The organism is Streptomyces sp. NPDC043878, assembly GCF_056435735.1.
On the sequence record NZ_JBWKDW010000007.1, the window covers coordinates 168,768 to 224,974 of the forward strand.

The 56,207-nt window shown below is 72.6% G+C and carries 50 protein-coding genes and 1 tRNA gene (2 of these 51 cut by a window edge); 28 read left to right on the plus strand and 23 right to left on the minus strand.

Translation table 11 applies throughout. The annotated features are described in order from the left end of the window. Positions 1-564: the 3' portion of a TetR/AcrR family transcriptional regulator gene (locus AC07AZ_RS12535; protein ID WP_478846684.1), read on the plus strand. It extends 45 nt beyond the left edge of the window; only the last 564 of its 609 coding nucleotides appear in the window; its start codon lies off the left edge, out of view; it ends in the stop codon at positions 562-564. A 119-nt stretch (positions 565-683) separates the two neighbouring features. On the opposite strand, the gene pdxH is transcribed toward AC07AZ_RS12535, so the two are convergent. After that, positions 684-1,352: a pyridoxamine 5'-phosphate oxidase gene (pdxH, locus tag AC07AZ_RS12540; protein WP_478846686.1), complete on the minus strand. Its 669-nt coding sequence runs from the start codon at positions 1,350-1,352 to the stop codon at positions 684-686. A gap of 316 nt (positions 1,353-1,668) precedes the next feature. On the opposite strand from pdxH, the gene AC07AZ_RS12545 reads away from it, so the two are divergent. The 3 genes from AC07AZ_RS12545 to AC07AZ_RS12555 all read left to right on the plus strand — a co-directional run bounded on the left by AC07AZ_RS12545 (position 1,669) and on the right by AC07AZ_RS12555 (position 5,117). Next, positions 1,669-2,769 carry a citrate synthase 2 gene (locus AC07AZ_RS12545; protein WP_478846688.1) on the plus strand — a complete coding sequence of 367 codons (1,101 nt, stop codon included), beginning with the start codon at positions 1,669-1,671 and terminating at the stop codon, positions 2,767-2,769. 317 nt (positions 2,770-3,086) lie between these two features. Beyond that, a complete protein-coding gene (locus AC07AZ_RS12550; RefSeq protein ID WP_478846690.1) occupies positions 3,087-3,569 on the plus strand; it encodes an N-acetyltransferase family protein in 483 nt (160 codons plus the stop codon). A 141-nt stretch (positions 3,570-3,710) separates the two neighbouring features. Beyond that, positions 3,711-5,117: a PAS domain-containing protein gene (locus AC07AZ_RS12555; protein ID WP_478846692.1), complete on the plus strand. Its 1,407-nt coding sequence runs from the start codon at positions 3,711-3,713 to the stop codon at positions 5,115-5,117. Between the two features lie 353 nt (positions 5,118-5,470). Here AC07AZ_RS12555 and AC07AZ_RS12560 read toward each other — a convergent pair whose 3' ends face one another. Further along, complete coding sequence (locus tag AC07AZ_RS12560; protein WP_478846694.1) at positions 5,471-6,226, minus strand: SIS domain-containing protein; 756 nt, start codon at positions 6,224-6,226, stop codon at positions 5,471-5,473. A gap of 268 nt (positions 6,227-6,494) precedes the next feature. On the opposite strand from AC07AZ_RS12560, the gene AC07AZ_RS12565 reads away from it, so the two are divergent. Continuing rightward, on the plus strand, positions 6,495-7,187 hold the full coding sequence (locus tag AC07AZ_RS12565; RefSeq protein ID WP_478846696.1) for an iron-dependent transcriptional repressor DtxR: 693 nt from the start codon (positions 6,495-6,497) through the stop codon (positions 7,185-7,187). Positions 7,188-7,741: 554 nt separating this feature from the next. Then, positions 7,742-8,695, plus strand: a complete 954-nt coding sequence (locus tag AC07AZ_RS12570; RefSeq protein WP_478846698.1) for an alpha/beta fold hydrolase — start codon at positions 7,742-7,744, stop codon at positions 8,693-8,695. Positions 8,696-8,767: 72 nt separating this feature from the next. On the opposite strand, the gene AC07AZ_RS12575 is transcribed toward AC07AZ_RS12570, so the two are convergent. The 3 genes from AC07AZ_RS12575 to AC07AZ_RS12585 all read right to left on the minus strand — a co-directional run bounded on the left by AC07AZ_RS12575 (position 8,768) and on the right by AC07AZ_RS12585 (position 11,933). Beyond that, positions 8,768-10,357, minus strand: coding sequence for a transporter (locus AC07AZ_RS12575; RefSeq protein ID WP_478846700.1), 1,590 nt, complete (start codon positions 10,355-10,357; stop codon positions 8,768-8,770). After that, entirely contained in the window at positions 10,354-11,145 is a 792-nt protein-coding gene (locus AC07AZ_RS12580; RefSeq protein ID WP_478846702.1) for an ABC transporter ATP-binding protein, read from the minus strand. Before AC07AZ_RS12580 ends, AC07AZ_RS12575 begins: the two co-directional genes overlap by 4 nt. Before the next feature lie 134 nt (positions 11,146-11,279). Continuing rightward, the gene (locus tag AC07AZ_RS12585) at positions 11,280-11,933 is read right to left on the minus strand and encodes a bifunctional DNA primase/polymerase (protein ID WP_478846704.1); all 654 of its coding nucleotides are present in this window, start codon (positions 11,931-11,933) and stop codon (positions 11,280-11,282) included. 329 nt (positions 11,934-12,262) lie between these two features. On the opposite strand from AC07AZ_RS12585, the gene AC07AZ_RS12590 reads away from it, so the two are divergent. Both AC07AZ_RS12590 and AC07AZ_RS12595 read left to right on the plus strand, forming a co-directional pair. Continuing rightward, the gene (locus AC07AZ_RS12590; protein WP_478846706.1) at positions 12,263-13,648 is read left to right on the plus strand and encodes a transcriptional regulator; all 1,386 of its coding nucleotides are present in this window, start codon (positions 12,263-12,265) and stop codon (positions 13,646-13,648) included. 198 nt (positions 13,649-13,846) lie between these two features. Then, positions 13,847-15,802, plus strand: a complete 1,956-nt coding sequence (locus AC07AZ_RS12595) for a hypothetical protein (protein WP_478846708.1) — start codon at positions 13,847-13,849, stop codon at positions 15,800-15,802. 45 nt (positions 15,803-15,847) lie between these two features. On the opposite strand, the gene AC07AZ_RS12600 is transcribed toward AC07AZ_RS12595, so the two are convergent. Further along, on the minus strand, positions 15,848-17,155 hold the full coding sequence (locus AC07AZ_RS12600; RefSeq protein WP_478846710.1) for an ABC transporter substrate-binding protein: 1,308 nt from the start codon (positions 17,153-17,155) through the stop codon (positions 15,848-15,850). Positions 17,156-17,272: 117 nt separating this feature from the next. Between AC07AZ_RS12600 and AC07AZ_RS12605 the strand changes: the two genes are divergently transcribed. Both AC07AZ_RS12605 and purU read left to right on the plus strand, forming a co-directional pair. Next, positions 17,273-17,773, plus strand: coding sequence for an SCO4402 family protein (locus AC07AZ_RS12605; protein WP_478846712.1), 501 nt, complete (start codon positions 17,273-17,275; stop codon positions 17,771-17,773). 46 nt (positions 17,774-17,819) lie between these two features. Further along, on the plus strand, positions 17,820-18,701 hold the full coding sequence (purU, locus tag AC07AZ_RS12610) for a formyltetrahydrofolate deformylase (protein WP_478846714.1): 882 nt from the start codon (positions 17,820-17,822) through the stop codon (positions 18,699-18,701). A gap of 43 nt (positions 18,702-18,744) precedes the next feature. Here purU and AC07AZ_RS12615 read toward each other — a convergent pair whose 3' ends face one another. Together AC07AZ_RS12615 and AC07AZ_RS12620 are read right to left on the minus strand one after the other, a co-directional pair. Beyond that, positions 18,745-19,929, minus strand: a complete 1,185-nt coding sequence (locus AC07AZ_RS12615; RefSeq protein WP_478846901.1) for a maleylpyruvate isomerase N-terminal domain-containing protein — start codon at positions 19,927-19,929, stop codon at positions 18,745-18,747. A gap of 677 nt (positions 19,930-20,606) precedes the next feature. After that, on the minus strand, positions 20,607-21,188 hold the full coding sequence (locus AC07AZ_RS12620; protein WP_478846716.1) for a sigma-70 family RNA polymerase sigma factor: 582 nt from the start codon (positions 21,186-21,188) through the stop codon (positions 20,607-20,609). Between the two features lie 320 nt (positions 21,189-21,508). Here AC07AZ_RS12620 and AC07AZ_RS12625 point away from each other — a divergent pair, with 320 nt between their 5' ends. Together AC07AZ_RS12625 and AC07AZ_RS12630 are read left to right on the plus strand one after the other, a co-directional pair. After that, positions 21,509-21,889 (plus strand): STAS domain-containing protein, encoded by a 381-nt coding sequence (locus tag AC07AZ_RS12625; protein WP_478846903.1) that lies wholly within the window; start codon positions 21,509-21,511, stop codon positions 21,887-21,889. 169 nt (positions 21,890-22,058) lie between these two features. After that, on the plus strand, positions 22,059-22,571 hold the full coding sequence (locus AC07AZ_RS12630) for an EF-hand domain-containing protein (protein ID WP_478846718.1): 513 nt from the start codon (positions 22,059-22,061) through the stop codon (positions 22,569-22,571). Here AC07AZ_RS12630 and AC07AZ_RS12635 read toward each other — a convergent pair. Then, positions 22,555-24,468, minus strand: coding sequence for a class I adenylate-forming enzyme family protein (locus AC07AZ_RS12635; RefSeq protein ID WP_478846720.1), 1,914 nt, complete (start codon positions 24,466-24,468; stop codon positions 22,555-22,557). The genes AC07AZ_RS12630 and AC07AZ_RS12635 overlap by 17 nt on opposite strands. 168 nt (positions 24,469-24,636) lie before the next feature. Here AC07AZ_RS12635 and AC07AZ_RS12640 point away from each other — a divergent pair, with 168 nt between their 5' ends. The 4 genes from AC07AZ_RS12640 to AC07AZ_RS12655 all read left to right on the plus strand — a co-directional run bounded on the left by AC07AZ_RS12640 (position 24,637) and on the right by AC07AZ_RS12655 (position 29,199). Beyond that, entirely contained in the window at positions 24,637-25,830 is a 1,194-nt protein-coding gene (locus AC07AZ_RS12640; RefSeq protein ID WP_478846722.1) for an amidohydrolase family protein, read from the plus strand. Further along, complete coding sequence (locus tag AC07AZ_RS12645) at positions 25,830-26,987, plus strand: acyl-CoA dehydrogenase family protein (protein WP_478846724.1); 1,158 nt, start codon at positions 25,830-25,832, stop codon at positions 26,985-26,987. Before AC07AZ_RS12640 ends, AC07AZ_RS12645 begins: the two co-directional genes overlap by 1 nt. 8 nt (positions 26,988-26,995) lie before the next feature. Next, positions 26,996-28,189, plus strand: coding sequence for an acyl-CoA dehydrogenase family protein (locus AC07AZ_RS12650; protein ID WP_478846726.1), 1,194 nt, complete (start codon positions 26,996-26,998; stop codon positions 28,187-28,189). A 518-nt stretch (positions 28,190-28,707) separates the two neighbouring features. Then, the gene (locus AC07AZ_RS12655; RefSeq protein WP_478846728.1) at positions 28,708-29,199 is read left to right on the plus strand and encodes an ATP-binding protein; all 492 of its coding nucleotides are present in this window, start codon (positions 28,708-28,710) and stop codon (positions 29,197-29,199) included. 467 nt (positions 29,200-29,666) lie between these two features. Here AC07AZ_RS12655 and AC07AZ_RS12660 read toward each other — a convergent pair whose 3' ends face one another. After that, positions 29,667-30,602, minus strand: a complete 936-nt coding sequence (locus tag AC07AZ_RS12660) for a cyclase family protein (protein ID WP_478846730.1) — start codon at positions 30,600-30,602, stop codon at positions 29,667-29,669. A gap of 83 nt (positions 30,603-30,685) precedes the next feature. On the opposite strand from AC07AZ_RS12660, the gene AC07AZ_RS12665 reads away from it, so the two are divergent. From AC07AZ_RS12665 to AC07AZ_RS12675, 3 genes are read left to right on the plus strand one after another with little or no spacing between them, the layout of a single operon-like run. After that, positions 30,686-31,597 (plus strand): SDR family oxidoreductase, encoded by a 912-nt coding sequence (locus AC07AZ_RS12665; RefSeq protein WP_478846732.1) that lies wholly within the window; start codon positions 30,686-30,688, stop codon positions 31,595-31,597. Between the two features lie 50 nt (positions 31,598-31,647). Next, positions 31,648-32,787, plus strand: a complete 1,140-nt coding sequence (locus tag AC07AZ_RS12670) for an acyl-CoA dehydrogenase family protein (protein ID WP_478846734.1) — start codon at positions 31,648-31,650, stop codon at positions 32,785-32,787. Between the two features lie 12 nt (positions 32,788-32,799). Beyond that, positions 32,800-33,849 carry an alcohol dehydrogenase catalytic domain-containing protein gene (locus AC07AZ_RS12675; RefSeq protein ID WP_478846736.1) on the plus strand — a complete coding sequence of 350 codons (1,050 nt, stop codon included), beginning with the start codon at positions 32,800-32,802 and terminating at the stop codon, positions 33,847-33,849. 34 nt (positions 33,850-33,883) lie between these two features. Here the strand turns inward: AC07AZ_RS12675 and AC07AZ_RS12680 are convergent, their stop codons facing one another. Next, the gene (locus AC07AZ_RS12680) at positions 33,884-34,939 is read right to left on the minus strand and encodes a GlxA family transcriptional regulator (protein ID WP_478846738.1); all 1,056 of its coding nucleotides are present in this window, start codon (positions 34,937-34,939) and stop codon (positions 33,884-33,886) included. A 71-nt stretch (positions 34,940-35,010) separates the two neighbouring features. Here AC07AZ_RS12680 and AC07AZ_RS12685 point away from each other — a divergent pair, with 71 nt between their 5' ends. Beyond that, positions 35,011-36,327, plus strand: a complete 1,317-nt coding sequence (locus AC07AZ_RS12685; RefSeq protein WP_478846740.1) for an MFS transporter — start codon at positions 35,011-35,013, stop codon at positions 36,325-36,327. A 13-nt stretch (positions 36,328-36,340) separates the two neighbouring features. Here AC07AZ_RS12685 and AC07AZ_RS12690 read toward each other — a convergent pair whose 3' ends face one another. The 6 genes from AC07AZ_RS12690 to AC07AZ_RS12715 form a co-directional block, all read right to left on the minus strand. Next, positions 36,341-36,949: a flavin reductase family protein gene (locus AC07AZ_RS12690; RefSeq protein WP_478846742.1), complete on the minus strand. Its 609-nt coding sequence runs from the start codon at positions 36,947-36,949 to the stop codon at positions 36,341-36,343. 41 nt (positions 36,950-36,990) lie between these two features. After that, complete coding sequence (locus tag AC07AZ_RS12695; protein WP_478846744.1) at positions 36,991-37,866, minus strand: enoyl-CoA hydratase/isomerase family protein; 876 nt, start codon at positions 37,864-37,866, stop codon at positions 36,991-36,993. A gap of 40 nt (positions 37,867-37,906) precedes the next feature. Continuing rightward, on the minus strand, positions 37,907-40,159 hold the full coding sequence (locus tag AC07AZ_RS12700; RefSeq protein WP_478846746.1) for an acetate--CoA ligase family protein: 2,253 nt from the start codon (positions 40,157-40,159) through the stop codon (positions 37,907-37,909). A 132-nt stretch (positions 40,160-40,291) separates the two neighbouring features. Further along, entirely contained in the window at positions 40,292-41,830 is a 1,539-nt protein-coding gene (locus AC07AZ_RS12705; protein ID WP_478846748.1) for a flavin monoamine oxidase family protein, read from the minus strand. A 516-nt stretch (positions 41,831-42,346) separates the two neighbouring features. Beyond that, positions 42,347-43,558 carry a flavin-containing monooxygenase gene (locus AC07AZ_RS12710; protein ID WP_478846750.1) on the minus strand — a complete coding sequence of 404 codons (1,212 nt, stop codon included), beginning with the start codon at positions 43,556-43,558 and terminating at the stop codon, positions 42,347-42,349. A gap of 252 nt (positions 43,559-43,810) precedes the next feature. Further along, positions 43,811-45,421, minus strand: coding sequence for a subtype B tannase (locus tag AC07AZ_RS12715; protein ID WP_478846905.1), 1,611 nt, complete (start codon positions 45,419-45,421; stop codon positions 43,811-43,813). Positions 45,422-45,738: 317 nt separating this feature from the next. Here AC07AZ_RS12715 and AC07AZ_RS12720 point away from each other — a divergent pair, with 317 nt between their 5' ends. The 6 genes from AC07AZ_RS12720 to AC07AZ_RS12745 all read left to right on the plus strand — a co-directional run bounded on the left by AC07AZ_RS12720 (position 45,739) and on the right by AC07AZ_RS12745 (position 50,399). Beyond that, the gene (locus AC07AZ_RS12720; RefSeq protein ID WP_478846752.1) at positions 45,739-46,191 is read left to right on the plus strand and encodes a DoxX family protein; all 453 of its coding nucleotides are present in this window, start codon (positions 45,739-45,741) and stop codon (positions 46,189-46,191) included. Continuing rightward, positions 46,188-46,583 carry a Zn-ribbon domain-containing OB-fold protein gene (locus AC07AZ_RS12725; protein ID WP_478846754.1) on the plus strand — a complete coding sequence of 132 codons (396 nt, stop codon included), beginning with the start codon at positions 46,188-46,190 and terminating at the stop codon, positions 46,581-46,583. The genes AC07AZ_RS12720 and AC07AZ_RS12725 overlap by 4 nt, the downstream gene beginning before the upstream one ends. A gap of 57 nt (positions 46,584-46,640) precedes the next feature. After that, on the plus strand, positions 46,641-47,243 hold the full coding sequence (locus tag AC07AZ_RS12730; RefSeq protein ID WP_478846756.1) for a GNAT family N-acetyltransferase: 603 nt from the start codon (positions 46,641-46,643) through the stop codon (positions 47,241-47,243). A 579-nt stretch (positions 47,244-47,822) separates the two neighbouring features. Beyond that, entirely contained in the window at positions 47,823-48,557 is a 735-nt protein-coding gene (locus AC07AZ_RS12735) for a hypothetical protein (RefSeq protein WP_478846758.1), read from the plus strand. A 252-nt stretch (positions 48,558-48,809) separates the two neighbouring features. After that, complete coding sequence (locus AC07AZ_RS12740; protein ID WP_478846760.1) at positions 48,810-49,700, plus strand: hypothetical protein; 891 nt, start codon at positions 48,810-48,812, stop codon at positions 49,698-49,700. 33 nt (positions 49,701-49,733) lie between these two features. After that, positions 49,734-50,399 carry a GNAT family N-acetyltransferase gene (locus tag AC07AZ_RS12745; protein ID WP_478846762.1) on the plus strand — a complete coding sequence of 222 codons (666 nt, stop codon included), beginning with the start codon at positions 49,734-49,736 and terminating at the stop codon, positions 50,397-50,399. 28 nt (positions 50,400-50,427) lie between these two features. Here AC07AZ_RS12745 and AC07AZ_RS12750 read toward each other — a convergent pair whose 3' ends face one another. From AC07AZ_RS12750 to AC07AZ_RS12760, 3 genes are all read right to left on the minus strand, one after another. After that, the gene (locus AC07AZ_RS12750) at positions 50,428-51,411 is read right to left on the minus strand and encodes an expansin EXLX1 family cellulose-binding protein (protein WP_478846764.1); all 984 of its coding nucleotides are present in this window, start codon (positions 51,409-51,411) and stop codon (positions 50,428-50,430) included. A gap of 90 nt (positions 51,412-51,501) precedes the next feature. Next, positions 51,502-51,696, minus strand: a complete 195-nt coding sequence (locus tag AC07AZ_RS12755) for a hypothetical protein (protein WP_478846766.1) — start codon at positions 51,694-51,696, stop codon at positions 51,502-51,504. 9 nt (positions 51,697-51,705) lie between these two features. Next, complete coding sequence (locus tag AC07AZ_RS12760; protein ID WP_478846768.1) at positions 51,706-52,557, minus strand: helix-turn-helix domain-containing protein; 852 nt, start codon at positions 52,555-52,557, stop codon at positions 51,706-51,708. 268 nt (positions 52,558-52,825) lie between these two features. Here AC07AZ_RS12760 and AC07AZ_RS12765 point away from each other — a divergent pair, with 268 nt between their 5' ends. Beyond that, complete coding sequence (locus AC07AZ_RS12765; protein ID WP_478846770.1) at positions 52,826-53,335, plus strand: ATP-binding protein; 510 nt, start codon at positions 52,826-52,828, stop codon at positions 53,333-53,335. Between the two features lie 356 nt (positions 53,336-53,691). Here AC07AZ_RS12765 and AC07AZ_RS12770 read toward each other — a convergent pair whose 3' ends face one another. The 3 genes from AC07AZ_RS12770 to AC07AZ_RS12780 all read right to left on the minus strand — a co-directional run bounded on the left by AC07AZ_RS12770 (position 53,692) and on the right by AC07AZ_RS12780 (position 55,863). Next, positions 53,692-54,357, minus strand: coding sequence for a pyridoxine/pyridoxamine 5'-phosphate oxidase (locus tag AC07AZ_RS12770; RefSeq protein ID WP_478846772.1), 666 nt, complete (start codon positions 54,355-54,357; stop codon positions 53,692-53,694). Positions 54,358-54,483: 126 nt separating this feature from the next. After that, positions 54,484-54,552, minus strand: a tRNA-Ser gene (locus AC07AZ_RS12775). A 132-nt stretch (positions 54,553-54,684) separates the two neighbouring features. Beyond that, positions 54,685-55,863 (minus strand): thiolase C-terminal domain-containing protein, encoded by a 1,179-nt coding sequence (locus tag AC07AZ_RS12780; RefSeq protein WP_478846775.1) that lies wholly within the window; start codon positions 55,861-55,863, stop codon positions 54,685-54,687. 110 nt (positions 55,864-55,973) lie between these two features. Here AC07AZ_RS12780 and AC07AZ_RS12785 point away from each other — a divergent pair, with 110 nt between their 5' ends. Further along, positions 55,974-56,207: the beginning of an acyl-CoA dehydrogenase family protein gene (locus AC07AZ_RS12785; RefSeq protein WP_478846777.1), read on the plus strand. It continues 957 nt past the right edge of the window; only the first 234 of its 1,191 coding nucleotides appear in the window; it begins with the start codon at positions 55,974-55,976; the stop codon falls past the right edge of the window.

Here is a 56,207-nt window from a genome sequence, read left to right on the forward strand (position 1 = left end):
GACCGCAGCCGCGCCACCCGCCGCAGGCTCCTGGAAGCCGCCGTGGCCTGCCTCGCCGAACACGGCTGGGCGGGCTCCACCGTCTCCGTCGTCGCCGAACGCGCCGGCGTGTCCCGCGGCGCCGCCCAGCACCACTTCCCGACCCGCGAGGACCTCTTCACCGCCGCCGTCGAGTACGTCGCGGAGGAACGCTCCACCGCCCTGCGCGCCCTCTTCCCCGAGGGCGCCGGCGACGACCGGCGCGCTGTCGTCAGCGCCCTCGTCGACCTCTACACCGGGCCGCTCTTCCGCGCCGCCCTGCACCTGTGGGTCGCCGCCTCCTACGAGGAACAGCTGCGCTCCAGGGTCACCGAGCTGGAGGCGCGCGTCGGCCGCGAGACCCACCGCATCGCCGTCGACCTCCTCGGCGCCGACGAGACCCGCCCCGGCACGCGCGAAACCGTCCAGGGCCTCCTGGACATGGCCCGCGGCCTCGGCCTCGCCAACCTCCTCACCGACGACGCGGGCCGGCGGGAGCGGGTCGTGGCCCAGTGGGGCGCCCTGCTGGACGAGGTACTGCACTGATGGACGAGGTACTGCACTGAGCGGTCCCGGCACCCTCCGGGACCGAGCCGGCCCTCAAGGACCGAGCCGGGGCTCCGGGACCGAGCCGGCCCTCCGGGACCGAGCCGGGGGGCCTGCCCTCAGGGGCAGAGCCGCTCCACCCGCCAGCCGCCGTCCGCCTCCGCGACGTACCGCAGCCGGTCGTGCAGCCGGTTCTCGCGGCCCTGCCAGAACTCCACCGCCCGCGGCGCCACCCGGAACCCGCCCCAGTGCGGGGGCACCGGGACCTGCTCGCCCTCCGGATAGCGCGCGGCCAGCTCCGCGTAGGAGGCGTCCAGAGCGGCGCGGTCGGCGACGACCGAGGACTGGGCGCTGGCCCAGGCGCCCAGCTGCGAGCCGTGCGGACGGGAGCGGAAGTACGCCGCCGTCTCGTCCCGCCCGGTCCGGCGGGCCACCCCCGTGACGATCACCTGCCGGGCCACCGGGTGCCACGGGAACAGCAGCGAGACGTGCGGGTTCGCGGCGAGGTCGCGGGCCTTGCGGGAGTCGTAGTTGGTGTAGAAGACGAAGCCCCGCTCGTCGAACTGCTTCAGCAGCACCGTGCGCGAGCCGGGCCTGCCCTCCGCGTCCGCCGTCGAGACGATCATGGCGTTGGGCTCGAAGAGCTGCCCCTCCGTCGCGGCCTGCTGGAACCAGCGCGCGAACTGCTGCACGGGAGAAGCGGCCAGGTCGGCCTCGGCGAGGCCCTCGGCCCGGTACTGCTTGCGCATCGAGGCGGGATCGAGGGAGACGGCGTCCGGTTCGGTCACCCGGTCATCCTGCCGTACGCACGACCGCCGTGGCGTCGGCACCCCACGGCCCGCGGATGGCACTCAGTGCCGCGACCACTCCCCAAAGGTGGCACCCGGAGATATGGTGCTGGTGCCATCCCGGTGGGTGACCCCCGGGCGCACCGGGCATCACCCGGGTGACCGCTCAGGACCGCGCGTCCACGAACATCAGGGGTTCGGAACACGGCCGCGGAACCACCGAGCGCCCACGCCGTCCGCCGCGTCCAGCACGCCATCGGTCCCACCCCGAGCAGCCGCGGCACCGACTGCCGCACCTACCGTGAGGAGCCGCCCGATGTCCGACTTCGTACCCGGACTCGAAGGAGTCGTCGCGTTCGAAACGGAGATCGCCGAACCGGACAAGGAAGGCGGCGCCCTGCGATACCGGGGCGTCGACATCGAGGACCTGGTCGGCCACGTCTCCTTCGGCAACGTCTGGGGGCTGCTCGTCGACGGCGCCTTCAACCCCGGCCTGCCGCCCGCCGAACCGTTCCCCATCCCCGTGCACTCCGGTGACATCCGGGTGGACGTCCAGTCGGCACTCGCCATGCTCGCGCCCGTGTGGGGCCTCAAACCCCTCCTCGACATCGACGCCGGACAGGCCCGCGACGACCTGGCCCGCGCCGCCGTCATGGCCCTGTCCTACGTCGCCCAGTCCGCCCGCGGCCAGGGCCTGCCGATGGTGCCCCAGCGAGAGATCGACAAGGCGCAGTCCGTCGTCGAACGCTTCATGATCCGCTGGCGCGGCGAGCCCGACCCCAAGCACGTGGCCGCCGTCGACGCCTACTGGACGTCCGCCGCCGAGCACGGCATGAACGCCTCCACCTTCACCGCCCGGGTGATCGCCTCCACCGGCGCGGACGTCGCGGCCGCCCTGTCCGGCGCCGTCGGCGCCATGTCCGGGCCGCTGCACGGCGGCGCCCCCTCCCGCGTCCTCGGCATGATCGAGGAGATCGAACGGACGGGGGACGCCGAGGCGTACGTCCGGCAGGCCCTGGACCGCGGCGAGCGCCTCATGGGCTTCGGCCACCGCGTCTACCGCGCCGAGGACCCGCGCGCCCGGGTCCTGCGCCGCACGGCCCGCGAACTGGGCGCGCCCCGCTTCGAGATCGCCGAGGCGCTGGAGAAGGCCGCACTGGAGGAACTCCACAACCGCCGCCCGGACCGGGTCCTGGCGACCAACGTGGAGTTCTGGGCCGCGATCATGCTGGACTTCGCCGAGGTGCCGGCGCACATGTTCACGTCGATGTTCAGCTGCGCGCGCACGGCCGGCTGGTCGGCCCACATCCTGGAGCAGAAGCGCACGGGCCGCCTGGTCCGCCCGTCCGCCCGCTACGTGGGGCCCGGGTCACGCGGCCCGCGGGAGATCGAGGGATACGCGGACATCTCCCACTGATCCGGGGAAAGCAGGCGACCCGCGAGCTCGGGTCCTCCGCCTGGGGCGGGGGCGCCGGCCGGACTCACCGGCGAGCTCGCGGGTCGGGTGACTGCGTTGGATTAGGCCGGCTGCGTACGACGCGCGCACGCTGGTCCGGCACCGCAGTGGATGGATGACGGACCGCTAGCCCGCAGCCACCTCACGCGTCCGGGTTTCACTCATGTACCCGATCACCTCCTTTCAGCGTTGGAGCCACCCTAAGAACCGATCGAGCACCGATCAACCGGTTTTCCGGAGATGTTGACCGCCGGTCCGCGGTGGGGTTTTCTGCTGCGGTGTCTGATCTTCGAATAGAGCCGGTCGTCGGCGACGTCATGCTTGAGGAGTGGCGGCAGGTGCACAACGCCGTCGTGCCGCCTGCCGCCCTGGAGTTCGAGGAGGTGCGCGAGCGCGGTGGGCGCAACCGGCTGGACAACGCCTACCTCGGGGACGTGCTGGTGGGCTGCTCGACCGTCCGGCCGCCGGTCGGCGAGGACGCGGTGGCCACCGTCATCGCGCGCGTGCTGCCCGGGTTCCGGCGGCGGGGCTTCGGGACGGCGCTCTACGACCGGGGACTCGCCCACGCGCGCGAGCTGGGCGCCCGGGTGATCGAGACCTGCGTGCTGGCAGCCAACGAGGACGGGCTGCGGTTCGGGCGGGCACGCGGATTCGTGGAGACCGACCGGTATGTGCTGGACGGTGAGACCGCCGAGTGGCTCGACATGCGCCTGGATGCGGGACAGGTGGCGGCCGTGACCTGGGGCGGAGCCCGCTCGTGACAGGCTTCGCGTTCACGGCACACAACGATTCCCTCAATCTTGCGGGAACTCGATGTGTGCTGCGTCACGTTCCAGTTAGATGATTGCAAGTGAGCGAACCGACGCGCCGTACGTGCGGACGCAGCTTGGCAGGGGGTCCAGGTGAGTGCTTCCCGGCGTAGTGGGACCACCGACGAGCTCGGTCCGGACGAACCCGGACGCGAAGGTCCTGAGGGACCCGGTGGTTCGGATCTTCTTGCCGCCCTGCTCGACGGCATGGACGCGGCCCTGTGCGCCTTCGACGCCGACGGTGTGGTCACCCACTGGAACCGGGAGGCCGAACGCATCCTCGGCTGGACCGCGGCCGAGGCCGTCGGACGGCAGGGGTTCGCCGGGTGGGCCGTCCGCCCCGCGGACGCCGAGGAGGTCCAGGGGCGGCTGATGTCCGCCATGCACGCGCCCGGACGGCAGGTGCACGAGTTCGCCCTGCTGACCAAGGACGGGGGACGCGTCCTGGTGCGCACCCAGTCCGCCACCGTGCACGGACCCGACGGGAAACCGGCCGGCGTCTACTGCGCCTTCAGCGAGGTGCACGCCCAGATCGACCTGGAGCGGTCCATCGCGCTGAGCGAGGCGCTCCTGGAGGACGCGAGCTGGGGGGTCGTGCTGGTCGACGTCGACCTGCGGCCCGCCGTCGTCAACGCGTACGCGGCCCGCGCCCTCGGCACCGGGCGCACCGCGGTGCTCGGGCGGCCGCTCGGGGAACTGCTCGCCCAGGGCGTGGAGGAACTGGAGGGCGCGCTCACGCACGTCCTCGCGGAGGGCGCGCCGCCCGCGCCCGCCGAGCTGTGGGTGGGGGTGCGCACCCCGGAGGGCGAGCAGCGGCGCTGCTGGCGCAGCGGCTTCCTGCGGCTGGCCTCGCCGCTCGCCGAGGAGCCCGTACCGCTCGGTGTGGGCTGGCTCTTCCAGGACGTGACCGAGCACAAGCAGGGCGAGCAGGAGGCCGCGCTGCTGCGGTTCAGGACCAACCAGCTGCACCGGGCCGCGCGGGCGGCCGCCGAGTGCGAGGACCCGCGTGAGGCGGCCACGGTCCACCTGGACTTCGCCCTCGCCGGTTTCGCCGACCACGCCCTGATCGACCGGGTGGCGGGCGGCGCGCTCTCCGAGGCGGAGACGGCCGCGCCGGTCCGGCTGGTGCGGGTCGCGGCCACGCCCTCCGGGGCGCCGGGTCCGAGCCTGCTCACCGGACAGGCCGGGCTGCCCGTGCGGTACGGGCAGGGGCATCCGGCGCTGCAGTGCGTGGAGCGGGCGGGGTCCGTGCGGGCGAGCAGGGGGTCGGTGCCGGCCGACCAGTCGCGCGAGTGGGCGCTCAGTCGGCAGTGGCCCGGCGACGCGGTGCACGCCCTGTGCGCGGTGCTGCGCAGCCGGGGGCGGACGCTGGGCGTGGTGACGTTCCTGCGCGGCGGGGGCCGGCCCCAGTTCGAGCGCGCCGACGCGACCTACGCGGAGGACGTGGCGGCGCGCATCGCGGCGGCGCTGGATCTGTCGGGCGTGGCGGAGGAGCGGTAGGGGCGTCCTCCCGGAACCGATCGGTGCCGGTCGGGCACCCTCTCCGGCTTCCCGAGCGCCCCGGTCGGCACCCTCCGGCTCGTGAGCGCCCCGGGGCGAGGCACCCCCGGCCCCTCCCGCCCCGGTCGGGCACCCTCTCCGGTCGGGCACCCTCTCCGGTCGGGCACCCTCTCCGGTCGGGCACCCGCCCCGGTCGGGCACCCTCTCCGGCTTCCCGAGCGCTCTGGTCGGCACCCTCCGGCTCGCGAGCGGCCCGGTCGGGCAACCCCCTACGGCTCCCTCCCGCCCCGGGGCCACGCACCCCGACCCCTCCCGCGTCCGGGACAGGCACCCCCCGGCCCCTCCCGCCCCGGTCAGTGCCGGTAGAAGATCCGGTCGCCGTACTCCTCCATGACGCGGCTGTTCCACTCGTGGCCGCCGTCCACGTTGCCGGAGCGCAGCAGCGGGGGGTCGATACCGCGGTCGGCGAGGGAGCCGGCCGCCGTGGCCATGACCGCCTGGAGGAGGGCCGAGGTGACGACGGTGGAGGCGGGGGCGAAGGGGGCCGGGACGGTGTCGACCGTGAGTTCCGCGTCGCCGATCGCGATCTTCGAGTCGAGGACGATGTCGCAGTGGTCCCTGAGGTAGGTGCCGGAGACGTGCCGTGAGCGGGTCTGCGTCGCGTACGCCACCGAGGTCACGCCGATCACCTTCACGCCCAGCGCGCGGGCGCTGACGGCCATCTCCACGGGGAGCGCGTTGCGGCCGGAGAGGGAGATGATCACGAGGGCGTCGCCCGCGCGCAGCGGTGAGGACTCCAGGACGGCGCTCGCGAGGCCGTCGACCCGCTCCAGTGCCGAGCCGAGCGTGGCCGGCATGACGTCGACGCCGACGACGCCGGGGACGACGAGCAGGTTCATCAGGGCCAGTCCGCCGGCCCGGTAGACCACGTCCTGCGCGGCGAGCGAGGAGTGGCCGGCGCCGAAGGCGAAGAGGCGGCCACCGGCGGCGACGGTGTCGGCGAGCAGGACGCCGGCGGCGTCGATGCTGTCGGCCTCCTCGTCGCGGACCCGCTGCAGCAGGCCGATCGCCGCGTCGAAGAACTGGCCGGCCAGCGTGCGGTCGCTCATACGGGGCCCTTCCGAGCGTCGGGGGTCTGTGCCGCGAATCACGGTGGATCACCGTGCGGTCCGGACCAGCGTGGTGTCAATACGGCGGCGGGGGAGCGCTGGTCGCCGGGTCGTCCGGATGGGTGGACCGGGACGTGAACGCCCGCGTGAGCGCCCGGTTTCCCCGGCGCGGCACGGTTGTCAGTGCTATGCGTCAGAATTGGGTCCAGGGCCAGCGCACGCGCCGCGGAGCCGTCGCGCTTCCGGCAGAGCTAATCGAGGGGCACGTATGTCCGGACTGATCGACACCACGGAGATGTATCTCCGCACCATCCTCGAGCTGGAGGAGGAAGGTGTGGTCCCCATGCGCGCCCGGATCGCCGAGCGGCTCGACCAGAGCGGACCGACGGTCAGCCAGACGGTGGCGCGGATGGAGCGGGACGGCCTGGTGTCCGTCGCGAGCGACCGCCACCTGGAGCTCACGGACGAGGGCCGGCGGCTGGCGACCCGTGTGATGCGCAAGCACCGGCTCGCGGAGTGTCTGCTGGTCGACGTGATCGGCCTGGAGTGGGAGCAGGTGCACGCCGAGGCGTGTCGCTGGGAGCACGTGATGAGCGAGGCGGTGGAGCGGCGCGTGCTGGAGCTGCTGAGGCACCCGACCGAGTCGCCGTACGGCAATCCCATCCCGGGTCTGGAGGAGCTGGGCGAGAAGGACGGCGCGGACCCGTTCCTGGACGAGGGCATGGTGTCGCTGGCCGACCTCGACCCGGGTGTCGACGGGAAGACGGTGGTCGTGCGCCGTATCGGCGAGCCCATCCAGACGGACGCGCAGCTGATGTACACGCTGCGCCGGGCGGGTGTGCAGCCCGGTTCGGTGGTCAGTGTGACGGAGTCGGCGGGCGGGGTCCTGGTGGGCAGCGGTGGCGAGGCCGCCGAGCTGGTGTCGGACATCGCCTCGCACGTCTTCGTGGCCAAGCGCTGAGCTCGGCGGGAGTGGCCGGAGGTGCCCTCACGGGTGGTCAACTGGCGTTGTGGGCGGGGTAGTTGTGGCGTGGCGCCGGTGCCATCGAATCTGGGATTGGCGGGTCCGAAGCGCAGCGCTCGAAGGCTTCGCGTGCGAGGCTGTCGCGTGAGGCATATGACTGGAGGGGCTCTGGGCCGTGGCCCGGCGGTGTGGTCGCCGGACCGGGGAGAGGGGCGGGAGGATGCGCCGCAGACGAACAGAGGGCCCCGGCGCCGTGTGGCGCCGGGGCCTGTCCTCCCCTGTGCTGACCCGGAGCCCCGAGCTCTCAGGGTCATTCCCCTCGGACCGCTTTCCCCGAGTGGTCCGCCTCCCGCTGAAGATCTCCCCTCGGTGGCGGCGATCATTCCTTGAGAGGGGTCACTCGAACGAGGGGTGTTGCTCGCAGAAAGAGCATTTTCGAATACCCATTCGATAGCCTGCGGGGTGACGGGTCACGCGGGACGTGCGCTACAAGGATGTGCACGGAACACCGGCAGGACAGCGGTACGCGAAGCTAGGGGGGTGCCAGGACCATGGCGCGACGCATCGACGTGACCGGGGCGGGCGGCGTACGTCTCGCGGCCTGGGAGTTCGGCGACCCTCCCAAGGCCGATCCGGCGCGCCTCGTACCGAGCCAGGGCGCGCCGCCGGACGGGTCGCCGCCGGCCGGCGGGGCCGCACCGCCCCCTCGCACCCTGGCAGGCGAGCCCGCGCACACCCCGGGCGTGCTGTTACTGCACGGCCTGATGGGCCGCGCCTCCCACTGGGCCTCCACCGCCCGCTGGCTCTCCGAGCGGCACCGCGCCGTCGCCCTCGACCAGCGCGGACACGGCCAGAGCGACAAACCCCCGCACTCGTCCTACACGCGTGAGGCGTACGTCGACGACGCCGAGGCCGCCGTCGAGCAGCTCGGTCTCGGCCCCGCCGTCCTGATCGGCCACGCCATGGGCGCCCTGACCGCCTGGCAGCTCGCCGCCAGACGCCCCGACCTGGTCCGCGGTGTGGTCATCTGCGACATGCGGGCCTCCGCGCTTGGCGCCGCCTCGCAGCGTGAGTGGGAGGACTGGTTCAGGGCCTGGCCGATGCCCTTCGCGACGCTCGCCGACGTACGCAAGTGGTTCGGCGAGGACGACCCGTGGGTGGAGCGCCCGAACCCGTCGCGCGGCGCGTTCTACGCCGAGGTGATGCAGGAGTCCCCGGACGGCTGGCGTCCGGTCTTCGAGCCGCGGCAGATGCTGGAGTCCCGCGAGACCTGGGTGTACGACGCGCACTGGGAGGAGCTCGCCCAGGTGCGCTGCCCCACGCTGGTCGTGCGCGGCCTCGACGGGGAACTGGGCCGGGCCGAGGCCCAGGAGATGGTCCGCGTCCTGCCCCGCGGGGAGTACGCCGAGGTCGCGGACGCCGGCCACCTCATCCACTACGACCAGCCCGAGGCGTGGCGGGCGGCCATCGAGCCGTTCCTCGACGGTGTGCTCACCGCGCCGTGAACCCGCCGGGCCGGGCGACAGGGCGGCGCGGGAAGGACGGACCCGGCGGCTGGGGCCGCCGCGGGGGCGCGGTCAGCCCTTGCTGACGGCCGTCAGGATCTCCGGCAGCCGGCGTGCCGTGCGCGGCGCGGCCAGCCGCAGACCCAGCAGCGTGATCGCCGCGCCGTAGCCGGCACCCGCCGGCAGCAGCAGCCAGCTCCAGGTGCCGGCGCCCTCGCTCACGTTCAGCCAGATCGCCGCCGCGATGACGGGGGCGCACAGCAGGGCGGACGCGATCATGCCGCCGAGGATCGAGACCCAGGCCAGCCCGGCCTGCCCGGGAGCGACGTTCTTGTAGCCCTCCTGCGGGATCGAGTAGGGGAAGCGGGCCGAGGTCCACGCGCCGGTCGCCAGCATCGCGCCGAGCAGCGCGAAGGACACGCCGAGCGCCTCCGGCAGCTGCCGCCAGTCGTCGAGCAGTGCCGTCGTCACCACGGTGACCAGCGTGGCGTAGGGGAGGGTCACCAGGAGCAGTGCCAGTGCCCGGCCGCGCAGCTCGACGTACGCGTCGCGGGCGGAGGAGATGGTCAGCGCGACCATCCAGAAGGCGGAGGTGTCCTGCCCGAACTGGTTGTACATCTGGATGCCGAGCAGCCCGGCGGCGAAGCAGGCGAAGTAGACCGAGCCGGTGCCCTGCGCCGCGTTGACCACCGGCACGATGAGGCCGATGGCCAGGGACGTCACCCAGGCCGCCTTGGTCCTGGGGTCGCGCCAGACGTAGCGCAGGCTGCGTTCCATGACGGTGCCGGTGCGCCCGGCGGGCAGCAGCCGGGCGAGACCGCCCGGGGTCCGCTCCCGCGCCGGGGAGTCGGCGGCCTGGAGGGTGGACCCGTCGGGTGCGGTCATCAACCGGGTCAGATGCCGCGACCACACCGCGAGGAGCGCCGCCAGCGCCGCCGCGTTCAGCGCGAGCTGCGCGACCGCGACGCCGTAGGACCCCTCGCTCGCCGCGCGCACGGCGCCGATCGCCGACGCGGGCGGCACCCAGCGCAGCACCTCGGCCGCCGGGTCGAGCTGCGCGAGGCCGGAGGTGCCCAGCCGCTGCGCCCCGAAGTTGACCAGCTGCGCCCCGATGGCCACGACCAGTCCGCTCAGCACCGCGAGATCCCGGCCCTTGCGGCTGGTCAGCAGCCGTACGTTGGCGGCGGCCACGGCCCGCGCGAGGGCCACGCACACCAGCAGCGCGAGCACCACACCGACGACGCCGACGACCCAGGCGGCACCGCCGTGCGCGAGTGCCACCACGGAACCCGCCAGCAGGCACAGCGTGAACAGCGGCCCGATGCCGACCAGCGAGGCCACCAGCAGGGCTCGCACCAGCGGCCGGGGCCGCAGCGGCAGCATCACCAGACGGGTGGGGTCGAGGGTCTCGTCGCCGCTGGGGAAGAACAGCGGCATCACCGCCCAGCCCAGCGCCAGCACCGCGACCAGCAGTACCACCACGGACTCCGCGTGCGCGTGTCCGCGCAACGCGATCAGACCGAGCAGTTGCAGCGCGGCGAACAGCAGGGTGACGGCGGCCGACGCGATGTACGCGGCCCGCCGCCCCCCGGACCGCCTGAGCCCGTTGCGCAGCAGCGACAGCTTCAGCCGTACGACGACGGGGGTGACGTCGGAGCTCATCGCGCCCCGCCGCCCAGCCAGTCGAGGTCGGAGCCGGTGGCGCGGCCGTTCGCCCCGACGAGTTCCAGGAACGCCTGCTGGAGGGAGGGCGCCTCTCCGCGCACCTCGGCGAGGGTGCCGTGGGCGCGGATGCGGCCCGCCGCCATGACGGCCACCCAGTCGCACAGCGACTCGACGAGCTCCATCACGTGGGAGGAGAAGACGACGGTGGCGCCGGAGGACGTGTACCGCTCCAGCACCCCCCGGATGGTCTGCGCGGACACCGGGTCGACGCCCTCGAACGGCTCGTCGAGGAAGAGGACCTCGGGATTGTGGAGGAGCGCGGCCGCGAGACCGATCTTCTTGCGCATGCCCGTGGAGTAGTCGACGACCAGCTTGTGCTGGGCTCCGGCCAGGTCGAGGACGTCGAGGAGCTGGGTGGCGCGCCTGTCGACCTCGGCACCGGGCAGGCCGCGCAACCGGCCGGAGTAGCCGAGCAGTTCGCGTCCCGACAGCCGCTCGAAGAGCCGCAGTCCCTCCGGCAGCACCCCGATCCGCGCCTTGACCGCGACCGGGTCGCGCCAGACGTCGTGCCCGACGACCTCGACGCTCCCCTGGTCGGGCCGCAGCAGCCCGGTCACCATCGACAGGGTGGTGGTCTTCCCGGCACCGTTGGGACCCACCAGCCCGATGAACTTCCCGGCGGGCAGCTCCAGATCGATCCCGGCCACGGCGACCTGCTGCCCGAACCGTTTCCACAGCCCCCGAACCCGCACGGCCGCCGCGTCCGCCACTCGTCCCTCGGTCATGCGAGAACCCTACGGCGGAACACCCGGCCAAAGGGGGCGGGGGGAACCGCGCGACAGGCCACGACGTGCCCGCGCCCCCGCAGTCGCCACCTGTCCGCGACCGGTCCGCACCCGGCAGGCGCGACGGCGGACGACTACCGGTCCCGGCCGCACGCGTAGGCGAGCGGCGAGACCAACTCCTCCGCGTCGGGCAGCCACCGGTTGGCGGGGGTCGGCCGGCACGCCCACTGGACGGCCCCCCGTGACCCGAAGCGCGTCGGCGGCCCGGCGACGTAGGAACCCTCGCCCAGCGCGACCAGGTCGAGCAGGGAGGGGGACCAGCCGAGCCTGCGCACCAGCTCCGGCATCTTCGCCGAGGCACCCGGCAGGACGAGGAAGTGCATCCGGCGGTCCGGCGTCAGCGTCACCGGACCGAGCGTCAGCTCCATCCGCTCCATCCTGGCCAGGGCGAGGAATCCGGCCGTCTCGGTGACGGAGATCGCGTCGAACGTGCGGCCCGTCGGCAGCAGGATCGACGCGGTGGGGTGCGTGGACCACATCCGGCGCGCCACGGTCGCGCTGCCCGTCGCCTGCGTCGCCCAGTCCTCGCGCGCCGGATGTGCGCCGGGGGCGGCGCACGCGGCGTCGCCACACGAGCAGTACTGCACCCCGTCCACGGCTTCCAGCCAGGTCCCGGGGACGACGTCCCAGTGGCGTTCCTCGGCGTAGCGTACGGCTGTCTCCAGCAGCGATTCCCCGCGCTGCTTCGGAATCTGAGCGGCTTCGGTGCCCGCGATCGTCTCGTCCACGCTCCACTCAACTCCCGCGTCCACCTGGAGTTACGGGGGTAGCGCGCGCGGGGGAGGAGCATCGATTCGGCGCCTGGGGCGCATGGATGCACGGGTGGGGGCGCGCGGGAGGATCCGCGACGGGAGCTGGGTACCCAGGTGGGGGGTCGGGCTTTTGTCTTTACCCCGGCAATCCTCGCATGCCTCGCATTTTCGGTATGTCCGCGGGGCATTGATCTTCACGGCCGGATCTTTGCGGTGCACGAACCGGTGCAGCGTGACGCTCGCGGTCGCGAAAGACATGTCAACTCGGTGCGTGGGCAGGCACCGCAGCCACAGGGGGTACGCCAATGGCCGCAAGGCCGCTCGTCGCGCGGCAGCCGAACGAACGACTGCAGGCGCTCATCCAGGAGGCCGGCTGCTCGAACGCGGGGCTGGCCCGCCGGGTCAACATGTGCGGTGCCGAGCACGGCCTCGACCTGCGCTACGACAAGACGTCCGTGGCCCGCTGGCTGCGGGGACAGCAGCCGCGCGGGCGCGCCCCGGCGATCATCGCCGAGGCGCTCGGCCGCAAGCTGGGCCGGACGGTCACGATCGACGAGATCGGCATGGCCAACGGCAAGAACCTCGCCTCCGGCGTCGGTCTGCAGTTCTCGCCGACCGTGCTGGGGGCCATCGAGCAGGTCTGTGAGCTGTGGCGCAGCGATGTCGGGCGCCGCGACTTCCTGTCCGGTTCCTCCGTCGCCGCGTCCGCGCTGGTCGAGCCGAGCCGTGACTGGCTGATCTCCTCGCCCGACTCGCAGGTCGCGCGGGCGGCGGGACCGCGGGTGGGGCAGTCCGACGTGGCGGCCGTACGCGCGATGACCCAGGCGCTCACCGACCTGGACCACCAGTACGGCAGCGGGCACGTGCGCCCGGTCGTCGTGCACTACCTCAACAGCGTCGTGTCCGGGCTGCTGGCCGGCTCCTACCGGGAAGCCGTGGGGCGCGACCTGTTCGCGGCGGTGGCCCGACTGACCGAACTGGCGGGCTACATGGCCGTGGACACCGGCCAACCGGGCCTCGCCCAGCGCTACTACATCCAGGCGCTGCGTCTCGCGCAGGCGGCGGGTGACCGCGGCTACGGCGGCTATGTGCTCGCCGCGTCCATGAGCCACCTCGCCGCGCAGCTCGGGAACCCGCGTGAGATCGCCCAGTTGGCGCGGGCGGCGCAGGAGGGGGCGCGTGGGCGGGTGACCCCGCGCGCCGAGGCGATGTTCCACGCGGCGGAGGCGCGTGGGCACGCCCTGCTGGGCGACGCGCGGGCCGCCCAGGCGGCGTCCGGGCGGGCGATCGGCGCGCTGGAGTCGGCGGACGCCGCCTCCGGGGACGACGCGCCGTGGATCACGCACTTCGACGAGGCCTACCTCGCCGACGAGTTGGCGCACTGTCACCGTGACCTGGGGCAGGCCGACGCGGCGGCGCGGTGCGCGCAGGAGTCCCTGGACGGGCATCCCGAGACCCGGGCGCGCCGGCGAGCCATCGGATACGTGCTCCTCGCCACCGCGCAGGTGCAGCAGCGTGAGGTGGAACAGGCCTGCAACACCGGTATGAAGGCGGTCGAGTTGCTGGAATCGCTCCGCTCCAACCGGGGCGCGGAGTACCTGGAGGACCTCCAGACGCGACTGGAGCCGTACCGGGAGGAGCCGGTGGTCAGGGAGTTCGGGGCGCGCCTGGAGCTGCAGGCGGCGGCGTGAGGGAGGCCGCGGACACATGAACGTGCGGGGAACGGCGGGTTGACGCGCACGGGGGGACATGTACAGCGGTCCGCGGACCGGTTCTGTTACCGCCGTCACAGGGAAGGAGGTCCCGTCCTGAGCTGCGTGGCACCGGGCTCCGGGGACCCGGTAGCGTGAGCCGACGATTCCGAAGGTCCCCCATCAGTAGGAGTCCCGGTGACGCAGAGTGGACAGGGCGAGGAGCCCTCGGCGCGCCCCGCGCGCGAAGGCATCGTGCTGCCCTCCGACGGCGGGGAACCCCTGCTGCCGGGCATGACAGGCGGTTACCCGGGCGGCGCGTACGGCGGCCGCCGGGCGGGCCAACGAGACGGCGACGGCCAGGCCGGCCAGGCCGGCCAGGCCGGCGACGGCGGCCCGAACGGCGACGGCGGCCAGAACGGTCAGTACGGCGCCCAGAGCGGCCGGTACGGCGCCCAGGACGGTCAGTACGGCGGCCAGGGCGCTCACGGTGACCCGTACGCGGGTCACGAGGCCGCTCAGCAGGGCGGCGATCCTTACGGCGACCGCGGGGCCGCGCGGCGGAGCGGGCCGCAGGGCGGGCACCAGGGCGGGCACCAGGGTGGTCCGTACGCCGGGCAGCAGACCGGTCCGTACGGCGATCAGGGCGCCGCGCCGCAGGGCGGGCAGCGGCCCCCGGCCGTGTCGCCGAACGGCGGCCAGGCGTGGGGCACGTCCTGGGGCCCCGGACAGGAGCAGGCCCCGGCGCCGCAGCCGGGGCGGGGCGGCTGGGACAGCCCGCCCGCGCAGCAGGCGCCGTGGGGCGCCCCCGAGGCGTCCGGCGGCGGCATACCGTCCCAGCCGCTGCCCGCGGAGGAGACGCGCACCCCTCCGTCGTACGGACCCGCCGGCGGCTACGGGCCGCCCGCGGCGGGTGGCTACGCCGAGGAGGGTGCCACCCAGTTCCTCCCGCCGGTCCAGGCGGGCCCCGCCCCCGGGACGGAGGGCGCCACCCAGTTCCTCCCGCCGGTCCAGGCGGGCCCCGCCCCCGGGACGGAGGGCGCCACCCAGTACCTGCCGCCCGTCCCCGCGGACGAGGGGGCCACCCAGTACATCCCGCCGGTGGGTCCCGGGGCGCTGCCGCCGGAGATACCCGCGGAGTCCGCCGCCGAGTCGACGCACTACCTGGGCCGTGCCCGGCAGGCGGGTCCGGGCGCGGGCCCGCTGCCGCCGGCCGCCCACCCCGACGCGCAGGCCACCCAGTTCATCCCGCCCGTGCCCGGGCAGAACGCCGCGCCGCCGTACGGCGGGGAGCAGGACCGGCAGCCGCCCGCCGAGTTCGACAACCTCTTCCGCAGCGGGCCGGGCGGTGACGGCCCGGCCGGAGCCACCCAGCAGCTGCCGCGCTTCGCGCAGCCCGGGCCCCAGCGCCCCGCGCCCGCCGCCCACTCCCCGCAGCCCGCCCACACCCCGCCCGGCCAGGGCGCCGGCCACCGCGGCTACGACGAAGGTGACGACGCCGGCCGGGGGGGCCGGGGCGGCCGGAGCGGCTCGCGTCTGCCGTTGATCGCCGCCGTCGGTATCGGTATCGCCGTGCTCGGTATCGGCGCGGGAGCGCTGCTCTCCGGCGGCGGGGGCGACAACGGGAGCGACGACAAGGACCAGGCCGTGTCCGCGACGGCGCCCACGACGCGGGGGTCCGCCTCGCCGTCGGCCGATCCGGCCGAGCGGCAGGCCACGGCCCTGGACAAGCTGCTCGCCGACAGCGGGGCGAGCCGGGCCTCGGTGATCAGCGCGGTGGCCGACGTGAAGAACTGCGACAACCTGGGCCAAGCGGCCAAGGACCTGCGGGGCGCGGCCGCGCAGCGCGGTGAACTCGTCACCCGTCTGTCCGGGCTCAAGGTCGACAAGCTCCCCGGCCACGCCGAGCTGACCACCGCTCTCACCAAGGCGTGGCAGGCGTCCGCGTCGGCCGACGAGCACTACGCGGCCTGGGCCGACCAGACCGCCGGCCGCAAGGGCTGCAAGAAGGGCCAGGCCCGCACCACCGGCCAGACCGTGGCCGGCAACCAGGCGAGCGGCACGGCCAGCACCCAGAAGGCCAGGGCGTCCCAGCTGTGGAACGCGATCGCGAAGTCGTACGGCCTGACCCAGCGCACGCCGACCCAGCTGTGACCCGGCGGGCCGGGCCGCGTCCGCGAGCCCGGCCCTGCCGCGGCACTAGTCCAGCTGGGCGTTCGCCAGGGTTCTCGTCACGTCGGTGAAGCCCTTGCCGGCCGCCACGAGCCGGCCCTGTCGTACGACCTGGAGGGTGACGTCCGCGTTGACCAGGCGCGGGAAGCCGACGGTGGCGAGCCGGCTCTGGAAGGTCCAGCGCAGGGTGGGCGTGAGCCCGCCGGTGGTGACCTTCAGTCCCTCGTCGAGGGCGTGGGTGACGGCGTCGGCCGTCACGTCGCCGCCGCCGAGCGACTCGATCACCTGCTGGAAGACGGTGTAGGCGATCCACGTGGTCTGCACGCCGGCGTCCGCCGGGTCGATGCGGTTGTCGTCGAACGCCTGCTTGCTGATCACTTCCTTCATGCCGTCCCAGCGCTTGTCGGTCACCACCGGGTACCAGCCGGTGATGTACGCCCCCTCGTAGGGCCCCGACCGCCCGCCGGACCCGTTGATCACCGTCTGGTCGACGCTGCCGAGGGTCATCGCCGTGCGCACCGCGGGGAAGTCCTCGCGGGCGCGGCGGAAGGAGTCCATGAAGGTGCCGGTGCGGTCGCCCAGCGCCGGCACCACGCAGCCCCTCTTCGCCGGGTCGGTGGTGATGGCCCGCAGGACGCGGTCCGACTGCCCCGAGTACTCGGTGGCGTCCTCCTGCGCCAACTGGTCGCGGGAGTCCGGGTGTCCGCCCGTGGCCAGTCCGGAGTCGAGCAGACCGGGCAGCTCGTCGCCCGCGATGCTGTCGGGGCGTACGAGGGCCACGGGGCCGCAGCTCCCGGCGAGTTCCCGGCCGAGGCCGGCCAGGAGGGTCGGCTGGCCGCCGTTGACCGGGTAGGACAGTGGGCTGGTGAACTCCCCGTTGGTGACGCCGTATCCGCCGATGTACGGGATGCCGGCGCCCTCCAGGGGAGGGAGGAAGGAGTCGCTGTACTGGCTGTAGGAGCCGACGACGGCGACGACGTTCTCGTCCACCGCGCGGCGCGCGCACTTCGCGGCGGTCACGCTGTCGTTGTGGTCGTTGCAGGTCAGGACCTTCAGCTTGCGGCCGTTGATGCCGCCCTTGCCGTTGATCCAGCGGGCGTAGGCCTGCGCGAAGGCGGGCATGCCGGGTTTGTTGGTCGCGGCGGTGTCGCTCGGGGCCCAGGTCATGACGGTGATCGGGTCGTCCCCGGAGCCCCCCGTGACACCGGGGACGACCCCGCAGCCGGCCGCGAGTGACACACACGCCACCAGCGCCCCCGCGCGCAGGGCGGTGGTTCTGACGGGCCGGGTGATCGTGGGGAGGAAGGTGCTGCGGAAGCGTCGCCTGCCGGTCATGGGCACACACGCTTCCGCCACATCACCAACCTGGGGATGACCGTCGGTTAGTGCGCGGTGACACCGGGGTGAATTGCGGGGGTCGGTGAGCCGCCCGCGCGGAGGAACGTACGATCGATGACCGTGCAAGGTTCGGAGAACTCTTCCCGTCGCGGCCGTCGCTCCCCCACCATGGGCGGCATGCCACAGAACGACATGCCCTGGTGGCGCTGGCGCAGCAATGTGCGTTCCGCGCTGCACATGCTCTCCGACCCGGCGTTCCAGCAGGACGTCTGGCTGGCCGGCGTGGAGGGGTACGGCGACGTCACCGACGCCGTGTACCGCCTCGTCGAGGACACCTGGCTGGACAACTGGTCCGCCGAGAAGTACGTCGGCACGATATTCCGGGACTCGCAGGAGGCGGCGCTCGTCGACACCGCCGTCCTGCGGGTGCTGCGGATCATGCACCAGGTCGGGCCCGACGCCCAGGTCTCCGCGTACGTCGACCACCAGGCGTGGCCGGAGGCGGTGCGGGCGGCGCGGGACGCGCACGTGCGGATGGCGGCGGCCGACGGGGAGGACCCGGACACCCCGCCGCGCACGCTGGAGGTGCTGCGGATCATGACGCGGTCCGCGTAGCGGACGACCGTCCGCCCGTGCGGGCGGATATGGGACCCTGGGCTGCATGAACGAGCAGTCCGGCCCAGTCGCGGCCCCCGCCGACCAGTACGTCCTGACCCTCTCCTGCCCGGACAAGCAGGGCATCGTGCACGCCGTGTCGAGCTACCTCTTCATGACCGGCTGCAACATCGAGGACAGCCAGCAGTTCGGCGACCACGACACGGGACTCTTCTTCATGCGCGTCCACTTCTCGGGGGACGCGCCGGTGACGGTGGACAAGCTGCGGGCCAGCTTCACGGCGATCGGTGACGCCTTCCACATGGACTGGCGGATCAGCCGGGTCGAGGACCGGATGCGGGTCGTGCTGATGGTCAGCAAATTCGGGCACTGCCTCAATGACCTGTTGTTCCGCGCCAGTATCGGGGCGCTGCCGGTGGAGATCGCGGCCGTGGTGTCCAACCACACCGACTTCGCCGAGCTCGTGGGGTCGTACGACATCCCCTTCCACCACATCCCGGTGACCAGGGACACCAAGGCGGACGCGGAGGCGCGGCTCCTGGAACTCGTGCGGGAGCAGGACGTGGAGCTGGTCGTGCTGGCCCGCTACATGCAGGTGCTATCCGACGACCTGTGCAAGCAGCTCAGCGGGCGGATCATCAACATCCACCACTCGTTCCTGCCGAGCTTCAAGGGCGCCAAGCCCTACCACCAGGCGCACACCCGGGGCGTGAAGCTGATCGGCGCGACCGCGCACTACGTGACCGCCGACCTCGACGAGGGCCCGATCATCGAGCAGGAGGTCGAGCGTGTGAGCCACGGCGTCACGCCGGACCAGCTGGTCGCGATCGGCCGGGACGTCGAGTGCCAGGCGCTGGCGCGGGCCGTGAAGTGGCACGCGGAGCGCCGCATCCTTCTCAACGGGCGCCGCACGGTCGTCTTCGCGTAGGCGGCCCCGGCCGAAACGACGGCCCCGGCTGAAACGGCGGCCCCTACATCCGGCTCATCGAGGCCGCCGCGAACAGGACGTCCCTGATCGCCTTCCGGTCTCCGAGCTGGCCGGCGGCGGCCTCCTGCGGGGACACGTGGCCGGCGGCCAGGCGGCAGAACTCGACGCCGTCGAGCGCCACATGGGCCACCTCGCGGTCCGCGGAGCCCACCGCGGCCGGGGAGTCCAGCGGGATCAGCCACTCGCCGCCGCCCAGGCCCTCGATCTCCAGCCGCAGGCTGCGGCCGGGTTCGCCCGCCGGGACGAGGTGCCGGCCCGGTCCCGGCAGGGCGAGGCCGCCCTGCCGGCGTGCGGCCAGCACCAGGGGCAGCATCCGGGCGGCCAGGTCGATCATGCGGTGCAGGTGGCGTGCGGAGGGCGGCTCGTACGGGTAGTCGACCGCCTCGGCGATGTCCTCGGCGTGCACCCAGCACTCGAAGGCGCGGTCCAGCATCGCGTCGTGCAGCGGCAGTTCGAACCCGCCGTAGGCCACCGGCAGCCGACCGGCGCGTCCGCCGGTGAAGGACACCGTGCGCACGATGTCGTGGCTCTGTTCCCGCCATGGTGTCCGGACCGCGCGGGTGGGCGGGAAGTGGGAGGCCCGCCAGTACGCCTCGGTGCGGGCGGCCGGGCCCGGCGCGTCCGACCTCACTTCCCCGAGCGGGTCGTCGAGGCCCAGCGCGACGGCGACCAGGCCGTCGACCGTCAGCAGGTGCGCGATGACACCGGCGACGGTCGTACGACGGCTGGTCGCCGAGTCCGCCTCGAACCAGCGCAGCCGTACGGGGGCGTGCCACTCGGCGTCCCCGATGTCCTGGAGCAGCGCGTCCAGGCGCGCGGTCTCGGCGTCGTAGGGGCCGGCCCAGTCGGGCACCGGGATGCGCGGCGGCCGCCGGTCGAGGCAGCCCTCCAGGACGCGGGTGCGCAGGGCGGGGTCCAGGTCGAGGCTCTCGGGCGGATGGAGCAGGCCGACCGCCTCGCGCAGCCGCAGCGCCTCGTCCGCGCAGGTGCCGCAGTCGCCGAGGTGTTCCTCGACGGCCTCCGTCTCCTCCGGCGCGCACGCGGCCAGCGCCCACGCCCCGAGAAGCGCCTTCAGGACGTGGTGCTCCAGGGCGAGCGGGGCGGACGCGGCGGACGGGACGGACGGGACGGACGCCGACAGGGGGTCCCCGGTCCGGCCCGGGGTCACGAGCGCCGGGTCGGCCGCCAACGAGTTGGCCACGGCCGGGTCGGCCGCCGTCGGGTCGGCCGCCGTCGGGTCGGCCGCCGTAGGGTCGGCCGCCGTAGGGTCGGCCGCCGTAGGGTCGGCCGCCGGTGAGCCGGCCACCGCTGAGTCGGCAACCGCCGAGTCGGCAACCACCGGGTCGGCCGTCGTCGGATCGAGCGCCGTCGGGTCGGCCGCCGTCCGGTCGGCCGGTGACGGGGAGTCCTCCGGCACGTTCAGCGCGGGCAGGGGCCGTCCGCCGTCCTCGACCGAGGCGCGGGGCAGGGGGATACGGGGCGAGCGGCCCGGTTCCCCGCCACCGCCGCCGGGACTGCCGGGGACGCCGGGGTCATCGGGGCCGGAGGGGACGACGGGGTCACCGGGGCCGGAGGGGGAGCCGGGGCCGGAGGGGGCGCCGGGGCCGTCCGCGCCGTCCGGTGATCTACCGGGTTCCTCGTGCGCGCCCCCGTGCACGGCGTCGTAAGCGTCCGCGTACGGGTCGTCCTTCTCGTCCTCCGCGTCGCCGCTGCCTTCGCCGCCGCCACCGTTGTCGGCGTCGTCCGTGTCCCGGCCGGGTCCCTGTTTGTCGGGTCCCTCCCGGTCGTGAGCCCCGCGGCCGGGGCCCCCGCGTTCGTCGTCCGCCGCGAACGGGCTCAGGTCGCTCACGCCGCACCTCCGTATCCGGGCGGCGTTCCCGCCGCTCCGGCGTCGTGCGCGGTGGACAGCAGCTGGAGGCCCAGGCGCAGCCGGCGGCGGGCCTCGTCCTCGGTGACCCCGAGGTCGGCGGCGGTCTGGCGGTAGTCGCGGCGCTGGAAGTAGGCCAGCTCCAGGGCCGCGCGCAGGGGCGCGGGCATGGACTGGACGATGTAGTCGGCGCGGGCGGCGACCGAGGCGTGACGCACCTTGCGCTCCAGTTCCTCGGTGGAGCCGTGGCCGGCCCTGGCCAGCGCGGCGGTCTCGGTGGCGCGCAGCCGCTGCACGGCGAGGCGGTGGGTCAGCGTGGCGACCCAGGAGCGCAGGGGCCCCTGCCGGGGGTCGTAGGCGTCGGGGTGTTCCCAGACGTGGGTGAAGACGTCACGCGTGATGACGTCGGCGGCGCGCTCGTCGCCGAGCACGCGGTGGGCGAGACCGTGCACCAGGGAGGCGAAACGGTCGTAGAGCTCGCCCAGGGCGGCCGCCTCACCGCGTGCGAGGCGCTGCTGCATCCTGCGGTCCCAGCGGGGCGGTGCGTCCCTCTTCGCCATGCGACCCCCTCACCCTGCCCGTTGTCCCCGGCCAAGCCTGCGTCCACCGTCCCCTCGAATGTAGTCGGCACGGCCGGGAACGCACGCCCCTTTGTGGCAATGTGCGCCCCCCGGTGAACCAGTGGTGATAGAAGGCCTCGGCCTCGGCGCCGGCCCTTCCCCCGGGTCTCGGACCCGATCGAACAGGATCGAAGGCGACGGGAACAAGCCCCTTTCGTTCGGTGGCCGTTTTGTCTGCCGTGTTTCCGGGAACGGCCGCTGGGCAGCCGCGCTGCAAGGAAGCGTAGGGATTGCTTCCGTTACGTCCGGCGACGAAGGGCATGGTGGTGACGTTCAATGTGACGGACGGTGAGCAGGGCGACTGGGTCGTGCTGCGTGTGTCGGGCGAGCTGGATCTGGTGACGTCGCCGCTGCTGCGTCAGCCGGTGCACGACGCGGTGGCCGAGGGCCGCCACAGTGTCGTCATCGATCTTTCCGAGGTGTTCTTCTGCGACTCCAGCGGGGTGGGCGTGCTGATCGCCGTCCGCCGCCTGATGCGCTCCTGCCAGGGCCGGCTGCGGCTGATCCTGCCCGCTCAGGGGGCGGTCGACGGCTCGCACGTGAACCGGGTCCTGGGCGCGCTGGGCGTCCGCCGCCTCTTCGACGTGTACGCCGACGTCGACGACGCCCTCAAGGAGGAGGCGGAGCCGTTGCCGGTGTAGGGCGGGTACGTGTGGCACGGACGGGGCGCGTGCGGTCGCTCCGCCACACTGTTGTCCCGAAATTCCCCCGGTCTTGGCACAAGCGTCGATTTCCGGCTCCGGGACCGCCGCCGGCGTCGTACGCTCCGTGCCAGACGCACCCCACGCGAGGTAAGGCGGCAGGAACGAGATGGCCAGCAGCGAGTACGAGCGCAGGATCGCCGCCCGGTTCGCCACCTTCGACCAGGACGGCAACGGCTACATCGACCGCACCGACTTCAGCGTGGCGGCCAAGGCGCTGCTCGCGGAGTTCGGTACGGCGGCCCGGTGCGACAAGGGTCAGGCGCTGTACATCGGCGCGGAGGCGTTCTGGCAGGGCATGGCGGGAATCGCGGACCGGGACGGCGACCAGCGGATCACCCGGGAGGAGTTCGTGAACGGCGCGGTCAAGCGCCTGCGCGACAACCCGGAGCGGTTCGCCGAGATCGCCCGCCCCTTCCTGCACGCGGCGCTCGCCGTCGCGGACGCGGACGGGGACGGCCGGGCCACCGTGGCGGACACCGTACGGGTGCTCACGGCACTCGGGGCGAGCGAGGAGACGGCCCGGACCGCGGCCGCCGTCCTCGACACGGACGCGGACGGCAAGGTCGGCGAGACGGAGATCGTGTCGGCGTTCGCCCGCTACTTCACGGTCGCCGAATAACGGTCCCCGAGCCCGCCCCTGTCCCGGTCCCCGAGCCCGCCTCCGTGTCGGTCTCCGAGCCCGCCCCGCTGCCGGTCCCCGAACTCGCCCCCGTGCCGGTCTCCGTGTCGAGCTCCGGACCCGCCCCCGTGCCGGTCTCCGGACCCGCCCCCGTGCCGGTCTCCGAGCCCGCCCCCGTGCCGGTCTCTGGACCCGCCTCCGCGCCGGTCCCCGAACTCGCCTCCGCGCCGGTCCCCGAACTCGCCTCCGCGCCGGTCCCCGAACTCGCCCCCGCGCCGGTCTCCGAGCCCGCCCCCGCGCCGGTCTCCGAGCCCGCCCCCGCGCCGGTCCCTGAACCGGGCTCCGACCCGGCCTCCGACCCCGCCTCCGCCCCGTCCCCCGGTCCCCCCTCCGCCCCACCCCCCGCATAGCGTTCGCGCAGCTTGTACTTGAGCACCTTCCGCAGGGTGTCGCCCCGCGGAAGGGCGTCGACCACCTCCAGCCGCTCCGGCAGCTTGTGCACCGCGAGCCCCGCCGCGCGCAGGTACGAGCTCATCTCGGCCGCCGTCAACCCGGCTCCCTGGGGCGGCCGTTCGACCACCGCGCAGACCAGCTCCCCGCGCTCGGCGTCCGGCAGCCCGACGACGGCCACGTCACCGACGGCGGGGTGGCCGTGCAGCAGGTCCTCGATCTCCTTCGCGGAGATGTTCTCGCCCTTGCGGATGATCACGTCCTTGAGCCGGCCGGTCAGCACCAGGTGCCCGCTCCCGGTGAGGTGCCCGAGGTCACCGGTGCGCAGGAACCCGTCCTCGTCGAAGGCCGCCGCGGTCTGCGCGGGGTCCAGGTAGCCCTGGCAGACGGCCTCTCCGCGCAGCCGCACCTCGCCGTCCACGATCCTGATCTCCATGCCGTCCGGCGGGCGCCCCTCGGTCGTCGCCAGGTTCTCCGCCGTGTCGTCCGGCGCGCCCATGGTGATCATCGGCACCTCGGTCATGCCGTACCCGTGGGTGAGCCGCACCCCCATCTCCCGCTCGACGCTGTGCTGGAGCTCCGGCGGCTTGGGCGCCCCGCCCCCGGCGAGCAGCCGCAGGGTCGGGATGAGCCTCGTCTCCGGCCGTCTGCGCTGTTCGGCCAGGAACATCGAGTAGAACGCCGTCGACCCGCCCGCCACGGTGACTCCGTGCCTGCGGTAGCCGTCCAGGGAGGCGGGCAGCGCGAACTGCTCGAACAGCACCGCCGGGAAGCCGTACAGCAGCAGCATCACCGTGTAGTCGGGGCCGCCGATGTGGGCGTACGGGAAGGCGATGGAGCCGACGTCGGCGGCCGTGGGGCGCAGCGCGTGTCCGAGGCAGGAGCCGCCCGCGATGAGTGAACGGTCCGTGTGCAGCACGCCCTTGGGGTCGCTGGTCGTGCCCGAGGTCCAGTAGATCCAGCGGACGGACGTGCCCTCGCCCGGCGGGTCGGGCAGGACCCGCGGATCTCCGTCGGGCAGTGCGTCGTACGCCTCGAAGACGCCCTTCGCGCCGAGCCGACGGGCCATCTCCGTGTGGTCGAAGCCCCGCCACGTGCCCGGCACCGCGAAGTACTCCGCCTTCGACTCGCGCAGCGCGAACCCGACCTCACGGTCCCGCAGGAAGGGGATGACCGGGCTCTGGACCGCGCCCAGGCGGGCCAGCGCGAAGGACAGCAGCACCGTTTCGACGCGGGTGGGCAGCTGCCAGGCGACGACCGTGCCGGGGCGTACGCCCATGCCGTACAGCCCGGCCGCGACCCGCTCGGCGCGGTCGCGGAGCTCGCCGAAGGTCAGGGTGCGCTCGTCCTGGAGGAAGACGGGGCGGCCGGGGGTGAGGCCGGCGCGGCGGGAGGCGAGCTCCCAGAGGGTGCGGGAGGAATCCAGGGCGTGCGCGGTGTCGGTCATGACAGGCACCCTCTTCTGCGGCTCGGCTCGCCTTGTTTATCTGACGGCGCGTCAGATCGTGCCGAGAGCGTAGGGCTCGTCGCCTTGTCGGTCCAGGGGTGCGGGAGTAGCGTCCCAGTGGCGCGGTATCTGACGGGCCATCAGATAAGCGACTCCGGTGGAGGACCCATGACCGAACTGCCCCGCATCATCAGCGTCGACGACCACGTGATCGAGCCCGCGCACCTCTTCGAGACCTGGCTGCCGGCGAAGTACCGCGAGCGCGGACCCCGGCCCCTCACCGCCGGCATCGGTGAACTCGCCTACGTGGCGGGCAAGTACCAGATCACCATGGACCCGGACGGTCCGCCGACGGACTGGTGGATCTACGAGGACCTCAAGTTCCCGTACAAGCGCAACATCGCCGCCGTCGGCTTCGACCGCGACGAGATGACCCTGGAGGGCATCACCCGCGCCGAGATGCGGCGCGGCTGCTGGGACCCGAAGGAACGCCTGGCCGACATGGACCTCAACCACGTCGAGGCGTCCCTGTGTTTCCCGACCTTCCCCCGCTTCTGCGGCCAGACCTTCGCCGAGGCGCACGACAAGGAGGTCGCGCTGGCCTGTGTGCGCGCCTACAACGACTGGATGGTCGAGGAGTGGTGCGGCGACAGCGGCGGCCGGCTCATCCCGCTGTGCCTGATCCCGTTGTGGGACGTGGAGCTCGCGGTCGCGGAGATCCGGCGCAACGCCGCGCGCGGGGTGAGGGCGGTGACCTTCTCCGAGATCCCCACCCACCTCGGCCTGCCCTCCATCCACTCCGGCTACTGGGACCCCTTCTTCGCGGTCTGCCAGGAGACCGGGACCGTGGTGAACATGCACATCGGGTCGTCCTCGCAGATGCCGGCCGCCTCCCCGGACGCACCGCCCGCCGTGCAGGCGTCGCTCTCCTTCAACAACGCGATGGCCTCGATGATGGACTTCCTCTTCAGCGGCGTCCTGGTGAAGTTCCCGCGCCTCAAACTCGCCTACTCCGAGGGGCAGATGGGCTGGATCCCGTACGCCCTGGAGCGCGCCGACGACGTGTGGGAGGAGCACCGGGCATGGGGCGGGGTGCGTGACACGATCCCCGAGCCGCCCTCCACCTACTACTACCGGCAGATGTTCTGCTGCTTCTTCCGCGACAAGCACGGCGTGGCCTCGCTGGACGTGGTCGGGCGCGACAACGCCACCTTCGAGACCGACTACCCGCACGTCGACTCGACCTTCCCGCACACCAAGGAGGTCGCCCTCGACCATGTGAAGGGCCTCGACGACGAGACGGTGCACAAGCTGATGCGCGGCAACGCGATCCGCATGCTGGAACTCGACCTGGACGACTAGTGGACCTCGCCGACACCCCCGAGGAGGAGGAGTTCCGGGCCCGGCTGCGGGAGTGGCTCGGCAAGGCGCTGCCCTCGCTCCCGCCGAAGCCGCCCCCCGACGACTGGCCCGCGCGCCGGACCTACGACCTCGGCTGGCAGCGGATGCTGCACGGCGCCGGGTACGCCGGTCTGCACTGGCCCGTGGACGCGGGCGGCCGCGGAGCGACCCCGACCCAGCACCTGATCTTCCTGGAGGAAACCGAGAAGGCGGGCGCGCCCTACGTGGGCGCCAACTTCGTCGGACTGCTGCACGCCGGCCCCACCATCGCCGCCGAGGGCACCCCGGCGCAGCGGGCGCGCTGGCTGCCGCCCGTCCTGCGCGGCGAGGAGGTCTGGTGCCAGGGCTTCAGCGAACCGGACGCCGGCAGCGACCTCGCGTCCCTGCGCACCCGCGCACACCGGGACGGTGACCACTACGTGGTCAACGGGTCCAAGATCTGGACCTCGCACGCCGAAGTCGCCGACTGGTGCGAGCTGTTGGTGCGTACCGACCCGGACGCCCCCAGACACCGCGGGATCACCTGGCTGGCCATGCCGATGGACGCGCCCGGCGTCACCGTACGGCCGCTCAGGACCCTGGCCGGGTCCGCGGAGTTCGCCGAGGTGTTCCTCGACGACGTACGGGTGCCGGTCGCCAACCGCGTCGGGGACGAGAACGACGGCTGGCGCGTCACGATGGTCACGCTGTCCTTCGAGCGCGGCACCGCGTTCGTCGGCGAGGTGGTGGCCTGCCGGCGGGTGCTGGGCGAACTCGCCCGCGCCGCACGGCACGACGGCCGCTGGGACGATCCGGTGCTCCGGCGGCGGCTGGGCAGGCTCAACGCCGAGTTCCGGGCGCTGTGGCGGCTGACGCAGTGGAACGTGAGCGAGGCGGAGGCCGGCGGGACGGGCGTGCCCGGGGTGGGCGGCTCGGTCTTCAAGCTGCGGTACTCGCACGCCCGTCAGGAGCTCTACGACGCCGCCGCCGACGTCCTCGGCCCCGAGTCCCTCGACCTCGACCGGCCGTGGGTGCTCGACCGGCTGTCCGCGCTGTCGTACACCATCGCGGCCGGCACCTCGCAGATCCAGCGGAACATCGTGGCCGAGCGCATCCTCGGCCTGCCGAAAGGGCGGTGACGGCGGCCATGAGGTTCCGGCTCACCGAGGACCAGCGGGCACTGCGGGACGGCGTACGGGGGCTGCTGGCCCGCCGGTTCGACACCGCGGCGCTGCGGGCCGCGGCCGACACACCCCGCCTGGACCGGGCTCTGTGGCGGGAGCTCGGCGCGGCCGGGTTCTTCGCGCTGCGGCTGCCCGAGCGCGAGGGCGGCGTCGGACTCGGCCTCACGGAGACGGTGTTGGCCTTCGAGGAGGCGGGCCGCGTGCTGCTGCCCGGCCCCCTGGTGGCCACCCATCTCGCGGCGGGCGGGGTGCCGGGCGCGGCCACGGGGGAGACGGTCGTGACGACGGTCCTCGGCGGACTCGTGGAGTGGCTGGCGGAGGCGGACGTCGTGACGGGGGACGCCGGGGACGCCGTTGCCCTGCGGTCCCTGGATCCGCTGACCCCCGTGCACCGGGTACCCCGGGTGGTGCCGAGGGCGGGGGGCTCGGCGGCGCCGCCGACCCCCGTGCACCGGGTACCCGGGGCGGCCCCGGCGCCGGGGGGTTCGGCGGCGACCGTGGCGTCTGCCGGGCCGGAGTACGGGATGCTCACGGCGCCGGGTGCCGTGTCCGCGGGGACGGCGTTCGGGCCGCCCTCGGCGACCGCGGTGCCGGTGGAGGGCGCGGGGGGCGACGGGGCGGACGCCGTGACCCCTGCGACCGGCGCGCCCCCTGCGATCCCTGCGGCCGCCCCGACCGGCGTGACCCCTGCGACCGACGCGACCGGCGTGACCCCTGCGCCCGGCGCGCCCGGCGCGCGCGGTGTCGATCCGGTCGCCGTGCTCCTCACCGCCGCCGAGCAGCTCGGCACGGCCGGCCGCACCTGTGAGCTCGCGGTGCAACACGCCCGGACCCGGGAACAGTTCGGGCGGCCGATCGGGTCCTTCCAGGCGGTCAAGCACCTGTGCGCCGGAATGCTCGTACGGACGGAGGTCGCCCGCGCCGCCGTCTACGCGGCCGCCGTCACCGCCGGACCCGCCGACATCGCGGCGGCCCGGCTACTGGCCGACGAGGCCGCCGTGCGCGGCGCCCGCGACTGCCTCCAGGTGCACGGCGGCATGGGGTTCACCTGGGAGTCCGAGGTGCATCTGCATCTGAAGCGGGCCTGGGTGCGGGCGCGGCGCTGCGGCGGGAACGCGGAGAGCGAGGAGCTGCTCGCGGCCGATCTGCTGACGTGACGCACGCGGGGTGCGGCTGGTCCGCCGGATCGCGGACCCCGCCGGAACGGTTGTCGCGGATTGTGGCAGACCGGAATGACGGAGCGTCGATATCGGGTTGTGTCCTAGGCGTGACTCGTCACGTCCTGGAGTCGGAGCCGTGCTCCGGTACCTTGTGTGAGATGCGAGTGGTTCCGAGCACGAGCCATGCCGGTGTCGCCTCCCAGGCGCCTCCGGATCCGGCGGTGCGCGCCGTTCCTCGCCCGGTGAGAGGGCCCGCGGCCCCCACCTGTTCGACTCCCCGCGACGAGCGTCGCACAGTATCCCGCACGGGTACTCCTTCGCGCTGGAATATGCCCGAAGCGCTTGTTGGGGTGACTGTGCGTCAACCATGCTGTCGCGTAAGGGACTCACGTTCAGTGACCCTGGCTCTGGCCGTTGTTCTGGTCATGCAAAAAATGGCTACGATCGTGGCCCTCGTGAGGCGCGAGGCTATGTGTCCGCCGGTTCGGATGGTGTGAGCGGTGCAGGTGCTCCAAGTGCAGCTGGAAGTCCGGCCCGACCCCGCTGAGGTGGGGCGAGCGCGGCGGTGGACCCGCTCCCGGCTCGCCGGGTCCGGCATAGAGGCCGACGAATCCCTCGCCGAGATCGTGATCCTGCTCGTGTCCGAACTCGTCACCAACGCCGTGGTGCACACCGGCTGTCCGGCCGTCCTGCGGCTGTCCCTGCCCGACGGGGCGGAGGAGCCGGCCACCGTACGCCTCGAAGTGGCCGACTCCAGCTGCCGGGCCCCGGTGCCCCGGTGCGCGGACGGCGAGGAGACCGGCGGTCGCGGGCTCGCCCTGGTCGACGGCCTCGCCGACCGCTGGGGCTGGAGCCCCGAGGGTGCCGGCAAACGCATCTGGTGCGAACTGGACCGCCGTACACCGGCACGGGAGCCCGCGGCGGCCTACGGCGGTGCCGCGTCGGCGTCCGGACCCGTCCCGGCGTCCGCGTCCGCCTACGAGGGGCTGGCGTTCGAGGTCGTGTGACCGGTGTTCCGGCCGCCCGTCCCGGTCCGTTCTCCGCGCGCCGCGGTACGGCGCGGCCGGGGGCACGGATGCAGCCGCCCGGCGAATCCCGGGCCGGCCGGGCAGTGATGCGCCGGGATGTGCTTCCGTGCGCGCCCGTGGCAAAAGGCGTGTAACCGACTAATCACCGATCGGGTGTTGACGTGACCTGTCCGTTTGATCACGCTTGTGGTCGGCGATTCACCGCGAGGGGACGACGAGGGTTCCGGTGACGGGAACCCTCGGCGAGTGTGGGTCGTGATTCGGCGTCGGCTCCCGCGGGGCCAGGTGGAGTCGGGGCGGTACGCCGGAGTCGGATGGCGGTGCGCGGCGCCGTGCTCGGGGCGGGTGGGGGGCACTTGCCGGCCGGGCGCGGACGGGGTGGGGGAATGCGCACCGCCGTCCGACGCGTCACACGGGCGACCGCCGGATGCCGGAGGGTGTCGCCGTCACAGAACGGCGACGGGTGCCACCGGTGTTCCGGTCGCGCCGACGAAGGGTTCGGGCATCGCCGACAGCAGGAACGCGTACCGCCCCGCTTCTCCACAGGCTGTGGACAACTTTTCGAGATTCCAGTTCTGGCCCTGGAGCATCCCCATCTCCACGAGGTCGAGCGCGTGCACCGGCAGCCACAAGTCCTCTATTTCGGGCGGAAATATCTCAAAGGTCAGCGTGTCGTTGGCGACCGCCGCGACATCGCGCGCGTGGAACCACTCCGGGGTGCCGATCGAGAGCCCCGGCGACGGATAGCCGTACGCGTCCCGGTCCCCGGCGAGGTAGACCTGGATCTGCCCGGTCCGTACGAGCACGATGTCTCCGGCGCGTACGCGGACACCGGCGAACTCCTCGGCGGCCTCCAGGTCCTCCGGGGTCACGGCGTGACCGCCGGCGAGCCGGTCCACGCCCCGCGCGCGTGCCACGTCGAGCAGGACCCCGCGCGAGACCACGTGCCGCGCCTTGTCGATACCGCTGAACTCGGCGCCGCCGTGCGGGGTGATGGTGGCGGCCGGGCGGCCGTTGTAGATCCGGCCCGAGTGCGAGACGTGGGTGAGCGCGTCCCAGTGGGTGGCGGCCTGCAGTCCCATGGTCACGGCGTCGTCGCTGCACGCCACGGTGCCGGGACCGAAGATCTCCTGGTTGATCTGCACCATCGCGTGCAGGGGGTTGACCCGTCCCGGGATCATCCCGGTCTGCACGCCGTCCTGCCGCAAGGGGAGGGCCAGCGGGACCCGGCGGCCGGTCCGGACGCAGGCGGCGGCCTCGCGGACGACCTCGTCGGTGATCAGGTTGAGGGTGCCGATCTCGTCGTCCGCCCCCCAACGCCCCCAGTTGTTCACGCGCTTGGCCATGTCGTGGAACGCGGGATGGAGCGCGGGCGGCGACATCTGTCCTCCCCGGGGCTTGTCTCCGGCCGTCTGCCGGGACATAAAATCTAACGGTCCGTCAGAAACCGCGGGAAGGGGCCGGCGTGGGGAACTTCTTGGCAGGCAGGGTCGTGGCCGTGACGGGTGCCGGCCGGGGCATCGGCCGCGCGGTCGCGCTGGCCGCGGCGGCCGAGGGCGCGCGCGTCGTCGTCAACGACTACGGCGTGGGGGTGGACGGCGCGTCACCGGCCAGCGAGGTGGCCGAGGCCGTCGTCAAGGAGATCGTGGCGGCGGGCGGCGAGGCGGTCGCGGTCGCCGACGACGTCTCCACGATGGCGGGCGGGCAGCGGATCGTCGACGTGGCGCTGTCGTCGTACGGGCGGCTCGACGGCGCCGTGTGCGTGGCCGGCATCCTGCGCGAGCGGATGCTGTTCAACATGGCCGAGGAGGAGTGGGACCCGGTCGTGGCCACCCACCTCAAGGGCACGTTCACGGTGTTCCGGGCCGCGTCGGCGGTGATGCGCACCCAGCGCTCCGGCACCCTGATCGGCTTCACCAGCGGCAACCACCAGGGCTCGGTGTCGCAGGCCAACTACAGCGCCGCGAAGGGCGGGATCATCTCCCTGGTGCGCAGCGCGGCGCTCGGCCTGCACAAGTACGGGGTCACCGCCAACGCGGTCGCGCCGGTCGCCCGGACCCGGATGTCGGCCGGTGTCCCCATGGAACTCACCGAGATCGGGGAGCCGGAGGACGTGGCCGCGCTGGTCGTCTACCTGCTGTCGGAGCGGGCGCGGGAGCAGCGGATCACCGGCCAGGTGTACACGATCGCCGGTCCCAAGCTCGCCGTGTGGGCCCAGCCGAGGGAACTGCGCGCCGCGTACGCGGAGGGCTCCTGGACCCCGGAGCGGATCGCCGACCTCCTGCCCGGCACTGTCGGCACGGACCCGATGCCGCTGCTGGAGAGGGTCGCGGCGATGGAGCGGGCGGCACGCGAGGGGACGCGGCCCAACACCTGAGCACCCGACGGCGGGAACGGGCACCTTCCAGTCAACGTGAGGCGGCAGTCGTGGACTTCGGATTCATGCACGAGGACGAGACCTTCCGCGCGGAGGCGAGGACCTGGCTGGCCGCACACGCCGACCCCGGCCAGGACCGCCGCACCTGGGAGCGCACCCTCGGCAAGGCCGGCTGGATCGGCCTGGGCTGGCCGCGCGACGGCTACGGCAACCGCACCGCCACCCTCACCCAACAGGTCGCCTGGGCCGAGGAGTACGCCCGCTCGCCCGCGCCCCCGCGCTCCGGGCACATCGGCGAGAACCTCCTCGCGCCCACCCTCCTCGCCCACGGCAGCGACGACCAGCGGGCCCGGTTCCTGCCCCCGATCGCCGCCGGTGAGGAACTCTGGTGCCAGGGCTACAGCGAACCGGGCGCCGGCTCCGACCTGGCCGGACTGCGCACCACCGCCGTACGCGAGGCGAAGGGGACCTACCGCGTCACCGGGCAGAAGATCTGGACCTCGCTCGCCCACGAGGCGGACTGGTGCTTCGTGCTCGCCCGGACCGAGCCGGGGTCCAGGCGCCACCACGGGCTCAGCTTCCTGCTCGTCCCGATGGACCAGCCCGGCCTGGTCGAGGTCCGGCCCATCCGGCAGCTGACCGGCACCAGCGACTTCAACGAGGTCTTCTTCGACGGGGCCCGCGCGGAGCACGTCGTGGGCGGCGAGGGCGCGGGCTGGCAGGTCGCGATGAGCCTGCTCGGCTTCGAACGGGGGGTGTCCACCCTCGCCCAGCAGATCGGCTTCGCCGAGGAACTCGGGCGGGTGGTGCGGACCGCCGTCGCGACGGGCGCGGCCGGCGATCCCGTCGTACGGGACCGGATCGTCCGCCAGTGGGCCGAGCTGCGCACGATGCGCTGGAACGCGCTGCGCACCCTGGGCGGCTCGGGCGACGCGGGCGCGCCCAGCGTGGCCAAGCTGCTGTGGGCGGGCTGGCACCAGCGGCTCGGCGAGCTGGCGATGCAGGTCCGGGGCGCGGCGGCGGGCGTCGGGCCGGCCGACTGGACACCCTCGGCGCCGTACGAACTCGACGCGCTCCAGCACCTGTTCCTCTTCTCCCGGGCCGACACGATCTACGGCGGCTCGGACCAGATCCAGCGCACGATCATCGCCGAGCGCGTGCTCGGCCTGCCGAGAGAACCCAGGGTCTGAGGGGGCCGTGTGATGCGAGGCGTGGTGTACGACGGGAAGCGGATCGACGTCGTGGACGATCTGGCGGTGCGGGACCCGGGGCCCGGTGAGGTGCAGGTCGCGATCTCGGCGGCCGGACTGTGCCACAGCGACCTGTCCGTGGTGGACGGCACCATACCTTTCCCGGTTCCTGTGGTGCTGGGCCATGAGGGTGCGGGGGTCGTCGAGGCCGTGGGTGTGGGCGTCACCCATGTGGCGCCGGGCGACCACGTCTCGCTGTCCACGCTCGCGAACTGCGGCACCTGCGCGGAGTGCGACCGCGGCCGGCCCACGATGTGCCGGAAGGCGATCGGGCGCCCGGGACAGCCCTTCACCCGGGCCGGGCAGCCGGTGTACCAGTTCGCCTCCAACTCGGCCTTCGCCGAACGCACGGTGGTCAGGGCGGTCCAGGCGGTGCGCGTCCCCGACGACATCCCGATGCCGTCCGCCGCGCTGATCGGCTGCGGAGTGCTGACCGGGGTGGGCGCCGTGCTCAACCGGGCCAGGGTGGACCGCGGGGACAGCGTGCTGGTGATCGGCACCGGCGGCATCGGGCTGAACGTCCTCCAGGGCGCGCGGATCGCGGGCGCCCTGCGGATCGTCGCCGTGGACGCGAATCCGGCGAAGGAGGAGGTGGCCCGGCGGTTCGGCGCGACCGACTTCCTGACCTCGACCGAGGGCGTGCGGGACCTGCTGCCCACGGGCGTGGACCACGCCTTCGAGTGCGTCGGCCGGGTCGAACTGATCCGCCAGGCGATCGACCTCCTCGACCGGCACGGCCAGGCGATCCTCCTCGGCGTGCCCCCGGCGACGGCCGAGGCGTCCTTCCTCGTCTCGTCGATGTACCTGGACAAGTCGGTCCTGGGCTGCCGCTACGGCTCCTCCCGCCCCCAGCGCGACATCGCCCTGTACGCCGACCTCTACCGTGAGGGCCGCCTCCTCCTCGACGAACTGGTCACCCGCACGTACCCGGTGGAGGACTTCGAGAAGGCGGCGGCGGACGCGGAGGCGGGACGGGTGGCGCGGGGGGTGCTGACGTTCTAGTGCCGCGGCGGGGCGGACGTTGCCTGTCGCGGCACTAGCCGCGCCGGGCGGCCTCGGGGCGCGGCCGGCTCCCGACGGCCGCCGGCCCGAGGTCGCCTGTGCGGAACGTACGGCGGTACGCCGTCGGGGTGACGCCGAGTGCCGTCTGGAGGTGCTGGCGCATGGACTGGGCCGTGCCGAAACCGGCGTCGCGGGCGACGCGGTCCACGGACAGGCCGGTGGACTCCAGAAGGTGCCGGGCGCGTTCCACGCGCTGCTGGGTGAGCCACTGGCCGGGGCTCACGCCGGTCTCCTCGCGGAAGCGGCGGGTGAAGGTGCGCACCGACATGGCCTCCTGCTCGGCCATGTCCCGCAGCTGGATCGGTTCGTGCAGCCGGCCCAGCGCCCAGGCGCGGGCGGCCGTCGTGGTGGCCAGCTGCGGCTCGGGCAGCGGGCGGTGGATGTACTGCGCCTGCCCGCCGTCGCGGTGCGGCGGTACGACGGTACGGCGGGCCACGTCGTTGGCGACCGCCGTGCCGTGGTCGCGGCGCACCATGTGCAGGCACAGGTCGATGCCGGCGGCGACGCCCGCCGAGGTCAGGACGTCGCCGTCGTCGATGAACAGGACGTCCGGATCGACCCGGACCCGCGGGAACAGCCGCTGGAAGCGGTCGGCGTCGGCCCAGTGCGTGGCCGCGGGGCGGCCGTCGAGGTGGCCGGCGGCGGCCAGGACGTATCCGCCGGTGCAGATGGCGGTGAGCCGGGTGCCGGGCCGGACGCGGGCGAGGGCGGCGGCCAGTTCCGGGGTGAGGACGCCCTCCTCGTAGACCGGGCCCAGTTCGTACGACGCCGGTACGACGACGGTGTCCGCGGTGGCCAGGGCCTCCGGGCCGTGCCGTACGTCGATGGCGAAGTCGGCGTCGGTCTCGACCGGGCCAGGCGGGCGGACCGAGCAGGTGACGACCTCGTACAGGTGCCGCCCCTCGGCGTCCGTGGGGCGGCCGAAGATGCGGTGCGGGATGCCCAGCTCGAAGGGGAGCAGGCCGTCGAGGGCGAGGACGACGACGCGGTGCGGACGGAAACCCGTGGCCGGTCCGGAAGGCGATTCCATGGCCCGATCCTAACGAATGCTGACTTCCGGGCCACTCGCTCGGAACGGCCCGGGAACCGAAGCTCTATCCCGTGACCCAGACAACCGACGCCGCGGCCGCCACGACGGCACCCGAGCCTCCCCGGTCCCACCGTGTCCACCGCGCCTGGTTCGTCGCCGCCGTCACCTTCGTGACGATCATCGGCGCCGCCGCCTTCCGGTCCCTGCCCGGGCTGCTCATCGACCCCCTGCACCGGGAGTTCGGCTGGTCGCACGGCACGATCGGCGCGGCCGTCTCCGTCAACCTCGCGTTGTACGGACTCACCGCGCCCTTCGCGGCCGCGCTCATGGACCGCTTCGGCATCCGGCGGATCGTCGCCGGCGCGCTCACCGTGATCGCGATCGGCTCCGGCCTGACGGTGTGGATGACGGCGGCCTGGCAGCTCCTGCTGTGCTGGGGCGTGCTGGTGGGCCTCGGCTCGGGTTCGATGGCGCTCGCCTTCGCCGCGACGGTCACCAACCGCTGGTTCACACAGCGCCGTGGTCTGGTCACCGGCATCCTCACCGCCGCGTCCGCCTCCGGCCAGCTGATCTTCCTGCCGCTGCTGTCCTGGATGGTGGAGGCGCACGACTGGCGCCCGGCGGCCGTCACGGTGGCCCTGGCCGCTCTCGCGGTGGTGCCCTTCGTCTGGCTGCTGCTGCGCGACCATCCGGCCGACGTGGGCCTCGCGCCCTACGGTGCCGAGGAGTTCGTCCCCAAGCCCGCCCCGGTCGCCGGCGCCGCCCGCCGAGCGGTCACCGTCCTGTCCAGGGCGGCCCGCACCGGCCCCTTCTGGCTGCTCGCCGGGACCTTCGCGATCTGCGGTGCCTCCACCAACGGCCTGGTGCAGACCCACTTCGTGCCCGCCGCCCACGACCACGGGATGCCCGTCACCGCCGCGGCCTCACTGCTCGCGGTCATCGGCGTGTTCGACGTGGTCGGCACGGTCGCCTCCGGCTGGTTCACCGACCGCTACGAGCCGCGCCGGCTGCTCGCCGTCTACTACGCGCTGCGCGGCATCTCCCTGCTCTTCCTGCCGATGCTGCTCGCGCCGGGCGTGCGCCCGCCGATGATCTTCTTCATCGTCTTCTACGGCCTCGACTGGGTCGCCACCGTCCCGCCGACCGTGGCGCTGTGCCGGGAGCAGTACGGCGAGGACAGCGCGATCGTCTTCGGCTGGGTCCTCGCCTCCCACCAGGTCGGCGCCGCGCTCGTGGCCTTCCTCGGCGGAGTCGTGCGGGACGTCTTCGGGACGTACGACATGATCTGGTACGCCTCCGGTGCGCTGTGCGCGGCGGCGGCACTGATGGCGCTGGTGATCCGGCGGCGACCGGCCGCGCCCGCGGGGCGGCTCGCGGTGGCGGGCTGAAGCACCGGCGGGATCAGACGAAGCGTCCCCGGTGGAACAGCAGGGGAGGCGCGTCCTCGGCGCCCGTGCCCAGGGCGTCCACCCGGCCCACCACGATCAGGTGGTCGCCGCCGGTGTGCACCGCGTGGATCGTGCAGTCGATCCACGCGAGCGCGCCCGCGATGCGGGGTGAGCCGGAGACGGGCGCCGGGTCGTGCTCGACGCCCGCGAACTTGTCCGTGCCGCTGACCGCGAACCCCCGGCACAGTTCGCCCTGGTGGGCGCCCAGGACGTTCACGCAGAAGGCGCCCGCGCGCGCGATGCGGGGCCAGGTCGCCGACGTACGGCCGACCATGAAGGCGACCAGCGGCGGATCGAGGGACAGCGCGGAGAAGGACTGGCAGGCGAAGCCGGCGGGACCCGCGGCGGAGTCCTCGCCGCGAGCCGCCGGTGCCGTGACGACGGTCACGCCGGTCGCGAAGGCTCCCAGTACGCGCCGGAAGTCGGCGGGGGCGACCGGCGCCCGCTCGTCCGCGCCGACGCACCGCAGGTCCGGGCGGGGCAGCGCGTCCACCGGAGCGGGCGCGATCCCGGCCGACCTGAGGTAGCGGACGGCGGCTTCCGCTGTGCCTGCTTGTCCCATCACCTCCCCATTGAAGCTGACGGGCTGTCAGATGGGAAGCCTCAGCGGCCCCTGTACTCGGGGCTCCGGCGCTCCACGAAGCTCGCCACTCCCTCGCGGGCGTCCGCCGTCGTCATGTTGATCTCCTGCGCGGCCGCCTCGGCGGCGAAGGCGGTGGCGCGGTCACCGTCGAGGGAGGCGTTGACGAGCTGCTTGGCCAGGACGAGCGCCCGGGTCGGACCGGCGGCCAGCCGCTCGGCCCACGCGCGGGCCGTCCTGTCCAGCTCCCCGTCCGGCAGTACCCGGTTGACGAGACCCAGTCGTTCGGCGTCCGGCGCGGAGAGGGCGTCCCCGAAGAACATCAGCTCCTTCGCCCGCTGCGGGCCGATCAGCCGCGGCAGGAGATAGGCGCCACCGCCGTCCGGCACCAGTCCGCGCCGGACGAACACCTCGATGAACCGGGCGGACTCCGCCGCGAGCACGAGGTCGCAGGCGAACGCGAGATGCGCGCCGAGGCCCGCCGCCGTGCCGTTCACGGCGGCGACCACCGGCTTCTCGCAGTCGAGCACCGCGGAGATCAGGCGCTGCGCGCCGAGCCGGATGGTGCGGGCCACGTCACCGGGCGCGCCCTCCCCGACCCCGGTGGCCCCCCGCAGGTCCGCGCCCGCGCAGAAGCCGCGGCCGCTCCCGGTGAGGACGACGGCCCGGACGTCCGGGTCCGCGGACGCCTCGGAGAACAGCTGGACGAGGTGTTCGCGCAGGTCAGGGGTGAGGGCGTTGAGGGCCTCGGGCCGGTTGAGGGTGATGCGGCGGACGTGGTTGTCAGTGGCGTGCGGTACCAATTGATCGACGGACTTTTCCGTCATGACGGATTCGGCAGGCGCGGCGGGCTCGACGGGCCCGCCGCTCTCGACGGACTTCGCGGGGGAGGCAGTCATGGGGGTGCTCCGCTTCTTGGTGACGCTGGTCAGGAGCCGGTTATCGCTGTTCGCGCGGTTCGGGGCCAGGTCGGCACACCGCCAGCGCGTCCAGGGCCACGGCTCCCTGTCCCCTGGGCAGCACCATCAGCGGGTTGATGTCGAGCTCCGCGAGCTCGTCGCCGAGTTCCAGTGCCATCCGCTCCACCCGCAGAACCACCTCGACCAGCGCGTCGAGATCCGCCGGGGGGCGTCCCCGGACCCCGTCGAGAAGGGGCCGCCCGCGCAGTTCCTCCAGCATGTCGCGCGCCTGCTTCTCACCGAAGGGCGGCACCCGCACGGCCACGTCCCGCAGCACCTCCACGAGCACCCCGCCGAGCCCCACCGTCACCGTCGGCCCGAACAACTCGTCGTGGGTGACGCCGACGACCATCTCGACGCCCCGCTCCACCATCTGGCACACCAGGACGCCGTCCAGCGCGACCCCCTCGTAGCGGGCGATGTCGGTCAGTTCGCGGTAGGCGTCACGGACCTGGCTCGCCGAGGTGAGCCCGATCTTCACCAGGCCCAGCTCGGTCTTGTGGGCGATCTGCGCGCCGGACGCCTTCATCACCACGGGGTAGCCCACCAGGCCGGCCGCCCGTACCGCCGCCGCCGCGCTCGTCACCAGCTGCTCGCGCGGCACCCGGATGCCGTACGCCCGCAGCAACTGCTTGGCCGCGTGCTCGCTCAGCTGCTGCCCGGGCCGCATCAGCGCCCGCGCCTTGCGGAAGGAGGGCGACAGCGCGCGGGCCGCCTCGTCGAAGGGGGAGCGGTAGCCCGTCACGAAGCGGTGATGGCCGAGGTAGGCACGCACGGCGGTGACGCAGTTCGCCGCGGTGCGGAAGGTGGCCACCCGCGAGGAGCCGAGCAGCACCTCGCGGTACGCCGGCTCGGTGCCGACCGGCGACCCCCACACCACGCACACCAGTTTGTCCGTGTGCTCGGCCGCGTCCACCAGGTCCTGGACCAGCTTGTCGCTGAGCGGCGGGAAGGGCCCGGTGATCGGGCAGATCAGCACGCCCACCTCCGGGTCGTCGAGGATCGCGTCGATGATCTGCCGCCCGCGCCGGTCGCCGACCGGATGGCCGCCGTTGTCGACGGGGTTGGCCACGTTGAGATACTCGGGGATCCACTGGTGCAGTTGCGCCTGCCTGGCCTGCGACAGGACGGGCAGCCGCAGTCCCGCCCCGGTCGCCAGGTCCGCGAAGTGCGCGCCGGTGCCGCCCGAGATCGAATAGACGACGACCCCGTCGGCGCGGGGCGGCTTCGCCCGGGCCAGCAGGGCGCTGGTGTCCTGGAGTTCGTCGAGGCCGTCGACGCGGATCACGCCGTACTGCCGCATCGCCGCGTCCACCACCGCGTCCGCGCCGGTCAGTTTGCCGGTGTGGGAGGCGGCGGTGCGCGCGCCGGTCTCGGTGCGGCCGACCTTGACGGCGACCACCGGCACCCCGCGCCGGGCGGCCCGGTCGGCGGCGAGCAGGAAGGAACGGCCGTCCTTCAGCCCCTCGACGTAGCAGGCGATGGCGCCGACCTCGGGCCGCTCGGCGAAGTAGGAGATGAAGTCGGCGGTCTCCAGGTCGGCCTCGTTGCCGGTGGGCGCCCAGTGGGAGAGGCGGATGCCGAGTTCCTGGAGGGCGAAGACGGGTCGCCCCTGGTGCCCGGACTGGGTGATGAGGGCGATCGCCGGTCCGTCGAGGTCGTCCCGGAACCGCTCGAAGGCGTTGAGGTTGGTGTTGGGTCCCAGCAGCCGGGTCCCGGACCGTTTCACGGCGGCGGCGAGCCGGGCCTGGGCGGCCGCGCCCTCCTCGCCCGTCTCGGCGAATCCGGCGGCGAAGACCACCGCGAACCTCGCCTTGGCCTCGCCCAGTTCCTCGATCAGGGGGAGCGGATCGGCGACGAGCAGTACGGCGAGATCGACCTGTTCGGGCAGGTCGGCGACGGAGGGGAGGCAGGGGATGCCGAAGACGGACGGGCGGCTCGGATGCACCGGGTGCAACCGGGCTCCGACCCGCTCCGCCCAGGCGATCAGCTGCCGGGTGACACCGGCGTTCGGCCGCCCCTCGGCGTCCGAGGCGCCGACAACGGCGACGGACTCCGGCCGGAAGAAGCGGTCCAGATCCGGGACGTCGCCGTACAGCGGCCGGCCGCTGACGTCGAGGTCGTCGACGTCGGCCGGCCTGCCGTGGACGGCGGGCCCGGGTTGCTCGCCACAGGCGATGACCCGGGCCCGGCGGGAGTCGGTGGTGAGAGTGCCGTGGGTTGATCCAAGCATCTGTCCGCCCGCTGTTTGTGTGACAGCCAATAACTGACGCTCTGTCAGATTAACGAACTGACGGCGCGTCAGGAACAGTTGTGCACGCAAAGTTGGGAGACCCGGCGGCCAGGCCGGCCGTCCGGCGCCGGATCACAGGGCCGCCAGCACCTCCTTGGCCACCCGCTCGCCCGAGCGGACCGCCCCGTCCATGAACCCGTTCCAGTAGGTGGAGGTCTCGGTCCCGGCCCAGTGGATACCCCCGACCGGCTCGCGCAAAGCGGGCCCGTACTCCGTCAGCACCCCGGGTGGCGCGAAGGCGACCGGTCCGCCCCGGGAGAACCGCTCGTTGTCCCAGCGCTGCAGCACGAAGGAGGTGGGTGACTTGGCCCTGTCCCCGAAGTAGGCGGCGTAGTCCTTCAGGACCGCCGCCCTGACCTCGTCGGAACTCGCCGCGTCGTACGCCCGCATCTCGTCGGCCTCGATGAAGCCCATCAGCGCTCCGTAGGAGGCGTCGGGCGGCGAGTTGTCGAACGTCGACCGGGCGAGACCGGTGTCGCTGACCACCTGCCCGTTGAGTCCGTCGGCCCGCCAGAAGGGGGTGTCGTAGACGGCGATGGCCTTGCCGATCGACCCCATCGGCATCCGCTGGGTCAGCTGGTCGCGCGCGGCCGGCAGCAGCGGGCTGTAGGAGATCCGCGCGGCCAGCGGCGGCGGCAGCGCGACGACCACGCGGCGCGCGGTCACCGTGATCCCGTCGGCGGTCACCGTGTACGTGCTGCCCGACCTGTCGATCGAGCGCACCGGCGCGCCCAGCACCACCCGGTCGCCGAGGGTGGCGGCGAGCTTGACCGGCACCTGCTGCGAGCCGCCGACGAAGCGGGACTCCTGCGCGCCGCCCGCGGTCTCGGTGAGCCGCTCCAGGGTGCCGGGGTGGGCCTCGTTGCCGGCGGCGGCGATGTAGAAGAGGACGTAGAGGAGGGAGAGTTCACGCGGCTGCGCGGAGAAGATCGACGTACAGGCCACGTCGAGGAGGAACTTGGCGGACGGGACGACCGCGTTGGCGTTCAGCCAGGACTCGAAGGTCTGCCGGTCCCACTCGGCCGCCTTGGGGGCCGTCCAGGGGGCGTCGAGCGGGATCTGCCTGGCCATGTCGTCGAGCGAGGACTGCACGATGGCCGCGTTGGCGAGCCCGGCGACGTCGACCGGAGGGACCGAGCCGAGCAGTCCGTCGGTGGCGTAGGGGGACTTCTTGCCGTCCTTGTAGAGCAGGTTCTTGCCGGTGTTGTAGGTCGTGAAGGTCGCCACGCCCAGGGAGTCGGCGAGTGCCTTGATGCGGTCCTGGGTGGGGCCGATGAACTCGCCGCCGCCCTCGGTGACACCACCGTTGGCCAGCGGCAGGTTCACGACCCGGCCGCCGACGCGGTCGCGGGCCTCCAGGACGGCCACGGTCCTGCCGCCGGCCACCAGGTCGCGGGCCGCGACGAGTCCGGCGATACCGCCGCCGACGATCGCGACGTCCACGTCACGGGTCGCCGCGGCGGAGGTGGTGGCCGCGGAGGCGGTGGCGGCCGTGGTGCCGGTGAGGGCGGCCCCGCCGACGGCCGCCGCGGCGCCGCCGAGCAGGGTGCGCCGGGACAGGGCGTCGGGCCGGTCGGCCGTGCGGGGGGAGAGCTGTCTTTCGCGTGCCACGTGCGTCCTCCGTCGAGAGCGAGAGGTGGGGCGGAGCCAGAAAGATGAGCAGTGCTCACATTCTGGCCCCGTGCGACGGCGCGGGACAACGCTCCCGGCACAACTGACGCGGGAGTAACGAGATTGATAGGGAAGGGAGTTGGGGCAGTCGCGGGCGCCGAGGGGACTTCGGGGACGCCCGGTCGCCTCCGCCTCCGCCTCCGCCTCCGCCTCCGCCTCCGCGCCCGCCCCGCTCCCGCCCTGCTCTCGCTCCCGCCCTGCTCTCGCTCCCGCCCTGCTCTCGCTCCCGCCCTGCTCTCGCTCCCGCCCTGCTCTCGCTCCCGCCCTGCTCTCGCGCCCGCCCCGCACCCGCTCTCGCTCCCGCCCCGCGCCCGCTCTCGCTCCCGCCCCGCGCCCGCTCTCGCTCCCGCCCCGCGCCCGCTCTCGCTCCCGCCCCGCGCCCGCTCTCGCCCCGCGCCCGCTCCCGCCCCGCGCCCGCTCCCGCCCTGCCCTCGCGCCCGCCGGGAGCGCGGCGGCTCAGCCTGGCAGCCGGGACAGCCGGCCGCCGCCTGCCTTGGCGTCCGCCTTGGTGAGCGTCTTCGCGATCTTCTCGGCGTCGAGGGCCAGTTCGCGGAGGGTGCCACTGATGGGGGTCGTGAATCCGGTGAAGTACAGGCCGGGGGCGTTCCTCGGCGCGCGGGCGCCGTGGGTGACGGGCCTGCCCTGCTCGTCCAGCACGTCGAGGTGTCCGACGAGGCCCTCCAGGGCGCGGACGTAGCCGGTGGCGGCGATGACGGTGTCCGGTTCGACGCGTTCGCCGTCGGCGAGGACCACCTTGCCGTCCTCGAAGGCTTCCACGGCGGCCACGACCTCGACGCTCCCCTTGCGCACGGCGTTGATCAGGCCGACGTCCTGCACCGGAATGGCCCCTTCCCTGACCCGGCTGTAGAGGCCGGTGGTGGGGCGGGGCAGCCCCTGGGCCGACAGGTCGGGCACCGCGAGCCGCGCCATCAGCCGCGCCAGCCGGTCCACCAGGCGGACGGGCAGCCGCCGTACGAGCACGCCCGTGTACTGCGCGGCCCAGCCCGCGGTCGAGCGGCGCACGATGTGCGGGACCGTGCGGACGGACAGCCGCACCCGGGAGGCCCCGCCCTCCACCAGGTCGACGGCGATCTCCGCGCCGGTGTTGCCGACGCCCACGACCAGGACGTCGTGGCCGGCGTGGGGCCGCGGGTCGCGGTAGTCGCCGGCGTGCAGCAGTTCACCGGTGTACGTGTCGCGGCCGGGCCAGTCCGGGAGGTGCGGGGTGTGGTTGTAGCCGGTGGCGACGACGACCGCGGCGCCGGTCAGCTCACGCCCGCCGGTCGCGCGCAGCAGCCAGCCGGTGCCGTCGGGGGAGCGCTCGACGCGGGAGACCTCGACGCCGGTCACGATCTCCAGTTCGTGGACCTCGGCGTACTTCTCCAGGTAGCGCACCACGTCGTCGCGGGACGCCCACCGTCCGAACCGGCGGGGCATCGGCAGTCCGGGCAGGGCCGACAGCCGGCGGGTGGTGTGCAGGTGCAGCCGGTCGTAGTGGCGCCGCCACGAGGACCCGACGTGGTCGGATCGCTCCAGTACGACGGCTCGCACGCCCCGGGCGCGCAGCGCGTACGCGGTGGCGAGGCCGCCCGGGCCGCCGCCGATGACGTACACGGGGCGGTCCGCCTGGTGAGCGGGCGCGGGGGAGGGCGTTGTGGAGTCGGCCATGAGCGCGAGCGTAATCACGCAGGTGGTTGATGGGTCTCGGTCAAGATGGGAATTGGTTGCGGATCGATCACGCTTGGGGGAGAGCGGGGTGGAACCGGTGACGTATCTCACCTGGTCGTGGACGGACGGCGGAGAAGGCGACGCCCGGCCCGGACGGGTCCGGGCCGGGCGTCGCGGGCGGTGGGCGCCCGCCGGCTGTGACGGGAGACGGACGCCACCGCGTTCGGGGGAGGGGGAGCGACGGCGGGGCGGCTACTCCTTCCCGCCCTTGTAGCCGGTGACCTTGGCGATCCACTTGACGAAGTCGCCGGGGTCGGTGTTGGCGCCGTGGCCCTCGTCCCAGTAGTAGAGGTGGTTCACGTCGTCGCCGAGGTTGGCGGCGGCGGCCGCGATGTTCGCGGAGACCGTCAGCGAGGTGTCGGAGTCCTTGGTGCCCAGGCGGATCCACCAGTGCCTGGAGCGGCCGGGGTTCGCCTCGGCGAGGTGGTGCATCGGGTTCATCAGTCGCAGCAGCTCGGGGATGTCGCTGTCGAGGCGCCTGGCGGTGAGGCCGGTGGTGTCGTTCCTGAGGCTGTACGCCGTGAAGTGGCGGGCCTCGGTGGTGCCCTTGCCGAACTCGTTGTTCTCGCCGGCGGACAGGTCGAAGGCGTCGAAGGCGGGGGTGGTCTTCTTGCGGGCGCCGACGTGGGTGAGGAAGTCGGCCCAGGAGAAGGTGGCCCTGCCGCCGGACCAGGTGATGAAGGTGTTGGCGGCGAGGTAGGCGGCCCGGTCGGATGCCGACAGGGCCGCCAGGTAGGTGGTGGCCGAGGGCTCCAGGTACTGCTTGACCAGGTACGCGTCGTAGTTGCGGGCGGTGAGCGGCCCGAAGCCCTTCAGGCCGCGCAGCTTCAGGGACGCCTGGTATTCGGCGAACTGCGACCGCAGCGCTTTGGAGACCGTCTGGTCGACGACCTTGCCGGTGCTCGCGGTGACGTTGGAGCCCCAGTTCCACTCGTAGGCGCCGTCGGCGTGCTCCAGGTCGGTGATCGGGCACCAGGCGCCGGTCGCGAAGATCGCGTCGGAGGCGTCGGCCGCGCCGAGCGCCCTGAGGTACGTGTCGTAGCTCCTGCTGTCGCCCGAGGCGCCCAGCAGGGAGGACAGGGCGCCGCCCGCGCTGGTGCCGGAGGAGACGATCCGGTCGGTGTCGCCCGGGATGACGCCCTTGTTGGCGCGGACGTACCGGACGGCGGCCTTGAGGTCGACGATCGCGGCCGGGGCGACGCCGTAGTACTCGCCGTCGGCGTTCTTGAGCGTACGGCCGCGGGCGCCCGGCTCCACGACGACGTACCCGGCGGCCAGGGCGAGCTTCGGCAGGCTGACCATCGCGCCGGCGTTCACCATCGCGTTGCCGCCGGACTGCACCTCGCCGGAACCGGCGCCGCTGGAGGCGGAGGCGGAGGGCGCGGCGGACGTGGAGGCGGAGGGGGCCCCGCCGCCCGGTATGCCGGTCGCGCCGCCACCGCCGACGCCGGTCGCGTCCGCGACGGAGGAGGGCAGGTAGCCGCCGACGGAGTTGGCGAACAGGATGGGCGCGCCGCTCGCGTCCACGGCGGTGCCGTCGATCTCGACGGGGACGCTGACGTTCAGGCTCTGGTACGTCTCGTCGACCGGCTTGGCGACGTAGGTGACGGCCTTCCAGAAGTGGTAGGTCACGGCGTGGTCGGTGCCGTCGGCGTCGGTGATGGTGGTCGTCAGCTTCGTGAAGCCGTCGGGATCGAAGGCGAGGGCGCCGGAGGCCGCGGAGGTGCTTCCGCCGCCGGCCGCCTGCGCGCTCAGTGCGATGCCGCCGGCCGCCGCGACACCCGCGGTGGCCCCGATCCCCATGACGACGGTCCTGCGCTTCACTGCCCGGTGCTTCACGGCGATGCCCCTCGGTCGTCCACTGGTTGTCCACGGCGGGTGCCGCGTTCGGCCTTGCGGAAGCGAACGTAATGAAGTGTCGCCAACATTGCCAACAATTCAGTCCGATTCATTGTGGACGCACAGTTTCGCGGGCGGCGCACAGGAAAAGCCGGGCGTTCCGAGGGCGCGGACGACGCGCTTCCGGCCTTTCGGTGTGTGGCGGGGGTTGCGGAAGACGGCCTCCGTCAGCTGAACTGACGTACCGTCAGATTCGGTGGTGTGTTGTGTCGGGAGGGCCCATGGACACGATCTGGCTCACCGGGGCGCAGTGGCTGGCCGTGCTGCGCGTCGGAGTCGGCCTGTGGTGGCTGGAGAGCTGGCGCCACAAGGACAAGAAGGGCTGGTTCGAACGCGGCACCGGCATCGCGTGGGCGGCGGACCTGGCGGCGAAGCACCGGTGGACCGCGGTGCGCTCCGGCTTCGACACCGTGGTCGCGCCCCGGCCGCGCACGATGGCGTACGTCGTCGTGTACGCGGAACTCGCGGTGGGCCTCGGCCTGGTCGCGGGGTTCCTGACCCCCGTCGCCCTGATCGGCGGGCTGCTGCTGAACGTCCTGTACTTCACGCTCATGATCCACGACTGGGCCGAGCAGGGACAGAACGCGATGATGGCGCTGATCTCCGCCGTCGCCCTGCTCGCGATGTCGTGGCAGACGTGGTCGGTCGACAGCGCGGTCGGGTTGTTCCGATGAGCGCGCGCCCGGACGCACGCTTCGACCTGCCGGAACCGGACGCGTTCACGCGGACCTACTGGGACGCGGCGGCCGAGGGGAGGCTGCTGCTGCGCCGGTGCGGGGCGTGCGGGCGGGCGCACCACTACCCGCGGGAGTTCTGCCCGTTCTGCTGGAGCGAGGACGTGACCTGGGAGGACGCGAGCGGTCGGGCCACCCTCTACACCTGGTCCGTCGTCCACCGCAACGACCTGCCGCCCTTCGGTGAGCGCGTCCCGTACGTCGCCGCCGTGGTCGACCTCGCGGAGGGGCCGCGGATGTCCACCGAGCTGGTGCAGGGCGGGGAGCCGCGGGCGGGGCTGGAACTGCGGGTCGCCTTCCGGGAGGGCGTGCCGGTGTTCCGGTCCGCGTGACGGCGGTGCCCCTCACCCTCGAAGGCCGCGACGGGGCCCGAGGTGTTGAATGGCCGGATGACCGACACCCGCGAGCCGCGCTCAGCCCCTCTCGCCACCGGTCTCCACGGCCACGGCCTGGCCCTGCGCTCCTGGGACCCGGAGTCCGCCACCGACGTGGACGCGTGGCTGCGCGGGCACACCGACCCGGACTTCCTGCTCTGGAACACACCGCTGAGGACGATCGACGACACCGCGAGCGCGCGGGCGTCGCTCGACGCCAGGGCCGCGGACGTCGTGACCGGAAGGGCGATGACCTTCTGCGTCACGGACGCCGGCGACGGGACGATCCTCGGGCAGGTGTCCGTGAACGCCATCGACCGGATCTTCAGCTCCGGCATCGTCGGCTACTGGGTCCTGCCCGAGGCCCGTGGCCGGCACGTCGCCGCCCGCTCCCTGCTGCTCGCAGCCCACTGGGCGTTCACCGAAGTCGGCCTTCACCGGCTGGAGTTGAGCCACGGCCTCGGCCATGAGGCGTCTTGCCGGGTCGCCGAGCGGTGCGGTTTCCGGTACGAGGGGACCCTGCGCGGCGCGATGTGGGAGGCGAACCGCAGAGACGCCTTCCGGGACGCCCACCGCCACGGCCGCCTGACCACGGACCCGGAGCCGGAGGCGCCGTGAGGACGGATCCGGTCTCATCTCTGAGATGTATTCCGGGGGCTACAGATCACGAGCACCGTGCGGCAGGCCCCACGACAGAGGGCACCCACCCCCAGGACCAGGGCCCGGCAAAGCCGCGAGATGCCCGGGTTGTCCCGTCAGTTGCCGGCTGACGTGTGGCCGCGATCTGGAACCGTTGCGGGAGAGATGGATGGTGGCCGGCTCGGGAAGCGGACAAAACGCGCCTCTGCCGACCATGCGCCCTGGCCGGCAACCATGCCACGGTCAAAACATTATGAAACAGCCCGTTGGGGTACCGCCGGCCCGACCGAACCGGCCGAACCCGACGTCCGCGGACCACATTCGCCCGCTCGTCTTCAAACGCACTGTCGATCTTTAAACAAGCATTCCTACAACGAGGACCGTGCGTTATGATCACCCAAAGCTCGATATGGGTGGCGGGCTTAATGGTAAATGAACTCCAAGTTCTTTCCGGGGGGAAATGCTCATGCAAATCATAGAGCGCTTACCGAGGCGTGGAAGCTGCCTGGCGGCTACGAGCGGTGCGCCGTACGCGACGGGTGAGCGATGATTCTAGCGGTGGCGCTCGGTATTCTCTCCGCGGCTGCAACAATTGTCGCCGCGCTTATGCAGCGCTCGTGGAGCCATTCTCGCACCCGGCTACCGAGGCACGAGTCGATCGAATTCCGGAACGTCCACGAGAGGGCCGCCTTCTCGGTGCAGGACGTGGTCAAGATCCTGGATCTCTCCGAAAGCGGTACGGGTGACCCGGCAAATCCCGGGACAGCGGTTCTGACGGATTCATACCTGATTCGCCGAGAATCCGACAAGGGCAATGGGATGGTATTTCGGTACGCCGCGAACGGCGGGCTCGAAGGCCGATGTACCAGCCATACCGACAATCATTTCGTGGCCGACTACGAGTCGATACACCGCCCGGCGTGCAAGGTCGTCTCTGTTCTACTCCACCACCTGGCGGTCCGCAACACAACCAGGATTACGAACGAAATGACCTTCCGCGGAGCCTTTGACGATGCCGGTGGCGAGGATTTCGAGACTCATATCGAGCGGCCGACGCGATCATTGACGATCATCATAGTCTTCCCGCAGGGGAAGCCCTGCCGCTCGGTGTTGGGCACGGTTCGACTCGGGGAACGCGGCCACACGGAGACGAGCCAGAGTAATGGACCGTTGGTTGTCGACAACGGCAGGCTTCTGTACTGGCGAGTCCTACCCAAGGCCAGCTCGTGGCTGCCCATAGGCACCGCGTACCGTCTTGAATGGACGTGGCAGCGTAACGCTACTGCTGTTTAGTCCGCAGTGAAGTCGCAGTATCGAGTCCCGGAATAACCTGGCGCAATGTGAACCGCGCTCCGCAGCGGGAGCGCTAAACTCACCAACCCGCAGTCTGATCATCAGGAGCTGCTTGTGCCCCACAACTCACGTAGGTCCGCCCTGGGTCTTTCCCGTTCCGACGGCCGACAGCGGCCTTCGTCGTCCAAAGACTGGATTTCGGCCCGGCGGTTTCCTGAGAGCTATCCCGGCGACTGCCCCCCCGGTCACTACATGTATTTCGACGGAGCTGTGCTTCCCATTGTCGAGTCAAGGCTCGATGCGGGGTATGAAATCGTGTTCGACGGCAGCACGGTGCCGGTCGACCGATTTCTTGCCGACTCCGGGCTTCCGACACTCTCCGAGCGTTTTCCGGTAGTGGCCTACGGCGCCAATCGGAATCCAGCCACCCTTGAGGTGAAGCTCCTCAACTACGGGTACACAGCACATGCCAGCCAAAGTATTCCTGTGCTGTCCGCGAAGCTCACCGATGCTGACGTCGTTGCGTGCGGACTTCACGGGCAGGGCTACATGTACGGCGAACTCCTTATCGGCAGCCCCTTCAGCGAGGGCGTTGAGATCGATGTCCGTGTGCTCTTCGTGGATGAGGACGGCCTGCGAGTGTTGAATGAGAGCGAAGGCGTCGCCGAAGGCCTATATTCAGTCGCGCGCATTCCGGGTGTCCGCGTGTCGGGTGCAATGGGGAAAATCAGCCCCATGGGCTACGTTGCGAATGCGCACGTGTGGTGCTCGTCCCGATTCGACAGTCCCATTGGCTATTCAACGATCAACGCGACCGGTAGGCGAATACCTGCCATGACACCGCGACAGATGATGGATCACGCCCTGGACGTACTCGAGTTGCGTGATACGACATCCCGTCTGTCCGGACTGGATCGGGATGAAACACTGGCCGCCGAACTCGCCAAGTATTTGAATGGTCAGTGGTGGTATGCATTCAACACCGGAGATGATCCAATCCGTGGATATTCGCGCATCCTGGAGGAATTCAGAATTTCGATGGCGAACACCGCATTGGCGAGCAGGACGCATGACCATCTCGAACGACTCGGATGCCTCGTCCCTCCCGGCGCGGAGTATTCCACCAACCTCGACCCCACGTGACGGCTTGCCGATCACCTCGTGGGCTGTTTCGGCTTGTCAGACGGGGTGCGGCCGCACTGGATCAACGTCACGCCGCTCACCGATGAGCAGGCCGACGCCCTCGCCGCCCCGCTGGCGTCCGCCGGACACCGCCTTCCCGGTGTCTCCGCCGGGCGGGACACCGCTGCCGCCTTCAGCCGTGCCTGGCAGCGGCGTACCGGGGTCGAGCCCCGACAGTGCCGACGCGAACGCCTCCACCGGCTGGCCGAGTTGACCGTTCCGGCACCTGCCCCCGCGGGAGCCCCGCGCACCGCCACCGCCGCTGACCGGGACCAACTGGCCCGCTGGTGCGAGGAGTTCGCCATCAGCATCGGCGAGCGCACCATCCAGGACAGCGGCGCCTGGGCCGACTCCCGTATCGCCCACGGCGGCGCCACCTTCTGGGAGACCTCGGACGGCATCCCCGTCTCGCTGGCCTGCGTCACCCCGGAAGTGGCCGGTCAAGTGAGGGTCGGCCCCGTCTACACCCCACCGGAACTGCGGGGCCGGGCATACGCGGGTGCCGTGACCGCCGAGGTGAGCCGGACCAGCCGGGACTCCGGAGCTCGGGAGGTGCTGCTCTTCACCGACCTCGCGAACCCCACGAGCAACGGCCCGTACCAGCGGATCGGGTACCGCCCGGTGGCGGACTTCGCGGTGTACGAGTTCGCCGCGCACTGACCGGGCGTCCTGCGGAGCCCCCCAGGCGTCAGCGCGCGGCGAACTGGGCGCTGGTCCTCTGTATGACGTTCGGGCTCAAGGCGATGGACTCGAAGGTCAGTTGCTGCCCGTAGATGTCCGTGATCCTGATCGCGCCGCCGCAGCCGGTGCCCTGCTCGGACAGGAAGTAGTTGTAGCCCGTGCGGGGCAGTTGCTGCCAGCCGCCACCCGTGCGGACCTCCAGGCGGGCCAGCGGGTTGCGGTGGTCGAGGGCCTGGATGCCGCACCAGTAGCGGCTGGAGCCGGTCTTGTACCGGATCGCGACCGGCTCCGACGTGGCCGGGCTCTGCAGGCTCCAGCTGACCGGGATCTGACCTGCCGAGAGCGCGGCGAGCTTGGCGAACGCCTGCTTGCTGAGGTCCAGTTGGCCGGGTCGGCACGGCGCCGGGCACTCGTTGACGATCCTGACCGTCACCGACGCGCCGCTCGCCGCGCGAACCAGCACGGTCGCCCCGCACGCCTTCGACGTCTCGTAGTCGGCCGTGTTCATCGCCGCGACCATCATCGTGGCGCTCGGACCGAACGAGCAGGCGCCGTCGCCCGTCCCCGCGTCGTAGTGGGTGGCGACGCCCTGGTAGGTCGTGCCGGGCCGGATGCGTCCCGCGAGCGGCGCGGAGCCCGACCCCGTACTGCCGGCGGTCCCGGCCGCCGGCCGGGCCGAGGCGGTGGTCCTGGCGGGCGACGGGGATGCCTTACGGCTCTTCTTCGCGGCCGGTGACGCCGAGGCCCGCTTCTTCGGGGTCTCGGATGCCGACGGTGACGGCGAAGGTGACACCGACGTCGACGCCTTGGGCGTCACGGCCTCCCGTGCCCCGGCCACGGAGGTGGCCGCGGTGCGCTTGCCGTCCTCACCGCCGGGGTGGAAGGCCACGACCAGTGACACGACGAGCGCCACGGCCGCCACGGCGACGGCCGAGATCCATGCGGTACGGCGCGGTGGACGGGAACGGCGGCGGTGAGAAGGGGTTGCCACGGACGTGTCCTTCGTTCAGACGAGGCCCCGAGTATGGGAGTTTCCGCCACTCAGTGGTCGCCGAACCCGGAATGGTTGCCGTGATCCCGGCTACAGCAGGTGATCCGCCTTGCCCGCCTTGATCTCCAGGATGAGTGTGCGGAGGGCGTCCCGGGTGTCCGTGAGGGGACGGTCCTCCTGCCCGGCGACGGCGATGTAGGCGTTGCCGGTGGGGTCGGTGCCTATGCGGAAGCAGTTGTTGCCTTCGGCGCAGAAGGGCTCTTCCCAGGTGATCTCGGTTCCCATGGTCGGTCCTCAGAGTTCGCGGGCGATGGTGTGCATGAGGTCGCGCGAGGCTGGTGATGCCAGTGACTTGGAGTGCCACCAGTCCATGTGGGCACGGTATTTGGCGAGTTCAGGCTCAGCGTGAGTGAACTCCCCGCCATGAGCGGAGTCCAACTGCACGGTGTCCAGCGCGGGGACGGGCCCGTGGGCGTACAGCACGGCATGCCCCGCGCCCGGGAAGGCGCCGACCTCGACCGTGAGGACGCGGACCTCGACGTTCTCCCGCTCGGACATCTCGCACAGGTGCTGCAGTTGCTCCCGGGTGGTACGTCTACCACCGAACTGCATGCGCAGGGCCCATTCATGGACGTACGCGACGTAGTCGACAGGGTTGTCCCGCTCCAGCACTTGCTGCCGCTGGGCGCGTTGCGCCACCCGTAGCTCGACCTCCGACTTGGGGAGTGGGGGCAGCGCCGCGTCGAAGATGGCTCGGGCGTACCCGCTCAGCTGAAGCAGGCCAGGCATGTGCACGGTCTGCAGAGTCTGCAGTCGGGTCGCGAACCATTCCAACTCGGCCACATCCAAAAGCCTTTGCGGCAGAATGCCCCGGTACTGATCCCACCAGCCTCGCTTGCCGGATTCCGCCATGGCGACCAAGGCCTCGACGTAGTCCTGATCGGCGCAGTCGTAGTCGCCGGCAAGGACACGGATGCGCTCGGGAGAGGTGATGCGGACACCGGTCTCCATGTTGGACACCTTCGTCCGGTCCAGCCCGAGCAGCTCGGCTGCGTGCTCGGTGGTCTTGCCCGCTGCGAGTCTCATGTTGCGCAACTCGGCACCCAGGCGCTTCTGGCGCTCACTCGGCGTGGCACGTGTCGGCATCAGCACCCCTTCTCTCGCTTGACCGAGCCTCAGTCTGCCGGGGCGAGGGCGCACCGGTCCAACTCGTTAGAGGCAATGTGGACTTTCATGTGGCACGTGTGCCAACAATTCCGCTACCGTCTGCAACAGGTCGACCACAGAACCGTCACGACCTTCCCGGAAGCGCATCACACGTACTCGCCCGGCATCTCCTCCCCTGGGAGGGGCGGGTGCGTGTCAGGGAGACAGGCCACCGGGACTTCCCTCCGCACACGACAAGGGAGTTGCCGTGCACCTCGACACCGGTTCCTGCCAGTCCCCGACCGCCGCCACCACCACCGACGCCCCCAGCCGCCCCGAGTCGCTGTCCTGCAGCTTCACGCTCCCCGCGACCCCACGAAGTCCGGGCATCGCCCGCGCCGCGACCCGGATGGTCCTGCGGGCGCACGACCTGGCCGAGGCGACCGACGCCGTCGTGCAGGTGGTGGGCGAACTCGCCGCGTGCGCCTGCCTCTTCTCGCCCGCCGGTGAGCTGTACGTGTCGCTGCGCTACCGGTACGACGCCCTGCGCGTCACCCTCTACGACGGTCACCCACCGCACCCTGACGCCCGGATGGGCGCGATCTGCGTCCTGTCCCGGCGGCTGTCGCTGCGCGTCCTGGACCGGGTGGTCCGGGACTGCCGCGGGGACTGGGGCATCGGCGGCGACCGGGAACCCTGCGGAGGCACCCGCATGTGGGCCGTACTGCCGCGTGCGGGGGCGTGCGGATATCTCCGGGAGGGAAGCGCCGGCGATTGACAGGGCTGGCCCCGGCAAGACCACCTTCACCTACGACGCGCTGGGCCGTACCAAGACCGTCACCGACGCCCGTGGTGTCACGGTCACCTACACCTACGACAACCTCGACCGGATCCGCACCGTCACCTCGCCGAACACGGTGAAGGTCGAGTACTGGTACGACGGTGACGGACGGGGCGGGCCGCTTCTCCTACGCCAAGGAGGAGAAGGCGGGTGCGATCGCCGACTCCTGGCAGTACTGCTACGACCTGGCCGGCAACCTCACCTCGCTTCCGACGTCATCGACCGGAAGGCCGCCCCGAGGTTCAGCAGGCAGCAGAACAAGGGGGCGCCGGCCCGCCGGACGAATCCGCCGCTCACGGCCAGAGGAGTTCCCTGGTCCAGTTCTCCGGCCGGCGGCGGTACGCCAGGCGGACGTGACGGCGGCGGGGGTCGCCCTGGAAGAACTCGACCTCGTCCGGGCGCAGCCGGTACAGCGTCCAGGTCGTGGCCTCGGCCTCCGGGTGCCGTTCGGCCTGTTCCCAGGCCGCCTGCGACGCCTTCGCCAGCTCCTCCACCGAGGACAGCACCTCGCTCTGCCGTCCGGTGAGCGCGGACGCCAGCGCGCCCGTCGACCGGGCGTGCAGGTCAGCCTGTGCCTCCGCGGCGGGGGCGAGGGTGACCGGGCCGCGCAGCCGGACCTGGCGGCCCAGCACCGGCCAGTAGAAGGTGAGCGCGGCGTACGGGCGGGAGGCGAGGTGGTGGCCCTTGCGGCTGGTGGCGTGGGTGGCGAAGGCCCAGCCGTCCGGGTCGGCGCCGTGCAGCATGACGATCCGGGCGTCCGGGCGACCGTGCTCGTCGGCCGTCGCCAGCGTCATCGTGTGCGGCTCGCGCTCGCCCGCCGCGACCGCCTCCGCGATCCAGGTGGTGAAGAGGGGCAGGGGTTCGGCGGGGGCCGCCGCCGGGTCGAAGGGCGGCAGGTCGGTCACCTCCGGGTCCCACACCCGCAGTGACCTCAGGATGTCGTGCAGTTCCGTTCCCATACCCCCATTGTCACGAAGCCGCCCGCCTCATTCCCCCGTGGCGGGCGGCTCGTGCCGTAGGTGTGCAGAGATCGAGGTCGGCGACGGCGACAACGCGTCCTGGGCCGCTGGACGACACCGGCATGAAGCCGGCGGCGGGATTCGAACCCGCGTCACGCTCTTGACAGGAGAAGTAGCCGCTGCCTGCGCACCTGCACGTGGAGAACGGTAGCGCCGGACGGGCCGGGCGCGCACCGGGTTTTCGGGTGGCCGGGGCAGTCCCTCCCCAGCGCCACCACCCGTCGCACCGGCTCGGTTCCGCCCACCCCGATCCCCGGCCGCGCCGACTCACTCCCGCCCCAGTACCACCGTCCCCGCCGAGCAGAACCAGCCGCCCGTCCCCGACGCCACCCCGAGTCGCGGCAGGTTTCCGTCCGCTCGGCGCACCTGCCGTGCGCCAGCCTCTCCGCGCAGTTGCCGTGCAGCCTCCACCAGCAGGAACAGGCCCCGCATGCCCGGGTGTTGGGCCGACAGGCCGCCGCCGTCCGTGTTCACGGGCAGTGCGCCACCGTCGACCCGCAGCCGGCCCTTCTCGACGAAGGCGCCCCCCTCGCCCTTCGCGCAGAAGCCCAGGTCCTCCAGCGTCACGAGGGTCATGTAGGTGAACGCGTCGTAGATCTCCGCGAAGTCCATCTCCTCGGGACCCACTCCGGCCCGCTGGAAGGCAAGCCGGCCGCTCACCGCGGCCGGGGAGACCGTGAAGTCGTCCCACTCCGAGATGCTCGCGTGCGAGACGTGTTCGCCGGTGCCGAGGACCCACACCGGGGCCGTACGGCAGTCCCGTACGTACTCCTCGGCCGCCAGCAGGACCGCCGCCCCGCCGTCGGACCGCAGACAGCAGTGCAGCTTGGTGAACGGGTCGGCGATCATCGGGCCGGACAGGACCTCGTCCACGGTGACCGGCTCCCGGAACATCGCCTCCGGGTTGAGGGCCGCGTTCGCCCGCGCCTGGACGGCGACCTCCGCCAGCTGCTCGATCGTCGTGCCGTACTCGATCATGTGGCGGCGGGCGGCCATCGCGTACTTGGCGATCAGCGTGTGGCCGTACGGCACCTCGAACTGGAGGGGGCCGCGGGCGCCGAAGGAGAGGTTCCCGGTGCGGCGGCCCGCCCTGATGTCGGCGCGGGCCGTCGAGCCGTAGACGAGGAGGACCGCGTTCGCGTGCCCGGCGGCGATCGCGTCGGCCGCGTGGGCCGCCATGACCTCCCAGGTGGAGCCGCCCACGGAGGTGGAGTCGACCCAGGTGGGGCGCAGGCCCAGGTAGTCGGCGACCTCGACCGGGGCGAGGGTGCCGGTGCCCGCCGAGGCGAAGCCGTCGACGAGCCCGCGCTCCAGGCCGGAGTCGGCGAGGGCCCGGCGCGCCGCCTGGGCGTGCAGGGCGTAGGGGGTCGCGTCGTCCACGCGGCCGCAGTCGGAGAGGGCCACGCCGACGATCGCGACGCCACGGCCGGTCGGTCCCGCCATCATGAATCTGACGGTACATCAGATGTGGTGTTCGGCGGCAGGTGTCGTACCTCTGGGCATCACGGGCGGGCCGCCCTAACATGACGGACCGTCAGATCCGGAGGAGGTCCCCCATGGACGCCGGCTTCACCGCCGAGCAGCACGAGATCCGCCGTACCCTCCGCGAACTGCTGCACCGTCGCTGCGGATCGGCGGCGGAGGTGCGGGCCGCCGTCGACAGCCCCACCGGTCACGACCCGGCGCTCTGGGCCGCCCTCGCCGGCGGCCTCGGACTGCCCGGACTGGCCCTGCCCGAGGCGTACGGCGGGGTCGGCTGCTCCGTCACCGAACTCGCCCTGGCCGGCGAG

Coding starts and splice junctions, on each gene's coding strand:
- AC07AZ_RS12605 (WP_478846712.1), top strand. CDS start 17,273: ATGACCGTGCAAGGTTCGGAGAACTCTTCCCGTCGCGGCCGTCGCTCC.
- AC07AZ_RS12710 (WP_478846750.1), bottom strand. CDS start 43,558: ATGGCCGACTCCACAACGCCCTCCCCCGCGCCCGCTCACCAGGCGGAC.
- AC07AZ_RS12730 (WP_478846756.1), top strand. CDS start 46,641: ATGACCGACACCCGCGAGCCGCGCTCAGCCCCTCTCGCCACCGGTCTC.
- AC07AZ_RS12690 (WP_478846742.1), bottom strand. CDS start 36,949: ATGGGACAAGCAGGCACAGCGGAAGCCGCCGTCCGCTACCTCAGGTCG.
- AC07AZ_RS12740 (WP_478846760.1), top strand. CDS start 48,810: ATGTATTTCGACGGAGCTGTGCTTCCCATTGTCGAGTCAAGGCTCGAT.
- AC07AZ_RS12650 (WP_478846726.1), top strand. CDS start 26,996: ATGAGGTTCCGGCTCACCGAGGACCAGCGGGCACTGCGGGACGGCGTA.
- AC07AZ_RS12680 (WP_478846738.1), bottom strand. CDS start 34,939: ATGGAATCGCCTTCCGGACCGGCCACGGGTTTCCGTCCGCACCGCGTC.
- AC07AZ_RS12760 (WP_478846768.1), bottom strand. CDS start 52,557: ATGCCGACACGTGCCACGCCGAGTGAGCGCCAGAAGCGCCTGGGTGCC.
- AC07AZ_RS12630 (WP_478846718.1), top strand. CDS start 22,059: ATGGCCAGCAGCGAGTACGAGCGCAGGATCGCCGCCCGGTTCGCCACC.
- AC07AZ_RS12660 (WP_478846730.1), bottom strand. CDS start 30,602: ATGTCGCCGCCCGCGCTCCATCCCGCGTTCCACGACATGGCCAAGCGC.
- AC07AZ_RS12715 (WP_478846905.1), bottom strand. CDS start 45,421: ATGGGGATCGGGGCCACCGCGGGTGTCGCGGCGGCCGGCGGCATCGCA.
- AC07AZ_RS12675 (WP_478846736.1), top strand. CDS start 32,800: ATGCGAGGCGTGGTGTACGACGGGAAGCGGATCGACGTCGTGGACGAT.
- AC07AZ_RS12725 (WP_478846754.1), top strand. CDS start 46,188: ATGAGCGCGCGCCCGGACGCACGCTTCGACCTGCCGGAACCGGACGCG.
- AC07AZ_RS12755 (WP_478846766.1), bottom strand. CDS start 51,696: ATGGGAACCGAGATCACCTGGGAAGAGCCCTTCTGCGCCGAAGGCAAC.
- purU (WP_478846714.1), top strand. CDS start 17,820: ATGAACGAGCAGTCCGGCCCAGTCGCGGCCCCCGCCGACCAGTACGTC.
- AC07AZ_RS12635 (WP_478846720.1), bottom strand. CDS start 24,468: ATGACCGACACCGCGCACGCCCTGGATTCCTCCCGCACCCTCTGGGAG.
- AC07AZ_RS12600 (WP_478846710.1), bottom strand. CDS start 17,155: ATGACCGGCAGGCGACGCTTCCGCAGCACCTTCCTCCCCACGATCACC.
- AC07AZ_RS12590 (WP_478846706.1), top strand. CDS start 12,263: ATGGCCGCAAGGCCGCTCGTCGCGCGGCAGCCGAACGAACGACTGCAG.
- AC07AZ_RS12580 (WP_478846702.1), bottom strand. CDS start 11,145: ATGACCGAGGGACGAGTGGCGGACGCGGCGGCCGTGCGGGTTCGGGGG.
- AC07AZ_RS12720 (WP_478846752.1), top strand. CDS start 45,739: ATGGACACGATCTGGCTCACCGGGGCGCAGTGGCTGGCCGTGCTGCGC.
- AC07AZ_RS12700 (WP_478846746.1), bottom strand. CDS start 40,159: ATGCTTGGATCAACCCACGGCACTCTCACCACCGACTCCCGCCGGGCC.
- AC07AZ_RS12625 (WP_478846903.1), top strand. CDS start 21,509: ATGGTGGTGACGTTCAATGTGACGGACGGTGAGCAGGGCGACTGGGTC.
- AC07AZ_RS12770 (WP_478846772.1), bottom strand. CDS start 54,357: ATGGGAACGGAACTGCACGACATCCTGAGGTCACTGCGGGTGTGGGAC.
- AC07AZ_RS12565 (WP_478846696.1), top strand. CDS start 6,495: ATGTCCGGACTGATCGACACCACGGAGATGTATCTCCGCACCATCCTC.
- AC07AZ_RS12570 (WP_478846698.1), top strand. CDS start 7,742: ATGGCGCGACGCATCGACGTGACCGGGGCGGGCGGCGTACGTCTCGCG.
- AC07AZ_RS12780 (WP_478846775.1), bottom strand. CDS start 55,863: ATGATGGCGGGACCGACCGGCCGTGGCGTCGCGATCGTCGGCGTGGCC.
- AC07AZ_RS12620 (WP_478846716.1), bottom strand. CDS start 21,188: ATGGCGAAGAGGGACGCACCGCCCCGCTGGGACCGCAGGATGCAGCAG.
- AC07AZ_RS12640 (WP_478846722.1), top strand. CDS start 24,637: ATGACCGAACTGCCCCGCATCATCAGCGTCGACGACCACGTGATCGAG.
- AC07AZ_RS12560 (WP_478846694.1), bottom strand. CDS start 6,226: ATGAGCGACCGCACGCTGGCCGGCCAGTTCTTCGACGCGGCGATCGGC.
- AC07AZ_RS12695 (WP_478846744.1), bottom strand. CDS start 37,866: ATGACTGCCTCCCCCGCGAAGTCCGTCGAGAGCGGCGGGCCCGTCGAG.
- AC07AZ_RS12545 (WP_478846688.1), top strand. CDS start 1,669: ATGTCCGACTTCGTACCCGGACTCGAAGGAGTCGTCGCGTTCGAAACG.
- AC07AZ_RS12575 (WP_478846700.1), bottom strand. CDS start 10,357: ATGAGCTCCGACGTCACCCCCGTCGTCGTACGGCTGAAGCTGTCGCTG.